Here is a 56,073-nt window from a genome sequence, read left to right on the forward strand (position 1 = left end):
TCTACTGCATTCCGGTGTTCGGTGGCCTGCTCGCCGACCGTTGGCTGGGCATGCGCAAGGCCGTGGTGTTCGGCGGCGTGCTGCTGGTGCTCGGCCATCTCGGCATGGCCTTCGAAGGCCATGCGGCGGTCCGCGTCGATGGCGCGGTGGTGCGCGATGACGCCGCACTGGGCATCACCTACCTGTCGCTGGCGCTGATCATCATGGGCGTGGGCTTCCTCAAGCCCAATATCTCCACCATCGTCGGCAAGCTCTACCCGGAAAACGATCCACGCCGCGATTCGGGCTTCTCGCTGTTCTATGCCGGCATCAACCTGGGCGCGCTGTTCGCGTCGCTGGTCTGCGGTTTCCTCGGCGAAGCCTACGGCTGGAAATACGGCTTCGGCGCGGCCGGCATCGGCATGGTGATCGGGCTCGGCATGTTCCTGTGGGGGCAGAAGTATCTGCAGGGCCATGCCGAACCGTCCGACCTGCCGGCACTGCGCCAGCGCGTGCTCGGCATCCGCCGCGAATGGCTGATCTATGCGGTGGCCGTGCTCGGGGTGGTGCCGGTCGCCGCCCTGATGTGGGCGGCCGCCAACGGCGCGTTCGCGCTTGGCGGGGAAATCAGCCTGGCGCTGATGCTGATGATCGTCGTGCTCGGTGGCGTGCTGGTCTGGTTCGCCTGGTTCACCGGCACCCGCTGCACGCCGGTGCAGCGCCAGCAGATGATCGCCCTGATGGCCCTGATCTTCATGGCGCTGGTGTTCTTCACCCTGTACGAGCAGACCTACGGCTCGTGGGTCACGTTCACCGATCGCCTGCTGACCAAGGACCTGGTGCCCTCGCTGGTGATCCAGGGCGGCACGCCGCTGCCGTGGTCGATCGCCTCGCTGCTGCTGGCACCGCTGGGGTTCGTGGTGGCCGCGCGCCTGTCCGAGCGCAGCCCCGGCTCGTCCGCACCCCGCACGCTGTTCATCGTCATCGTCGCTGCGATGCTGGTGATGCTGATCCGCGACTGCCTGGTGATCCCGCAGACCGCCGGCTCGCTGACCTACCTCGGCGGCCTGTTCCTGGTCGTGCTCGCGCCGCTGTTCGCGATGCTGTGGGCGTGGCTGGACCGTCGTCGGAAGGACCCGTCCAAGCCGGTCAAATCCTCGATCGGCCTGGTCTTCGCCGCGCTGTCGTTCGTGCCCCTGGCGCTGGCCGCCCAGCACGTCGGCGCGACCGGGCAGATGGCCAGCGTGTGGTGGCTGGTGCTGGCCTACCTGATCCTGGAGATCGGCGAAATGTGCCTGTCGCCGGTTGGCCTGTCGGCGGTGACCCAGCTGGCCGCGCCGCGCGTGGTCAGCCTGATGATGGGCACCTGGTTCCTGGCCACCGCGTTCTCGGAAACGCTGGCTGCGCTGTTCGGCAAGCTCGCCGCGATCGAGGTGCCGGAAGGCCAGACCATGGACATCGCCAGCGCCGCCGCCAGCTACGAGCACCTGTTCTGGCTGCTGATGTGGATCGGCCTGGGCTGCGCCGCTGTCGCCCTGATCTGCTCGCCGCTGCTGAAGCGGATGATGCACGGGGTGCGGTAGGTCCGACCCGTGGTCGGATGCACTGCGGTGCGGCGGTGTCCGCGATGGCCTTGCCCGAGCGTGGTCCGGCCTACCGGAAGGTGGGTGGCACGACAACGGCACCTTGCGATGCCGTTCTCGTTTCGCGCCTTGCCTGGCGCCTAGCGCTTGGCCGGCTCGGCCGCTGCAGCAGCAGCGGTGCTGCCGCCCAGGCTGCGCGACAGGAAGGCCAGCAGCCTGGTGTAGTACTCGCGGCGATGCGGGTCGGTGTAGAAGCCATGGCCTTCGGTGGGGTAGTACAGCGTCTCCACCGGCACGCCGGCCTTCTTCAATGCCGCTTCCATCCGCCGGGTGTGCAGGATCGGCGCGCGCTCATCTTCGCCACCGGCGGCCAGGAATACCGGCACTTTGATCCGCTCGGCCAGGTTCACCGGCGATACCGCCGCCAGTGCCGTGCGGTCGCCCACCCATTCCCTGAGATAGGTCTCGCCCGAGCCACGGCGCTGGATGTCGCCGGTGGTGTACATGATCGGCAGGTCATAGACCCCGACATAGCCGGCCGCACACGCGTACAGCGACGGCTCCTTGGCCACGCCCATCAAGGCCGCATAGCCGCCATAGCTCGCACCATACATGCAGATCTTCGCGCCATCGGCGATGCCTTCGGCTACCGCCCAGCGGGTGGCGTCGGTCAGGTCGTCCTGCATGGCGCCGCCCCATTCCCGGCTGCCGGCATTGGCATGGGCCCGGCCGAAGTTGGACGAGCCCCGGAAGTTGACCTGCAGCACCGCATAACCGGCGGCGGCCAGCAGCTGGCTGTCCATGTCATAGGCGCCGTCGTCGTACACGAAGAAGGGCCCCCCATGCGGCATGACGACCATCGGCAGGCGCTTGCCCTCGCTGCCCCTGGGACGGGTAACGAACCCGTGCAGCGGCATCCCGTCGCGGGCCTTCAGCGCGATCGGCTGCACCACGGCCGTGGTGTCCGGATCCACCCACTGGCTGCGGCTCACCACCAGATCGGCCTTCTTGGCCTGCGTATCGAACACGTAGAAGTCGCCGGGATTGCTCCCCGACCAGACCTGCACCATCGCCAGCCTGCCGTCGCGCGAGGACGAGGTAATGAACACCGCTTGGCCGCTGAAGGCCTGCTCCAGGCTGCGCTGCAGGCGGGCATCGGCCGAAGTCTCATCGATGAAGCGGGTGCGCGGCGTGTCGCCCAGGTACAGCGCGCCGATCGGGATCGAGGTCCCGCGCCGGTAGATCACCCTGGCCGGGTCGACCACCGCGTCGCGCAGCAGTTCGCGGCGCTCGTCGGTCGCCGGGTTCCACGACACGATCGTGTCCGGGCCACTGGGCTGCTCGACCAGCAGATAGGCCAGCCTGCCATCCTCGGAGAAGCCCAGCGCCCGCTCGATCCGTTGGCTGACGCCTTGATCGTTGATCATTTTCCAGGCTGCCCCGGCGCCGTCGCGGTAGTACAGCTTGTTGACGTTGTCACTGGCGGCGCCGTCGGCGAAACGCACTTCCCCCTTGCCATCGGCGACGAAATCAGCCCGCTGCACCGGCGCGCGTGCCACCGTCGTGCGCTGGCCGCTGTTGACGTCCAGGCGCTCGGCCGAGGTGAACGGATCGACCGAGAACGGCATCACCTTGACCAGCACGCGGCGGTCCTGGTCGGGCAACGCATCGATCATGAAGGCCGCCACCGCTTCGACCTTCTTCGGCTGGATGCGCGTGCCCGGGCCGCGGCTCTGCACGCGGTAGCCGATCAGCAGCTCGCCCCGCCCGCCGTCGGCATTGATACCGAACAGTTCGCCGGTCGGCTGCGGCTCGTCCAGCGAGCCGAACTTCTCCGCCAACCCGATCAGGACGCGCTGGTCGTTGACCCAATCGAAGTCATTGGCGTGGTTGTTCTTGGGCGGAACGAACGAGCCGATCAGCTTGCCGTCCTCGCGCCGCATGATCGCCAGCCCGGTGCGGTCCTCCATCGGAATGGTGGCCGCATAGAACGCGCCGGTCGGCGAGATCTTGATGTCCGTAAACGTATCCCGGCGCAGATAGTGCTCCAGGTCCACCGCACCGGCCTGGCCCGTCATGGCCAACAGCGCGGTCATTCCCCACACGCATGCACGCTTCATCCTTCCCCCCTGCTCCACTGGACATCGTGTCCGGAAGGGCGATTCTAGGCGCAAGCTCGGCGGGTCAACCAGCGGCGTTTTCCTACCGCCGGGCAGGAAAAAGGAGCCTGTCGCGTCCGCCAAAAAAAATGGCACCGCGAACGGTGCCATCTCCAGGGCCTGCATCGAGGAGAGAGTTCAATGCATGCCGCGGAACGCGAGGCTGAGCGCCAGGATCGACAGGATCACCGCGATGGTGCCGTCGAGGATGCGCCAGGTTTTGGGCTTGGTGAACAACGGGGCCAGCAGGCGTGCGCCCAGGCCCTGGGCGGTGAGCCACAGGCAGCTGGCGGTGAACACGCCGGCGGCGAAGGCCATACGTGCGTTGCCGAAGTTCTCGGCGATGCCACCGATGACCATCATGTCCAGCCAGAAGTGCGGGTTGATCAGCGAGAACCCGACCGCCGATATCAGCACCGCGCGGCGCGAGGTGCTGTCGCCGTCGTCCACGTGCATGCCGCCGCCACCGGCCAGCGCGCGTCGCGCCGACTGCCAGGCATACCAGGCCAGGAAGGCGACACCGCCCCACAGCACCACCGTGGTAAGCCACGGCACCGCCTGGGTCAGCGTGCGCAGGCCGGCCACGCTGGCGAAGATGAAGATGCCATCGATGGCGGCACACGTGGCCACCACCGGAATGATGTGCTTGCGCAGGATGCCCTGGCGCAGGATGAACGCACTCTGCGCGCCGACCACCGCGAACAGGCCGATGCCGGTTGCGGCACCACTGAGCCACGCGCTCAGACCGGCGCCGCCGGAAAGGATCGAAAACATGGGATACCACCTGTGTCTTGCTGGGGGGCGGTGCCTCGCCAAGGCGTACAGCACCGGATGGCGCATATTGTCGCGCCGCAACATTAAAAAGTAGAGCTAAACTTACTTAACCATCTTTAGCAGAACTTAAGATCATGCGCATCGACCATGCCCAGCTCCGTGCCCTGGCCGCCGTGATCCGCGAAGGCAGCTTCGAGCGTGCCGCGCAGTCGCTCAATGTCACCGCCTCGGCGGTCTCCCAGCGGGTCAAGGCGCTGGAGGACCGGGTCGGCCGCCTGCTGGTCAAGCGCTCGTCCCCGGCGGTGGCCACCACCGAGGGCCAGGTGCTGGTCCAGCTGGCCGAGCAGACCGCCCTGCTCGAGCACGATGCCCTGCACCGGATGGGCATCGCCGATGAGGACCTGCCCCACGCCAGCATCCCGGTGGCGGTGAACCATGACAGCCTGGAAACCTGGTTCCCCGAGGCCGCCCTGCAGTTCGCACGGCAGACCGGCACCACGCTGGACCTGCGCTCGGAAGACCAGGACCACACCGTGGCCCTGCTCCGCCAGGGCGCCGTGCTGGGCGCGGTGACCACGCTGGACGAGCCGGTGCAGGGCTGCCAGATCCACGCATTGGGCAGCATCCGCTATGCGGCCACCTGCACCCCGGCCTTCCATGAGCAGTACTTCGCCAAGGGCGTCAACGCGCAGTCGCTGGCCCAGGCGCCGGTGCTGGTGTTCAACCGCAAGGACGACATGCAGGCCCGGTTCGCCCGCCGCCTGGCCGGCAACGACCTGCCGCTGACCGCGCCGACCTGGTGGATTCCCTCCACCCGCGCGTTCGTCCAGGCCAACCTCGGCGGGCTGGGCTGGACCATGAACCCGCTGCCGCTGGTCAAGCGCCATCTCGATGCCGGCCGGCTGGTGCACATGAAACAGCGCGCCTGGGAAGACGTGCCGCTGTACTGGCAGCACTGGAAGGGCGACGTGCAGACGATGGCGCTGCTGACCCGCGCGGTACTGGCGGCCTCGGCGACACTGGTGCGGCGGAAGCGGTAAAGCGGCGGCCCAGCCCGGCTCTACACAGGCCAGCGACCCCGCCCGGTGCAGGATCGGCCCATCCAGCCGTGGGGGTCTCGATGGACAGCGATCCGGTCTACCTGCACATCCGGGTGGTGCTCAGCATCATCCTCGGCCTGAGCATCACCACCCTGCTGCGTGGCCTGGCGGGCATCATCGAGCACCCGAAACGCCGCGGCTGGTCGTGGATCCACCTGTGCTGGGTGGTCTGGGCGCTGATCTCGGTGGTGACCTTCTGGTGGTGGGAGTTCCGCCTGGGGCAGGTGCGGCAGTGGACCTTCGAGCTGTATCTGTTCGTGATCGCCTACTGCGCCGCCTGGTACATGCTCTGCGTCCTGCTGTTTCCCGACGACGTGCGCGAGTTCGGCAGCTATGAGAATTACCTGCTGCAACGGCGCGGCGGCTTCTTCGGGATGCTGGCGCTGGTCACCCTGCTCGATCTGATCGATACCGCCATCAAGGGCCACAGCCGCTGGCAGATGCTCGGCGACGCCTACTGGGTCCACACGGTGGTGATGCTGGCGATCGCCGGGCTAGGCATCGTCCTGCGCCAGCGCCGCGCCCACCTGGCACTGGCCCTGATAGCGCTGATCTATCAAGCCAGCTATTTCCTTCTTGAATACTTCACCTTGGCCAGCGACTGACCCGGCGCGGCACACCCACCGGATGCTGCGTTGCACCAAATCCGTACCGGAAAGGGCTAAAATCGCCTCCAAGGTACCGCTGTGACGCCCGTCTTCACGGGCGTTCCCGGCAGCGGCGGCATCCTTCCCATGTCTCCCTACCTGAGATCCCCATGAAAAAACTAGCGAAGGTCGTCCTCGGCCTGCTCGTGGTGTTGCTGTTGGCAGCGGCACTGTTCCTGTACTGGCCGCTGCATCAGCGTTCGGTCCCGGCTGCCGGCAACGACAAGCCGGTCGACGTCGTCCTGGTCGGCGGCGGCATCATGAGCATCACGCTCGCCACCTTCCTGCAGGAGCTGCAACCGGACTGGAACATCCAGGTCTATGAGCGCCTGGACGGGGTCGCACTGGAAAGTTCGGACGGCTGGAACAACGCCGGTACCGGCCATTCCGCGTTCGCCGAGCTGAACTACACCCCGGAACTGCCCGATGGCAGCATCGAGACCAAACGTGCGGTCGGCATCGCCGAGCAGTTCGAGATCTCGCGCCAGTTCTGGTCGCACCAGGTCCGCGAAGGCCGCCTGAGCCAGCCCAGCGACTTCATCAATCCGACCCCGCACATGAGCTTCGTCTGGGGCGATGAGAACATCGCCTACCTGCACAAGCGCCAGCAGGCGCTGGTCAAGAACCCGCCGTTCTACGGCATGCAGTACTCCGAGGACGCCGCGCAGATCAAGCAGTGGGCACCGCTGCTGATGGAAGGCCGCGACCCGAAGCAGAAGGTCGCCGCGACCTGGATGCCGCTGGGCACCGACGTGAACTTCGGGGTGATCACCCGCCAGCTCACCGCCGGCCTGCAACGCAGCCCGAACTTCACGCTGCACCTCAACCATGAAGTGCGCGCCCTGCGCCAGAACGACGACAAGAGCTGGAACGTCACGGTCAAGGACCTGGCCTCGGACACCGAATCCACCCTCAAGTCGCGCTTCGTCTTCATCGGTGCCGGTGGCGCCGCGCTCAAGCTGCTGCAGCTGTCGGGCATTCCGGAATCGAAGAACTACGCCGGTTTCCCGGTGGGGGGCCAGTTCCTGGCCTTCCAGTCGCCGGCGATCGCCGGGCGTCATTCGGTGAAGGCCTATGGCATGGCCGAAACCGGCTCGCCGCCGATGTCGGTGCCGCACCTGGATGCGCGCAAGCTGGATGGCAAGCCGGTGGTGCTGTTCGGGCCGTTCGCGCTGTACAGCACCAAATTCCTCAAGCATGGCTCGTGGTTCGACCTGTATTCCTCGGTCAACCACAACAACGTGGCCGGCATGATGGACGTGGGCCTGGATAACCTGGACCTGGTGAAGTACCTGATGGGCCAGGCGCGCCTGAACGATGACGACCGCCAGGCCGAGCTGGTCAAGTACTACCCGAACGCCAAGCGTGAGGACTGGAAACTGGTCACCGCCGGCCAGCGCGTGCAGATCATCAAGAATGACCCGGAAAAGGGCCCGATCCTGCAGTTCGGTACCGAGATCGTGACCGATCAGGACCACACCCTGGCCGCCCTGCTCGGCGCCTCGCCGGGCGCCTCGACCTCGCCGCCGATCATGCTCGACCTGCTCAAGAAGGCCTTCCCCGAGCAGATGGCCGCGGGCTGGGAAGCACGCCTGAAGGAAATCGTGCCTTCGTATGGCCGCAAGCTCAACGACAGTCCCACGCTGACCAACGAGATCCGCCGCCTGACCAGCGAGACGCTGAAGCTGCCCTACCTGGACGTGCCGCGGGAAGGCGCGACCAGCCCGGCGGTGATGCTGACCCCGCCGCCGGCCGCCAAGCCGGCCGAGGCCAAGCGCAACGCCAACGAAGAACTGCAGGCACTGTAAGCCTGCACCGGCGGGGCCTGCGGGTCCTCGCCACGGTTTCCCTCCGGCCACCCTCGCGGTGGCCGGTTGCGTTTTGGGGGTCTCCCGCGCCCGGTCGCCTCCTACGCCGGCGCGCCGTTTTGTTCAAGAATTGTAAAGCGACTGAGAACGATTTACATTTACGCACCGCAGGCTGCCCCACACCCTGCCCTTTCCCAGGATGGATCTGCCCCGTGCCTGGCGCCTGTGCGCCGGTGTTGCCTGCCTGTTGCCCTCATTCCTTACTGCCCGTCCAGAGACCCCCATGTCCCTCCGCGCCCACCCGCTCCGTTCCCGCCGTGCCCCGCTGGCCCTGGCCCTGCTTTCCGCCCTGTCGCTGACCGCTCCGCAGGCCTTCGCCGACGCGCTGGCCGACGCCAGCGGCAGTGCCGATGCCAAGACCCTGGACAAAGTCAGCGTGGTCGGTGCACGCGCGATGCCCTCGAGCACCACGCGTCTGCCGATCAGCCTGCAGGAAACCCCGCAGTCGGCGACCTCGATCGGCCTGCAGCGGCTGCAGGACGAATCGTTGTTCAGCATCAACGACGTGATGCGCAACGTCACCGGCGTCAGCGTCTCCTTCTATGACACCCAGCGCCCGCTGTACTACGCGCGCGGCTTTGCCATCACCGATTTCCAGGTGGACGGCATCCCCACCTACAGCGGCTCGACCAACCAGGAATACGACACCGCCTTCTACGATCGCGTTGAAGTGATCCGCGGCGCCAACGGCCTGCTGAGCGGGGCCGGCGTGCCGTCGGCCACGGTCAACCTGCTGCGCAAGCGACCGGGCAAGGAATTCGATGCCTCCTTCGCAGTGAGCGCCGGCAGCTGGGACTACCAGCGCATGGAAGCCGATGTCACCGCGCCGCTGACTGCCGATGGCCGGTTCCGCAGCCGCGTGGTCGCCGCCTACACCGACCGTGATCTGTACTACGACCGTTACCACGAGAACAAGATGGCCGGCATGGCCGTGCTGGAAGGCGACCTGACCGACAGCACCACGCTGACCGTGGGTTACCAGACCCAGGACAACAATCCGGTCGGTTCGACCTGGGGCACCGTGCCCTTCTTCGACAGCCAGGGCAACTTCGCGCACCTGCCGCGCTCGACCAACGTCGCTCCGAAGTGGAGCTACTGGCAGCGCGAGACCAGCACCGCGTTCGCGAACCTGGAACAGCGCTTCGGCGAGAACTGGCTGCTGAAGATCAACACCGCCTACACCCAGGGCAACGTGCAGAACGTGCGCGTGTACGGCAGCGGCTACCCCGATCCTGCCACCGGCGCGGGCATTTTCCTGCGCACCGCCGCCGGCGATTCGGAAGACACCCGTCGCAACGTCGATGCCTATCTGAGTGGCACCTTCACCCTGTTCGGCCGCGAACACGACCTGACCGTGGGCGGCCAGTGGGCGGATATCGAGGGCACCACGAACACCATCGCGCTGCGCTACCCCACCGACTGGGCACGGTGCGGAACCGAGCGCTGCTACTACATCCCGGACATCCGCGCGTGGGATGGCGACATCTCCGAGGTGACCTACTCGCGTACCGGCGCACGCCGCGTCGCCAAGACCACGCAGAGCGGCGTCTACGTGGCCACCCGCCTGCGCCTCGCCGATCCGCTGGCCTTGATTGCCGGCGCGCGCCTGAGCCGCTGGGAAACGTTGACCCGTGCCTACAACGCGGCCGGTGCATACACCGGCACCAGCGGCGCCTACAAAGTGACCGATGAAGTCACGCCCTATGTGGGCCTGGTGTACGACATCACCCCGCAGGTAGCCGCCTATGCCAGCTACACCGAAATCTTCAACCCGCAGAACTACAAGGACCGCAACGAAAACCTGCTGGCGCCGGTGGAAGGTTCCAATCTGGAAGCAGGCATCAAGTCGCAGTGGTTCGACGGTCGCCTGACCGCCAACGCGGCGGTGTTCGAGGCCAAGCAGGACAACTACGCGGTACTCGATACGAGCGTGCCGGAGCGCTCGCTCAGCGATGGCAGCTCGGCCTACATCGGCATCAACGGCACCAAGGCACGCGGCTGGGAAGTGGACGTCAACGGCGAGATCCTGCCGGGCTGGACGGTGAATGCCGGCTTCACCCACGTCAAGGTGACCCGCGCGGCCACCGATCTGCTGTACGCCAACCCGGCCGAAGATCTGCTGCAGCTCAACACCCAGGTGCGGCTGCGCGGCGCGCTGGAGCGCCTGAGCGTGGGCGCGGGCGTGCAGTGGCAGAGCAAGGTGCAGGGCTACAACATCCCCTATCCGCTCGGCGGCACGGTGACGGTGAACCAGCCGGCCTACGCGCTGGTGCAGTTCAATGCCAACTACCGCATCAGCGACAGCTGGACGGCCACCCTCAGCGTGCGCAACGCGCTGGACAAGACCTACTGGGCCAACCTGGATTACAACAACTACGGCGAACCGCGCTTCGTCGCGTTGAGCCTGCGCTGGAAGTACTGAGGCCTGACGACATCGCGGTGTTGAACGAACGGGTCGCCTTCGGGCGGCCCGTTCTTTTTCCCGCCCACCGCACACAGGTAGTGCCGGCCGCTGGCCGGCTCCTCGAGGATTCCGACATCGCGCAGAGCCGGCCAGCGGCCGGCACTACCTTCTCAACACGCTGCGTGGCGCCGGCCAGCGGCCGGCACTACCGGGGCCGCGTCTCGCGCAGCGTCCACATCACCGGCAGCACCAGCACCGCGACCACCGCGATCATCGCGCCGGGCGCGGACGACCAGCCGGTATGCCGCACCAGCAGCTCGGCCAGCAACGGCGTTGCTCCACCGAAGAACGCGGTCGCCATGGTGACGCCCAGCGCCAGGCCACTGAGCCGCCCTTCGCCCGGGAACTGCTCGGCCGTGGCGGGGGCCGCCACCGCGCTCACGCCACCCGCGAGGCAGGCCAGCACCACCGCCGCCAGGCCGATCGCCACGGTACTGCCGCCGGCCATCACCGAGAACATCGTCAGCGGCAGCAGGGCCGACAGCAAAGCCAATGCGATCAACACCGGACGGCGCCCGACCCGGTCCGACAACGCACCGGCCAGCGGGGTCACGACGATCACCGCCACCGCCGCGACGGTGGACAGCCACAGCGCTTCCGATTCACCGACCTGGCCGGCCGAGCCCAGGAACGCGGGCACATAGGTGATGCCGACGTAATAGGTGATCGAGCCCAACGCGGAGATCGCGAACGTGCGTGCAATGGCGGGCTTGTGGTGGCGCCAGGTATCGCGGATCGGCGACGCCGGCACGGTGCCTTCGGCCTGCTGCCGCTCGAACTCGGGCGACTCGTGCATGGTCGAGCGTGCCAGCAGGATCGCACCGGCCAGTGCCGCCCCGACGAAGAACGGAATGCGCCAGCCCCAGCCATCCAGCTGCGCCGTACTGAGCAGCGCGACCGTCAGCGCCGACAGCGCGACCGCGAGCAATGCCCCTACTTCGCTCGCGGCCGAGGCCAGCGAGGTCACCAGCCCGCGACGGCGCACCGGCGCGGTTTCCAGCAGATACGCGACCACGCCCGTGTACTCGCCGCCCACCGAGAACGCCATCAGGCAGCGCAGCAGCAGCAACAGCACACCGGCAGCGGCACCGATGCTCTCGAAGGTGGGCAGCAGGGCGGTGGCGAGCATCGCCACGGTCATCAGCAGCATCGAGGCCAGCAGCATGTAGCGTCGACCGAAGCGGTCGCCGAGATGGCCGAACACCAGGGCCCCCAACGGACGCATCAGGTACGAGACCGCGAACCCAGCGAGCGTGGCCAGCAGTGCATTCTCGCCACCGCCGAAAAACACGCGGGACAGTACCGTGGCCAGGTACAGGTAGAGCGTGAAGTCGTACCACTCCACCACCGTCGACAGGCCGGCGATGATCATCGAGCGCGTACGTGGGCGCGTCCCGGACGCGGTGGGCGCCGGGCTCAAGCGAGCTTCCTGTGGACGCGCAGGCCGTCGCGGAGCGACAGCGGAAGAAATCGCATCGGGCTACTCCCGGCCGCCTCGGCCGCATCTGGACGGCGACAGCCTACGACAGCCGATCTGCACGCCGCGTCACGGGAGCGCGGCGTTGTCGCAACGCGCCCTGCCCGCGCTCAGGCCACAGCCACCGGTCGGACCGCACCCCGCCGATAGCTCAGCAACCGGCCATTGCCCGGCGCATTGCCCTCATCCTCGAACAGCCCCAGTTCTTCGGTCACGTCAAAGCCCTGCAGGGCCATGCCGCGCGAGAACGACCCGACGTTGCCGCGGCCGGGGTCGGTGATCAGCAGCTCGGCATCAGGCTTGGCATGCCGCAGCATCATTGCCGCGACCTGATGGGCATGCCCCCGCTCGTAGAGGATGTCACTGCCGATGATCAGGTCGAAGCGGCCGAGTGAGCCATCGGGGACTTCCCAGGGAAGGTCGCGATAGCTGACGGCGGGAAGGTTGTTGAGCCCCGCGTTGTAGGCCAGGAACGATTCGGCCAGGGGATGGTGATCGGTCGCAACAACGTCCGCCCCGCGATGCGCGAGCACCAGGCTGGACAGGCCCAGCCCGCAGCCCAGCTCGAGGATGCGTTTACCGGCCACGTCGAAGTGGCTCATGGTGTCGGCCAATGCGCGGCCGGCCGGCCAGATCTGGCCGAACAGGCTCCACAGCGAAGAATGGATGCCGGCGCGCTCGGCACGCCCGGTGGGATCGGAGAACTGCTGCAGGTCGCTGAGCGCGCGGATGCGGAAGTCGTGGCCGCCGACCGGGATGGTGAGGATGCGGGTGGTATAGCCCGGCATGTGCGCTCCGTGGGACACGGGAGCCTTCATTCCGGGATCGGCATGAAGGGCTCGGAGAAAGGAGCGGGGGCGATCAGGTGTCGATCGCGCAGGACGTGCGCAAGCACGTGTGACCCCATCCTACGCCATGCGTACAGACCTGGCTGAACGCCTCGGCGCCGCCTTGCGTGGCGTCGAAGTGGCCTTGCGCACGGCGGGCACGGCGCCGTAGCGCACCTGGCAGACCGGGCAGAAGAACGTCCGCCGCCGGGTCGTGCCCGGGTAGGTCTTGCTGAGCGGGCCACCGCAGTGGGGACAGCTGCGTTTGGTGTGGACCAGCCAGTGCTGGCGCAGCACGAACTGCCGTTTCCACTCCAGGAAGTCGAAACTGTACTGCCGCGCCTGTTTGATGACCTCGCCGAGCTTGCGCGGTGGCAGCGCGCCCACCGTGGATTCGGGATGCACACGCGTGCGGAACAGCACCTCGTTCTTGATGATGTTGCCCACGCCGGCAAAGATGTCCTGGTCCAGCAGCGCGTCGCAGATCAACGTCTCCGGCTGCTGCTTGAGTTTACGTCGCGCCAGTGTCGGATCCCACGCCGGATCCATTACATCGCCGCGCCAATCGTAGGTGTCCGCCAGCGCACCTTCGATGTACTTCGCCGACGAGGCATAGATGTTGAGCTCGCCGTTGTCGAACTGCAGCGACACCCGCGGTGGCGACGGCTTGCGCTCATCGATGCGGTAGCTGCCGAACATCAGCATGTGCACGCGCAGGCTGAAGCCGCGGAACTCGATCAGGAAGTGCTTGCCCCAGCTGCGCAGCGCGACCACGCGGCGGCCTTCCATGCGGGTGAGGTCGAGCGAGCTGTTGCCGGTGGCCAGCCGCACGGTCTTGCCGCGGAACTTGGCGGCCGCTTCGCGCAGGATGACGATGGAAGGACCTTCAGGCATGCGTGGTTATCTCCTTCAGGCGCAGGGCATTGGCGATCGCAAAGCCGTGGGCGGTGTTGTCGAAGATCACCCACGGTGCCTGCGCCTGCCCGGGCTGCTGCACGACCTCTGCCGCCAGAGAGGCCAATGCGGCATCGGGGTAGTCGCTGTAGTACATGCGCGGCGAACCGTGCCAGCGCCAGTAGTGCCCGCCCTGCGCGCCGCCCGGCAGCGCGGCGGCGGCAACGCGCGCCGGATCCACCGCGGCCCGGGAAATCGCGTGGCGCTGCAGCAGCGCATCGGCCTGCGTGCTGAACCAACTGGCATGGCGGGGCTCGCAGACCACAGGCACCGGGGTGCGTCGACGCAGCGCGCGGAAAAAGCTTCCGGCGCGGCGCATGTCCAGTGCCAGCGATGGCGGCAACTGCAGCAGCAGGGCGCCCAACGTACGCCCCAGTCCACCCACCTCGTCCAGGAAGCGGTCCAACAGTGGACCCACGCCGACCAGTCCGGAATCGTGCGAGATGGTCCGCGGCAGCTTTACCGAGAAGCGAAAGTTGGCCGGTACGGTGGCCGCCCAGCGCGCGTAGGTCGCGCGTTGGTGCGGCCGGTAGAACGAGGAGTTGATCTCCACCACGTCAAAGCGCGTGGCATAGCGCGCCAACAGGCTGTCGCCGGGCCCGAAGTGCGTGGCGTAGCGGCTGGGGATGGACCAGCCGGCACACCCGATCTTCGGTATACGCGACGCGGCCATGCGTGCCTCCTTCAGCGCAGGATTTCGCCCTGGTCTTCCCCATCCCAGTAATGGATGCGCGCCGCAGCCACCTGGATCAGAACCAGCCCAGGGCTATCCACCCCCTGCGCGAACCAGCGCTCCAGATCTTTCACCCAATGCTGCTGCATCACCGCCTTGTCGCGGATCAGGGTCGCCCTGCCCTGCACCGCCACGAACAGCGGCGGCTTGCCCAGCAGCGACTTGCTGCCGGTGAAGCTCAGCGCGACCTTCGGGTCGTGCGTGATCTCGCGGACCATGTCGGTGTCTTCGGTGGTGAAGAACCAGCTGTCGCCGTCGTAGTCCACATCACCGTTGTTGCTCATCGGCCGCGCCGCGATCTCGCCGCTGTCGGCATGGGTCTGCAGCATGGTGAAGTCGATGTTGGCCATCTTCTTGGCCAGTTCGGGCAGTGTCAGCGTGGTCATGGCGGATCCGGGTTGGGGTCAGGCTGCCAGCGTCGGCCGATGGCAGTGACCGTGCCGTGGAGGGTCGCTGTCCTGGCCTTCACGCCGTGCCGGGGCGTCGTCCCGACCGCGCAGGCGCTTGACAGGCGCCCGCCAACGGAACACCATCAGTTAACGAATTAGTTAATTACCACCCATGGACCGCATCTTCGAAGCCCTCGCCTCCACCGCACGCCGGCAGATCCTGGCCTACCTCAATGGCGGCGAGTTGAGCGCGGGCGAGCTGGGCGAGCGCTTCGATTTCAGCAAGCCGGCGCTGTCCAGCCACCTGCGCATCCTGGAAGACGCCGGGCTCATCGAGCGCGAGAAGCGCGGCCAGTTCGTGTACTTCCGGCAGGTGCCCGACACGCTGGCCAATACCCTGTTCGCGTGGGCCGCCGAGGTCTGTCCGGTGGGCGGCCCGCTGCAGCGTGAAAGCCGTGCCCGTGCCCGCCGCAAACCCACCGCGTGAGCTGAGCGACCCAACGACAAGGAGATCGGCATGCAGGACATCGCGCACGTGAGTCGTTCGTTTCCCAGCATCAGCCTGCCCTCCTGCGGCGATGGCAGCCCGGTCGAGGTGGCGTTGATCGCCCAGCTCGGGATCGGTGCCGGCGATGCGCTGCTGCGCGACGCGGGCCTGCGCCAGGCGCAGCATCCGTGCTTCGTTGATGCACTGGACGAACCCTCCGCGCGGCTGGGGGGCATGCACTTGGCGCACGGCGACGCGTCGTCGCTGTATTCGTTCTCGGTAGGCCGCACCGGGCATCCGTTCCATCGCCATGCCGGCCCGCGCATGTTCACCGCCATTGCCGGCAGCGGCGGCGCACAGCTGCGTTTTTCCACCGTGTCCGACGCACAACTGCAGCAGGACCCGGCCGCCTTCGTGCGCGCCCTGCGCTGCATCGACGTGCCGCCGGACTGCCTGTTCACTGTGCGCTTCGGCAGCGGTACCTGGCACCAGTTCGTGTCGCGTCATCCCCGGCACGCGGCGCTGTTCGCGCTGTCCTGCCATGCCGATGAGCGCAGTGGCGCATTGAGCGATGCGCAACGTGCACGCATCGATGCAGGCGCCGCCGACATCCCCTCATTGACCGAGACCCTGCCGCCGGCGTTGCAGCACCTGCTTGACCAGAGCGACCTGGACCAGCTTCCGCGGGTGACGCTGTCGCTGCGCGCGCCAGCCGCTTCGGTACTGGCTCGCTGGTGCGCCGGCAGCCGCAACCTGGTCGGCCGGGTGCGCAGCGGCCTGGCGCGGTTGCGCCCTACCCATGGCTACATCGGGCAGTGCGCGCCATGCGGCACGCTGGGCACGCAACCCGCAGCGCCGGCCGATTCACTGCTGCAGCAGGCGTTGCCGCAGGGCTTCGACCACCAGGATTACACCTATGTCACCCTGCCCGCCCACAGCATCGGCGGGCACTCGGCGCGTGCGCTGCTGGAAGCGGTGCTGGAGGGATTCGTCCGCAACCCACCGCCGGGCGTGGGCCGGCTGATGGCCCTGCGCAACGTACTGGTGACCCCCTTGCGGCTGCGCACCTCGTCGCTGGGCTGCCCGGTGTCCTCGCTGCTGTCCGACGGGCCCGGCGAGCGTTTCGCCGGTCGCTTCCCGGTGCATGCCCAGGCCACCGACGCCGCCGACCGCAGCGCCGAAGTCCTGCTCGGCGCCGACGACCGCCACCTGCAGTTCCGCTCGTGCGTACGCGTGCAGGTGCTGAACGATGGCGCAGTGGTGATCGCGCTGGGCACCCGGGTGCGCACGCTCAACGCGTTCGGCCGCCTCTACATGGCGGCGATCAACCGGGTGCACCGCCGCCACGTCAGCCCAGCGATGCTGCGCATGGCCGTGGCACACGCGCTGGCACCGGAACTGGCCAACGCGATATCGCTGCAGGAAACGGTGCGCACGGTCCGCATGCTCAGCCCCCGTTGTACGGTCCGGTGCCCGGGTAAACCTGCAGCAGCGCGCGGGTGAGCGTGCTGGGGTACACGGTGAGGTGGTCTTCGCCCGGCACCACGCGATTGTCTACCTGCAGCCCCTGGTAGCCGCGCTGGCGCAGGCGATCGGCGAATGCCTGCGTATCGCGCACCATGTCGTTGCGCGGGCCGTCTACGGCATCGGGCGTGGGCGTCTCTTCACTGCCGATCGCCAGCAGTACCCGTGCCGGCAGTGCGCGGTGCTGCTCCGCGTAGTCCTGTTCAAGGCGGTCGATATAGTGCCCGTCGAACCACAGCGAAGGGCTGGACAGGATGTAGGTCTGGAACATCTGCGGGCGCGTGAGCAGCACATAGGTGCCGAACAGCCCCCCGTAGGAATGCCCGGCGAAACTGCGCCGCGCCGGATCGGTACGGGAGCGCGCGTCCACCGCGGGCAACACGTGCGTGGCCAGGAAATCGCGGTAGTGCGCGGCACCACCGTAGACCACGTCGTCGCTGTAGTCATCGTCGGCACTGCGTTGCGGCTGGGTGGGCGTGTAGTCGCGCGAGCGGCTCTGCTTGGAGGTCAGCCCCTGCTGCGGCGGCAGCCCGACCAGGATGAAATCTTCCAGGTTGGCACCGCCCTGCCCCACCAGGTTGCGCACGCTGCGCACCAGCGGAAAACTGTACAGCGCGTCGGTGACGAACAGCACCGGGTAGCGCCGCTCCGGGTGCTGCGCGTAGCTGGCCGGCAGCGCCACCCAGATCGGATAGTCGCGCCCGGCCGGATCATGCACGCTCCAGCTCTCGGTATCGGGCAGGACCACGCCTGCCGCCGGCACTGCCGTCGCGGGTGTACTGCGCAGCGCATCGCCGTGCAGCGCACAGCCACCGGTGGTGGCCAGCACCATCATCGTTCCCAGCACGTTGCGCATTGCTTTCATCCGCGTTCTTCCGCCCTATCAGCGCGCAAGCGTCGCAATTCCCTGCGGGCTTGCCAAGCCGGGGCGTTCAGTTGCGGTGCGGCTGGCCGTGCCCTGGCGCAGCTTAATCAGCGTGATCTCCGACGGCACGCCGATACGTGCCGCGAAGCCCGGCCACAGTCCGGCACCGTTGCTGACATACAACGTCATGCCATCCACCTCGTAGCGGCCGGACACATAGCCGCCGTTGGCGCGCTTGACCAGCTGGTCCATGCCGACGATGTGGCCGCCATGGGTGTGGCCGGAGAGCTGCAGCGCCACGCCCTTCGCGGCATTGGCGCGCGCCTCCACCGGGCGATGGTCGAGCAGGATCACCGGCGCCTGCGGGTCTGCCCCGGCGAGCGCGGTGGCGAGGTCCGGCATGGGCAGGCCGTAACGCGCGGCCACCGGATCGGTGACGCCGGCGATGGTCAGCGTGGCGCCCTGGCGCTGGACCCGGGTGTGGCTGTTTTCCAGCACCTGCATGCCCTGCCCCCGGAACGCCTGCATCCACTCGGCGTACTGCGCGTAGTACTCGTGGTTGCCGGTGATCGCGATGACGCCATCGGGTGCCTGCAGTCTGGCCAAGGGCGCGAAGTCGTTGGCGCGGGCGCTGACAGTGCCATCGATCAGATCACCGGTGATCACCACCAGGTCCGGATGCAGGGCGTTGCTCTCGGCCACCACCTTCTCGACCCACGCACCGGTGAGCAGGCGGCTGGCGTGGATGTCGGTGAGCTGGAGCACGCGATAGCCATCGAACGCGGCCGGTAGTCCGTCGATGGCCACCTCGATCTGGCGCGGCTTGGGGACCGCCATGCCCTGCCAGATACCGTAGGGCGATAGCAGCAACGCCAGTGTTCCCGCCGCAGGGCGCAGCCACGGCGCACGCAGCATCGGCAACACGCGCCGCGCCCGCACCAGTCGCGCGATCAGCAGCAGCGCATCCAGCACAAGCACGAACACCGCACTGATCAGCAGCGTGGTGAACCCGGTCGCAAGCACCGCGATCACCGCTTTGGGAATCTCGGGCGAGGCCATGGTCCCGGCGAACTGCGCCACGATCCGGTGGTGCAGCGCCAGCGCCACCACCAGCAGGCCCAGTGCGAGCCGGACCGGACGCGGCAACCGCAACGGCCAGATCAGCCGCCATACCAGATACAACGCAAGCAAACAGCCGATCACACTCAGCACAGGCACATCCTGGAAACGTTGGGGGGGAATGGGCCGGCCGCATCGCTGCCGCCTCGCCCAGCCCTTCATCGTTGCCGAATCGCGCGGCGTGTTCCAGTGCAGGAGGTCGTGATGATTCAGGCAGAGCGCGGGCTCGCCTTCGCACGCGCTGCAGCGGCGGGGGGCTTCGCTGCCCGGTTGCGCGCGACCGCGGCGTGGATCAGTGCCTTGAATGCGGTCGCGTTGATCGTTTCGCCCTCGTGCAGATCGATGGCGCGGCGGGTGTTGCCCTCCAGGCTCGCATTGAACAGCCCCTTCGGATCGGGCAACGCCGCGCCCTTGGCGAAGGTCAGCTTCACGGCCGCTTTGTAAGTCTCGCCGGTGCACAGGATGCCGTCGTGCTCCCACACGGGCACGCCTCGCCACTTCCAGGTTTCCACCACGGCCGGATCGACCTCGTGGATCAGGCTGCGGATGCGCGCCAGGGTCTCGCCCCGCCAATCATCCAGCGACTGGATGCGCGCATCGATCTGCTGTGAGGCGGACGGCTCGCTGGCTGCGGCAGCGCGCGGGGTCGTACGGGCTTTGGGCTGGGTCATGAGGTCACCACCGATCGCCATGGGCGGCCCGGTCGGCGGCGCCCTTCGTGCGCCTTATAGACCCGATCGAAGGGCCCATCAAGCATGCGGCGCCTGCCGGAGATCAAAGGGAAGCGAACATTAATGCAATGTTATATTATTGCTTTTGTTGTCGCCCGCTCAGCGAGTGACTCCGTCCGCTCGCCCTACCCCTGTCCTCACGGCTACTGAAAGGCACAACTAGATGAGAACCAAGGCAATGGTGTCCGCCGTGCTGGCGACCCCGTGCGTCGGCGAAGCGCGCGCGCAGTCCAGCGATGCGGCAATCACCCTGGGCAGCGTGCACGTGCGGGAAGGCTCCCGTCGTCCCCTCGCCGCGAACCGCGTGCTGACCTCGGTGGATGTGATGGGCGGCGACCAGGTGCATGAGAAGAACGTCTCCAACAGCTGGGAACTGCTCGGCCAGATGCCGGGCATGCAGCTGACCGAAACCCGCCAGGGCGCGGAGTCCGGCAAGGCCACCTTCCGCGCGTTCAATGGCGAGGGCTACCTCAACGGCATCAAGATCCTGATCGACGGCATTCCCAGCAACGTCAACAGCGGCAACCAGCGCTTCATCGACATGGTGTTTCCGCTGGACATCGACTACATCGAGGTCGTGCGCGGCACCAACGACCCGCGCTACGGCCTGCACAACATCGGCGGCAACATCAACCTCGGCACCCGCCAGGGTGGCAACTACACCGATGCGCGACTCACCTACGGCAGCTACAACACCCGCGAAGCGCAGGTCGCGATCGGTCGCGAAGCGAACGGTGTCGCCCAGAACTACTTCCTGGCGTCACAGGCCTCCGATGGCTACCGCGATCATGACCGTTCGAAAAAGTACTCGCTGGGCGGCAAGTGGTTCTACAGCGGCGACGGTGACCTGTTCAACCTCGGCCTGATCGCGCGCGTGTACCACCACGAGGCCGACGAGCCCGGCTTCATGACGGCTGAAGAGTTGGCCACCGACCGCCGCGGATCGGCGCTCAAGAATGCCAACGACGCCGACGACCGCGACATGCGCCACCTCAGCACCCATCTGGATCTGCAGCTCAGCGATACGGTGCACGTCAGCAACAAGCTGTACTACAACCGTTACGAGGACGACCGGCAGGTGACGTTCACCAGTTACGTGCCCGGCAACGCGCCGCGCCAGCGCCGCCAGTGGGATGAAAAACAGACCGGCCTGCTCAGCACGCTGACCTGGGCGGCCACGCCTTCGCTGACGGTCGAAGGCGGGCTGAACGCCGAGCATCAGGACAACACCTACCGTCGCCTGCGCTACGCCCATTCCGTTCCCACCGATTTCTCGACCCCGGCGCGGATCCAGAACGATGATCGCTACACCCTGGACAACGTCGGTGCGTACGTGCAGGCCGTGTACCAGCCCACGCCTGCGTTGAAGATCGTGCCGGCCTACCGCGTCGACCGCTTCTCCGGCAGCACCCGCCTGCCCGGTGGCATCACCGCCCCGCTGCAGCGCTACGGCACCATCGAACAACCCAAGCTGAGCGTGGTCTATGCGATCACCCCCGCGCTCAACGTCTATGCCAACTGGGGCAGGACGTTCCAGGTGCTGACCGGTTCCACCGCACCGGCGTACCTCACCACCGGCCAGGACACGTTCCGGCCCTCGATCAATACCGGCAAGGAAGTGGGCATCAAGTTCACCCCGGCCGTCGGCACCGACGCGCGCCTCGCGGTGTGGCGCCAGGATGCCACCGACGAAGTCGCCAACATGCCGGCCACCGGTACCTCGGTCGGCCTGGGCCAGACCCGTCGCGAAGGCGTCGATCTGCAGTTCAGCTCGCGTCTGGGCGAGCACTGGACGCTGTGGGCCTCGCACGCGATCCAGCAGGCCAAGGTGGTCCGCGCGTTCACCACCGACGGCACCGCCCTCGCCGGCAACGAGGTCATCGCCACGCCGCGCTACATCAGCAACCTCGGGCTCGACTACCGCACCGACGAACGCTGGAGCTTCGGGCTGCAGGGCCGGATGCAGGGCGATTACTACATTGAAGAGCGCAACACGCAGGGAAAATTCGGCGCCTTCGCGGTGCTCGATGCCAGCGCGTCGTACCAGCTGTCCGAGCGGCTGAGTGTCGATGTGCAGGTCAAGAACCTGACCGGCCGCGACTACGCCTATGCGTGGTACGACACCTTCTTCTGGGGCGGCGATGACCAGCCGATGTTCTCGCCGGCACCGGGGCGCTCGGCCTACGTGTCATTGAACCTGAAGCTCTAGGGCAGCCCTGCCCTCACATCCGTTCGCCGGGCAGCCGGCTGGCTCAGATCCAGCGCTGGTCCAGCAGTTCGCGCTTGATGTAGGCGTAGAACACCGGCGCCGCGACCAGGCCCGGCAGACCGAAGGCGGCTTCCATCACCAGCATCGCCAGCAGCAGCTCCCACGCCCGCGCCTGGATTTCGCCACCGACGATGCGCGCGTTGAGGAAATACTCCAGCTTGTGGATGACCACCAGATACAGCAGTGCGACCACGGCGACGTAGAAGGACACCGACAGCGCCACGATGGTGATGACGGTGTTGGAGATGATATTGCCCACCACCGGCAGCAGGCCGGCCAGGAAGGTGATCAGCACCAGTGTCTTGGACAGCGGCAGGTGGACGCCGAACAGCGGCAGCACCCCGAGCAGGAAGATGGCGGTGAACAGCGTATTGAGCAGGGAGATCTTCACCTGCGCGAACACCACCTGGCGGAAGGCCGTGGCCAGGCGGCTGGTGCGGCCGATCAGCTCGCGCGCCAGCGGCCCCATTTTCGGCAGGGGCAGCTCGTCGTAGAGCGCGATCATCGCGCCCAGCACCATGCCGATCAGGATCCGCACGCTGATCTGCACGGCCGAGGTGCCGGCGATGCCCAGCTGCTGGCGGTGGGTGGCGGCCCAGTCGTTCATCGCCGTGCGCAGCGCCTGCAGGTCTTCAGGGAGGTACGGCTGCAGCAGGTCCGGCACCTGGTGGCGCGAGGTATTGAGGATGTCCATCAGCCGCATCAGCAGCGCATCCGGCCCACCGGTTTCAGTGCGGAAAAACGAGGCGATGCCGATTGCCGCGAGGGTCAGCACGCCGATGATCAGCGCCGACAGCACGATCACCGAATAGGCGCGTGCGCGCCCGGGCGGCAGCTTTCCCTCCACGGTGGAGGCCAGCAGATGGGTCAGGTGAAACACCAGCAGGCCCGACAGCAAGGTCACCACCAGGCCCAGCTTCAGGGTCAGCCACATCCCCAGCAGAATCAGTACCCAGGCCGCGATGCGGGCGGTGGGCGGCTTGGGCAACGCGGGGATCACTAGGGACATGCGGGCGCATCCTGACGGGTGGCCCATGGTAGTGGATGTGGTGCGGGCGCAGCCGTCGAGCCGCGCAGCATCAAGCTGAAATCCAGCGTCTGCTGAAGCGGCACGTCGACACGTTCGATGATGGCGAGCAGCAGGTTGACCGCGCGGGCACCGATCTCCCGCATCGGTTGCCGGATGGTCGTCAACGGCGGCGTGAGATACCGCGACGATGCCAGGTCGTCGAAGCCGACGACGGACAGATCACCCGGCACCCGGATGCCCAGATCCCGGCAGGCCGCCAGGACGCCCAGCGCCATCTGGTCGCTGAAGCAGAACACCGCGGTCGGCATCGGCGCGCGGGCCAGCAGCGCCATGCCCGCCGCATGGCCGGATTCCACGGAAAAGTCGCCCGGCACCACGCTCAGGTGGCGCAGGCGGCCGCGCGCCCTGCCGGCGGCCCGGACCCCTTCGAGCCGTTGCTGGTGGAGGGGATTGTCGGGCGGCCCGCCCACCACGGCGATGCGCTCGTGCCCCAGTCCATACAGGTGGTCCATCACGGCGCGCGCGGCAGCCGCGTTGTCGATGTGGACACTGGGAATGCCGAGCGCAGGATCGAACTCGCATCCATTGACCACCGGCGCAGCGGCGCCCAGCTGCTGGACGATCGCGCGCGCCGTCGGCGGAAGGCGATGCCCCAGCACGATCAGACCGTCGGCCTCGTTGCGCCGGAGCATCTGCGCGTAGCGCTCCTCGCGGTCGGGTTGATGCTGGGTATCCCCCAGCAGGACGGCGTAGCCAACGGCCTGCGCGGCGTCCTCCGCACCCTGCAGGATCTGGGCGAAGAACGGATTGGCGATGTCCGGGACGGTGACCAGGATCTTGCCGCTGCGCTGGGTCTTGAGCGTGCGGGCAACCGTGTTGGGCACATAGCCGAGTGCGGCGGCCGCCTGCTCGATGCGGGTACGCGTGGCCGGCAGGACTTTTTCCGGCCGGGACAGCGCCCGCGACACCGTGCCGGCGGAGACGCCGACGTGTTTTGCGATGTCGTAGATGGTTGCCATGGCGTTAGTGTTTATGTCCGCTGTGCACTGCACAACGCGTCCTGCGAAAGCCCCTGCTAGGATAATGCAATCGATTGCATCGAGAGTGAATCACGTTGAAGACGCTCAAGGGTCCAGCGCTGTTCCTGGCGCAGTTCATCGGCGACACACCTCCATTTGATCGGTTGGACACGCTGGCCAAGTGGGCCGCAGGCCTGGGCTATTCTGGCGTACAAGTCCCCACCAGCGCGCCCCACCTGTTCGATCTGGCCGAGGCGGCCCGCAGCCAGGCCTACTGCGACGACGTCGCCGGCATGCTGGCCGAACATGGTGTGCAGATCACCGAGCTGTCCACCCACCTGCAAGGGCAGCTGGTCGCCGTCCATCCCGCCTACGACAGCCTGTTCGACGGATTCGCGCCGCCCGACAAACGCGGCGATCCGGCCGCCCGCCAGGTTTGGGCGGTGGAGCAGTTGCTGCTGGCCGCCAAGGCCAGCCAGCGCCTGGGACTGACAGCGCATGCCACGTTCTCCGGGGCGCTGGCCTGGCCCTATTTCTATCCGTGGCCGCAACGCCCGCCCGGGCTGGTGGAAGAAGCCTTCGCCGAACTCGGCCGTCGCTGGCGCCCCATCCTGGATGCCTTCGACGCCTGCGACGTGGACCTGTGCTTCGAGATCCACCCGGGCGAGGACCTGCATGACGGCGCGACCTTCGAGCGCTTCCTCGACGTGGTGGACCACCACCCCCGCGCCAAGATCCTGTACGACCCCAGCCACCTGCTGCTGCAGCAGATGGACTACCTGGGCTTCATCGACCGCTATCACGACCGTATCGGCATCTTCCACGTCAAGGACGCGGAGTACCGCACCAGTGCGCGCAGTGGCGTCTATGGCGGCTACCAGGACTGGATTGATCGTCCGGGGCGGTTCCGCTCGCTCGGTGATGGGCAGATCGACTTCAAGGCGATCTTCTCGAAGTTCGCGCAGTACGACTTCCCCGGCTGGGCGGTGCTGGAGTGGGAGTGCTGCCTGAAGCACCCGGAAGACGGCGCACGGGAGGGCGCCGCCTTCATCCGCGACCACATCATCCACGTGACCGAGCGCGCCTTCGACGACTTTGCCGACAGCGGCACCGATCCTGGATCCCTGCGACGCATGCTGGGGATCTGAGCCATCACTGCCTGGGAGGGCAAGCCATGACGCACACCATGTCGCGCTTGGGCGCGATGATGTTTCTGCAGTTCTTCATCTGGGGGGCATGGTTCGTCACCCTGGGGACGTACCTGGTGCAGGGGCCGTTGCAGGCCAGCGCGAGCCAGGTGGCGACGGCGTTCCTCAGCCAATCGATCGGTGCCATCGTCGCGCCCTTCCTGGTCGGCCTGATCGCGGATCGCTACTTCGCGGCGCAGCGCATCCTCGCGGTGCTGCACCTCGCCGGTGCCGCGCTGATGTGGCTGGCGTCCACGGCGACGGACTTCAGCACCTTCTCCGCCTATGTCATGGGGTACATGCTGCTGTTCATGCCGACGCTGGCGCTGGCCAACAGCGTGGCGATGCGGCACATGCAATCGCCTGAGAAACACTTCCCGCTGGTGCGGGTAGCCGGCAGCGTCGGCTGGATCGTGGCGGGCGTGCTGATCGGCTGGCTGGGCTGGGAACAGGCGCATCGGCTCGAGCTGACGTTCCAGATGGCGGCGATGGCATCGCTGGCGCTGGGCCTGTATGCGTTCACGCTGCCGCACACGCCGCCGCTGGCGCAACAGCGCGACGCCGGGCTGGGGCAGATCCTGGGCCTGGATTCGCTGCGGCTGCTGAAGTCGCGCGCGTATCTGGTGTTCTTCCTGGCATCCATCGCCATCTGCATCCCGCTGTCGTTCTACTACAACTTCACCAACCCGTACCTCAACGACCTGGGCGTGCGCGGCGCGGCCGGCCTGCAATCGCTTGGACAGGTCTCCGAAGTCCTGCTGATGCTGGCGATGCCGTTCCTGTTCGTGCGGCTGGGGGTCAAGACGATGCTGGCGGTCGGCATGGCCGCATGGGTGGTGCGCTACGCCATGTTCGCCTTTGGCGATGCGGGCGGCGGCTTCTCCCTGCTGGTGATCGGCATCGTGCTGCACGGCATCTGCTACGACTTCTTCTTCGTCACCGGCCAGATCTACACCGATGCGCATGCCGGCCCCGCCGCGCGCAGCAGCGCGCAGGGCTTCATCACCCTGGCCACGTACGGCGTGGGCATGTTGATCGGTACGTTCCTGTCCGGCGCGGTGGTCGAGCACTACACCACTGCCGCAGGCCCGGACTGGCAACGGATCTGGCTGTTCCCGGCCGGCGTCGCGCTGGTCGTGCTGATCGCCTTCCTGCTGCTGTTCCGCGACCGGCCGGTGCTTGCCGCCGCGCCCACCACGCACTGAGGAACCCACCCGATGCGCAAGCTTGGAATCGCCCTTGTGGGCACGGGCATGATCGGCGCCGTACATCGCCGCGCGGCGCTGCTGGCCGGCGCGGATGTCCGCGGCGTGGTCGCCTCTTCGCCGCAACGCGCAGAAGAGGTGGCGCGGTCATGGAATGTTCCGCGCGGCTATCGTGACATCGAAGAGGTGGTCACCGATCCGCAGGTACAGGTCGTGCACATCTGTACGCCCAATCACCTGCACCGCCCGATGGCGCAGGCCGCACTCGAGGCCGGCAAACACGTGATCTGCGAGAAGCCGCTGGCGACGACGCTGGAAGACGCCGAGGCCCTGGCGGCATTGGCCGCTTCGACCGGGCTGGTCGCCACGGTCCCCTTCGTCTACCGCTACCACCCGGTGGTCCGCGAGGCACGCGCACGCATCGCGCAGGGCGAGCTGGGGCCGCTGCACCTGATCCACGGCAGTTACCTGCAGGACTGGCTTCTGGACCCCGCCAGCAACAACTGGCGCGTGGACCCGGCGCTGGGCGGCGCGTCGCGCGTGTTCGCCGACATCGGCTCGCATTGGTGCGACCTGGTGGAATGGGTCAGCCGCGAGCGTTTCGTCGACGTCAGCGCGGCGTTCGCCACGGTGATCGCCGAGCGCAGCACCGACACTGGGCAGAGCTTCACCACAGCGGTGGGCGGTGGCGCGACGCAGGCGGTCGCAAGCGAGGACGTAGCAGCAGCGATGTTCAGGACCGGTGCGGGTACGCTGGCGTCATTGACGGTCAGCCAGGTCTCGGCCGGACGCCACAATCGCCTCTGGTTCGAGATCGATGGCGCCAGGTCCAGCGTGGCATTCAACCAGGAGGACGCCGAGCGGCTGTGGATCGGCCTGCCCGACCAGCGCGAGGAGACCTTCGTGCGTGGGCCGGGGGCCGGTAGTGCCGAACAGCGCCGGCTGTCCGTATTGCCGGCCGGGCACGCGCAGGGCTACGGCCATTGCTTCGAGGCGTTCGTCGCCGACACCTATCGCGCCATCGAAGGCGAGCGGCCGCAGGGCCTGCCCACCTTCGAAGACGGACTGCGCTCGGCGCGGATCGTAGACCGCGTCATCGCATCGGCCAGGACACGTGCCTGGACCACCATCGGCTGACTCCCGGGAGACTCTCTTGATGAACACCTCTGTTCGCGGAACTGCAATCCTCGCTCTGCTGCTCGCTGCCCTGCCCGCCTTCGCGCACGACATCGTCACCCCGCAGAAGCCCATCGCCGTGCAGATGTACACACTGCGCAACGCCGGCTCGCTCGACCAGCAGTTGAAGATCGTCCATGAGGCGGGCGTGGGTGCGGTGGAAACGGTGGGCACGCAGGGCGTCAGCGCCGCCGAACTCAAGCAGCTGCTGGACAGGTATTCGATCAAGGCGATCTCGTCCCACGTGCAACTGGCCGAGCTGCGCAGGGACCTGGACGGCGTGGTGGCCTTCAACCGGTCGATCGGCAACACGACGCTGGTGGTGCCCTACCTGGACGAAAAGGATCGACCCACCGATGCCGCAGGCTGGACCGCACTGGGCCGGGAACTCGGCGGAATCGCGACGCAGGCACGGGCCAAGGGCATGCAGCTGGCCTACCACAACCATGACTTCGAGCTCGTAGACTTCGACGGCAAAACCGGCCTGGAACTGCTGTTCGCCGCTGCCGGCCCCGACCTGCAGACCGAGCTGGACCTGGCCTGGGTGGCGCGTGCGGGTCATGACCCGGTGGTGATGCTGGGCAAGTTCCGCGGCCACGTGTTCGCGGTGCACGCCAAGGACAATGCACCCAAGGGCCAGGCCGAAGACGAGGGCGGTTTCGCTGCCGTCGGCCAGGGCGTGCTGGACTGGAACGCGATCCTGCCTGCTGCGGCCGCTGCCGGGGTGCAGTGGTACATCGTCGAGCACGACCAGCCGCGTGATCCGGCCAAGGCCATCAAGACCGGCGCGGACTACCTGCGCGGACACCTGCCCGCCAGCGCGCCGCGCGAGCCAGCGAAGGAGTAATGCTTGAATACGCGTTTCAGACTGATCCCGATCCTCGCCGTACTGGCATCGAGTGCGCTGCTTGCCCCTGAGGCGTGGTCCAAGGACGACCCCGCGGCCGGCGCGACCCTCTACGCAACCCACTGCACGGCCTGCCACGGCGCCGAGCGCGCCGGTGTACCGCCGACGTTCCCCGCGCTCACCGACGTCGCCAAGCGGCTGCAGCCGGCGCAGATCAAGGAGAAGATCAGCAAGGGCGGCGGGTTGATGCCGCCGTTTCCACAGCTGTCGCCCCAGGAGATCGACGATATCGCCAGCTACCTGGCGAACTAGGCTGCCCGCGCCGGCGCCGGCAGCCGTTTCGTGTCGGCGCTACAGCTCGCGCACCCAGATGTTGCGGTAGCTGACCCTGGAATCGTGCTCCTGCAGGTAGATCGGCGCACACGCATGCGGCGCGTACGATGGCGCACCGATGTATTCGGTCTTGCCTGCCAGCACGGTGTCGTCCTGCACCAGCACGCCGTTGTGCAGCACGGTGATGCGGGCGGGCGAGGTGAGCCCGCCGCCCGGCGAGAAGCGCGGTGCCTTCCAGATGATGTCGTAGGCCTGCCACTCACCCGGCGCACGCGAGGCGTTCACCAGCGGCATGGCCTGTTTGTAGAGCGAGGCGGCCTGGCCATTGGCATAGGTCGGATTGTTGTAACTGTCGAGCACCTGCAGCTCATACAGTTCCTGCAGGAAGATGCCGCTGTTCCCCCGATCCTGGCCGTCGAAGCCCTTGGTCGCGATGGGCGAGCGCCATTCAACGTGCAACTGGATGTCGCAAAAGCGCTGCCGGGTGCGGATGCCCTTGCTGCCGGGAACCACAGTCAACGCACCGTCGGCGATGCTCCAAGGCACGCGCCCCCCCTGCTCCGACTCCCAGGCGGAGACATCCCTGCCATCGAACAGCACGACCGCGTCGGAGGGCGCGCCGCCCGGCGGCGTGGCCACGCGCGCGGGCACGGGCGTCCACACCTCGGTCTTCGTTGGATCGCGCGCGGGATCGGCACCGGCCTGCGCGAATGCCGGTGCAGCGGCCAGCACGCCGGCGGCGATCAATAGAGGCGTGATCTTCATCGCGTGATCCATCAGCTGGTCCCCCAGGCGGGCGTACCGGGAACATAGGCGAGGTCGCCGTCATAGCGGCCCGGCACGGCGACATACTTCAGCACCTCGGTCGCGCCGACCTTGGAGGTGAAGAAACCGAAGATGGTCAGCTGCTTGAACATCGTGAAGTAGTGCGGCATCGGCTCGCCTGCTTCGGCGGTGCCGGTCTCGGTGACCTCGACTGCGTGCTTCCTGGCCTCAGCATCCAGCGCGCGCAGCAGCTCGGTGCGGGCCTGCGGCGCAAGTGAAGCGAAGCGACCGCCCGCGCGTTTGTCGATATCGGCCAGGCCGGCGCGGAACGACGCCTGCTGCCGAGCGGTGTAGCAGTCGCTGACGAACGTCGCCATGAACGCACCGGCGCCTGCGTCTTTCGCCCCCGGCGTTTTCGTACGCGGCAGGATGGTCTCGGCGATCTCGTCCAGCGTGCCGACATCCGCGTCGGAGAAGGGCGTCTTCGGCCCTGCGGCAGGAGCCTGTGCCTGACCGAGCGCGGGCAGGCCGATCATGGCCGCACCGGTGGCGGCGACGATCATCTTCAGCAGTTCGCGGCGGTCCATCAGAGATTCCCCGCTTTCAGTTCGCGCACAGCGTGGTCGGCGGCCCGCGCGGTCAGCGCCATATAGGTCAGCGACGGATTCACGCACGCGCTGGAGGTCATGCAGGCGCCGTCGGTGACATAGACGTTGGGCGCATCCCAGACCTGGTTGTGCTGGTTCAGCACGGAGTTCCTGCGGTCACGCCCCATGCGCGCGGTGCCCATTTCATGGATGCCCTTGCCCGGGGCATAGTCGTTGTCGTGCATCTCCACGTCCTTGACGCCGGCGGCCTCCAGCATCTCGGCAGCATCGGCGGCCATGTCCTTGCGCATGGCCAGCTCGTTGGCGCGCATGGCTACATCCATCGCCAGCACCGGCAGTCCCCATTTGTCCTCGCGGTCCCGGTCGAGGCGGATCGTGTTGTCGTGGTGCGGCAGCATCTCGCCGAACCCGGTCATGCCGATGCGCCAGTCGCCGGGTACGGTCAGCGCCTCCTTCAGGTCGGCACCGATGTTCAGTTCGGCGATTTCGCGCGACCACCCCGTGCGGCTTGCGCCGCCCTGGTAGCCGAATCCCCGCAGGTAGCCGCGCTTTTCCTCGGCAACGTTGCGGAAACGCGGAATATAGAAGCCGCAGGGACGTCGGCCGAAGTAGTACTTGTCCTCGTAGCCTTCGACCCGGCCGGAGGCGCCCGCACCGAAATGATGGTCCATCACGTTGTGCCCCAGTTCGCCGGACGAAGAGCCCAGCCCGCCCTCCCATACATCGGTGGCCGAGTTCATCAGCAGCCAGGTCGAGTTGAAGGAGGAGGCGTTGAGGAAGATGACCTTGGCCGTGTACTGGTAAGTCTGGCCGGTCTCGGCGTCGATGACTTCCACGCCCCGCGCGCGCTTGCGGTCCTTGTCGTAGAGCACTTCCTTGACGATGGAGAACGGCCGCAAGGTCAGGTTGCCTGTCTTCATCGCCGCCGGCAGCGTCGCTGCCTGGGTGGAGAAATAGGCCCCGAAGGGACAGCCGAGGATGCATTTGTTGCGGTACTGGCAGTTGACTCGGCCCTGCTCGGGCATCGGCTTGGTGATGTTCGCCGTGCGCGAGTGGATCATGTGCCGGGTGCCGCCGAAGGCCTTTTTGATCCGCGCGGCCACGTCCTTCTCGACGACGTTCAACGGGATCGGCGGCAGGAACTCGCCGTCCGGCAGCACGTCCAGCCCTTCGCGTGTGCCGGCGATCCCGGCAAATTTCTCCACGTGGTCATACCACGGCGCGATGTCGGCGTAGCGGATCGGCCAGTCGGTCGCGATGCCCTCCTTGAGATTCGCTTCGAAATCCAGATCGGAGAAGCGATAGCTCTGCCGGCCCCACATCAGCGAGCGCCCCCCGACGTGGTAGCCGCGGAACCAGTCGAATCGTTTGGTCTCGATGTAGGGCGATTCCTGTTCGTCGGCCCACATCCCCTGCAGGTTCTCGGCCAGCGCGTAGTCGCGCATCAGTACCGGGAACGCGGCCTTCATCGCCTGGGTTGGCCGGTTACGATGCGGGAAGTCCCACGGCTCCTTCATCGCGTTGACGTAGTCCTTCACGTGCTCGATGTTGCGGCCCCGTTCCAGCATCAGGACTTTGAGGCCCTTCTCGGTCAGCTCCTTTGCCGCCCAACCGCCACTGATTCCCGAGCCAACGACGATGGCGTCGTAATGATTGTCTGCCATGGGTCTGTTTCACCTAGGTGGATATCGTTTCAGACGTCGCAGAGGCGGATCGCCTCGCGCAGCGAGCCGACGGGATCTGGCGCCGCAGGCATGAATTCCTGCGCCAGATACCCGTCGAAACCGGTGTCGCGGATCGCGCGACAGATGGCGGGATAGTGGAGTTCCTGCTGGTCTCCGATCTCGTGCCGGCCAGGCACGCCCGCGGTGTGGTAATGCTTGAAGCAGGCGTGATGCCTGCCGATGGTGGCGATGATGTCGCCCTCCATGATCTGCATGTGGTAGATGTCGTAGAGCAGGCCGAAATGATCCGAGCCGATCCGTTGGCACAGCTCGACGCCCCAGGCGGAGGTGTCGCAGAGGTAGTCGGGATGATCGACCCTGGAGTTCAGCAGCTCCATCACCAGCACGACGTTGCGTTTCTCGGCATGCCGGAGGATGCGTTTGAGCCCCGCCTCGGCATGGGCCATGCCTTCCTCGGGGTCCATGCCGTTGCGATTGCCGGAGAAGCAGATGAGGTTGCGGTAGCCGGCATCGGCCACCAGATCAATGTGCCGCGTGTAGCGCTCCACCAGTTGATCGTGGAACTCGCGGCCGGCAAAGCCCTTGGTCAGGCCCAGCTCCGCGCCGTTGCACATCGAACTGTCCACCCCATGGGCCTTCAGCGTGGGCCAGTCCTCCGGGCCGACCAGATCAATGGCGGCGAACCCGATGTCCTGCACCGTCCTGCACAGCTGGGCGACCGACTGCTGCGGAAAGGTCCAGCGGGCGACGGCGTGCTTCAGGTTGCCCTTGAGCGGCGCGGCGGCGGCAAACGCCGGCAGCACGCCCGCAGCACCCAGCCCAAGGCTCGCGGCGGCCGCCAGGCGCAGTGCATCACGCCGCGTGAGCCCCGGCCCCGATGCCGGCGCCGGTCTGATCGAATGGATGGACATCCGTCTTCCGGCCTCCCAACCGGTATCAAACGCTGACGATCCGCTGCAATGCAATCGATTGCACCATAGAGGAGGAGATCGTTTTTTTGCAAGACGCGGTGCACGAAAACGCATGTTGCGGGGCACAACGCGCGTACTGCCTGTCGCCGCGTGCGTGCGATGGGAGGGCGGCCTGCCACGCAATCGCGTTCACCGGGCTGCGGGAAGTCAGCGCCGCCGCGCGGCAGGCATCCGCTCATCGCCGGCGGTGCATCGCCTGGCGCAGCTGCTCCCGCGCCTCCGGGTCAGCCTCGATCATGCGCCGCAGCGACCGATAGACATACGCGCGGCAGAGCCCCGGCCAGGCGACCAGCAGATAGACCGCGCCGGCGATCAGCCACGCATTCGGTGCCTGCTTCATCAGGCCGGTATGACCACCGGTCGCGGCTACTGCCAGGATGACCAGCAGCACCCAACGGAACCAGCGCCAGAACCGCATTCCCCAGTCGACATTGAGAACGTGCTTGAGTTCCTGGTCGGTCAGTCGCATGCCGTCACTCCCTTTAATAGTGGCCAATCGTGCCACGACGCATGGCAACGCGTCGCATCCGTGAAAAGAACAGCAGTCCCGCACCAAAATAGCCGCACGATGCCAGCGATGCCAATGCGAAAGCCGACCAGCTCCAGCCGGCCGGATCTAGGATCGCCCCCTTGGCCAGCCCCATCGACCCGACGAAAGGCAGAAGCAACGCTGCGGGCAGCCGGTCGATCCATTGTGCGGCACTGTCGGCCATCATCACCGGCATGAGACCGAAGGTAAGCAGCAACGCGATGGATCGGGTCTTCTTGAATACCAGCGCACAACCCGCCATCGCGAAGCCGCCCCCAGCCGCCGTGATCACCGCAAGGCCCAGCGAAGCGAAGGCGGCCGGCGCAAGCGTGAGGTGTGCCACCCTGCCCGCCACCAGCGCAATTACCGCGACGATCGCGCCGGTCACCATCACGCTTGCCAGCATGCGTACCATTAGGATACGGGTCAGTGCATGGCCACCGGTGAACAGCTGCTCCACCGTACCACTCTGGGCTTCCGCCTCCAGTTCGGACGCTGGCCCGGACAACAATCCCATGCACAACATCCAGCCGATGAAGGACAGCATGGTGATCCCGGCCGCGTAGGTGGCAGGTACAGTACTGCCGAACGCGGCTGTGGAACCATACGCGATGCCAAAAAACATGCCGGTAAGGATCAGGAAGGAGAGAACCGTCTCCAGCGGGTAGCGACGCATCTGCAGCAATGAGCGACCTAGTTCCATCTGCAGCAGGTAGATCATGCCACTCTCCTCGAGCTCAGGCTTTCCATCACTTCACGCAGACTTGCGTGACCGAAGTTGCAGGACACGATCGGTGCTGGCTGCAGCGTTTCCAGGACGCTGTAAAGCGATGTCACCGTGGCATCGGCTCGTACGCTGAATGCGTGCACCGACGCCCCCAGCGCGTGAAGCCGCTCGACTACCGAGTCTGCCGGTACTTCCTCCAACACCACCTCTAGGATCTTACGTCCTAGCTCGGCCCGTATGGAATCGATGCTTTGCGGTGAACCTGGCCTGCCGTTGTCGATCAGAAGTGCCCGACTGGCTAGGCGCTGCACGAATTCCAGCTGGTGGGATGTCAGCACGATGGCGCAGCCACGGTCACGCAGCATTTCGATACTCTGCAGGATTACCTTTTCGTGTACCAGATCCACACCAAGGGTAGGTTCGTCCAGCAGCAGTACCCTCGGATCGCACATTACCGCGATCGCAAGTACCAACCGTTGCTGCATGCCGCGTGACAACGTGCCAACCAGACTGTCGCCCTTTTCCGTCAGCCCTGCCCGCTCAAGCACCTCGTCGCGGCGTGCGCGCCGCGATCTCCGAAGCGCGCCTTTGAGTGCACCGAAGTAGTCGATGTTCTCGCGAACTGACATCTTCCAGTAGAGGCTGCGCCCGCCATCGAGCACCACACTCAACGACGGATCCGGAACGCCGGGGCGCCGCTGCGTACCATTGACGCGGATATGACCACCATCGGGCAGCACCGTACCGGCGATGGTGCGCAGCAGCGTTGACTTGCCTGCGCCGTTGAGCCCCAGCACCGCGAAAACCTCACCGGGGTCGACCTTGAACGATGTCGGCTGCAATGCGAAGCCCGCATAGCGCTTGTGGACCGCCTCGACCTCAAGCGCGGGCATGTTCCGTCTCCGCTCGTGGCGCCATCACCTTGCGGATCTCAGCCTTAGCCGATTCACGCACTAGGAGCGACGCATCATCCAGGCCATGGCTAAGCAGCTCGATGCGCTGGTCTGGGTTGTGCACGCGCGAACCCATGCTCTTCAGCGCAGCAAAACGGATCCGCGGATTCACGTGTCTGCGGGAGATATGGTCGACGATCTCCACGGTGTTCTCGTCGCCGATGGCAGCGGCCACCGACAACACGCATACCATGTTGTTTCGGTTGACCATCTTCTTGATCACTCCGCTGACCGTATCGGCAGCGTACTGGTCTGTCACCACTGGACGCAGCGTGTTCTCCATGATGTTCAGGGAAATCGAAAGCTCCTCGGCCGGTAACTGATCGTGCACATCCACGAAGGCGCGGTAGAGCATCGTCTTTCCCGCACTCAGTGCCGAGCGTTCGATGAAGCGCAGCCCCATGTCCTCGCCTGGATAGCCGGCCACCTGGTCGTAATCGTACTCGTAGTAATCGCTCCAGTAGCCCGGGCCGTGATAGCCCACCGTGAGAAAGTTGAAATTGTGGTCATGCGGCTTGTGATAGAAGAACGGATCCGGCCCGCTGGCCTGCATGACAGCGTCCTCCGCGCTTGGCCAGATATTGGCGCGCAGGAAGTAATTCTTGCGGGGATCAAGGTGCAGCATCACCACCTGCGGCGTGTAGGTGTTGCCACGCTGCATGGTCGCCAGGTCCTTGAGTTCAGCCGCCACCCGGTCCGCTAGGAAGGTCCGGTTATTGGCCAACCCCTGCAGGCCGGCCGCCGCGGCGGATATGCTGTCGTGGCAACGCGTGTCCAGGTCGACGTCGAGGCGTTCGATCAGCTCTTCAAGCTGAAGGCTGATGTTTTGTCGGGAATCGATCACGATAGGCATGACAATACTCCTGATCAGGCAGCGATGGCGGAATGGAAGAGATCAAGGGTGCGCCTGGCAGTGGAACGAACGTCCGGATGGGAATCGTCCACAGCCATTCTTTCCACCAGCGGCCACGCGCGCTCGGCGTCGATCGCTAGCAGTTCACGCATTACATACCAGCGGACGAAGTAATCGTCGTGCCGAAGGAACGGCAGGCAGGATTCGAAGGCTTCGGCATGGCCAAAAAGCCGCAGGATTGTCGCCATCATCTGGATCCGCGAGGACTTGTCATTGGTTGCCGACAGGCCGATCAATCCCAGCGTTTTCGAATCGAACTCCGGCATCACCGACGCAGGTGAATGCTTGGCATAGGCCTGGGCAAAGCAGACCACCGAATCGGAGCTTTCGAACGTGAACGAATCGCGGCCGGCGCGCAGGATCAGTTCGTCACCGTCCTGCACGTGGAACGTACGCGAGTTGTTACAATGCATGGAAGCAGTGGCTGGCGCCTCGTCGGTGATGGCATCGCACGAAAAAACCGTCACCACTGCACCGCCAGCCCGGATGAACCGCACCAGGAGGTCCTTCGGCGTCATCATGATCGAGCTGGGTTTGAGGCGGTTATTGAACTTCTTGAACGCCACAGAAGTGGGGTCGGCGACCACCGTGGCAACGGCGAAGCTGTCGGTGTCGATGAACTGCAGACCGGTCATGGCCTCGTTATCGATGCTCTGCCCTTGCGCCTGGTGGATGTCACTCTCCAGCGAGCTCTGCACTTCGTTTCGGAAGAAGCCGGCGATGGCATCGGAAGCAAGAAATCGCTGGAAGTGAGGCAGCATCTGCTCAAAAGTCGGCTGCTCAAGTGCGGCAATGGAGGACTTCAGTAGCGCAATTTCGCCGAGCTCACGATGACGATCGTTGGCGCTTCGGGCCGAGCCAAAGAAACGCGCCTGCTCGGTGGGGTTGTCGGCATATTCCGACAGGAAGAATTTGCTGTTTTCCACTCGATCATCCTTTTCAGCGTAGTCCTGGGTCTGACCGTAGGCCAGACAGGGTGGCGAGGCAGCCCGTGCTGCCCCGCCCGAACGTCACTCGATGCTTGCTGCGACCTCGGTATTGGTGTTTATGAAGACGCCCGCGATGATCCCTACTGCCACGCAGACGCCACCGGCGGTCGAGTCTTGGACCTCGGTGCCGACGATGCCGACATCCATGCTCAAGCGGGGTACTGCGGAGAAAGAAGGCATGTCCATTTGTCGCTCCTTGAGATCAGCCGGGCCACGATGGCCCGGCCGTGAGGGGTCAGGCGAGTACTTCGTGGGACTGCTGGTTGATCATCACGCCGGCCACCACGCCGACGATCACACACACGCCGCCAACGGTGGAATCCTGGGTTTCCGAACCCACGATTGCGACGTCCATTTCCAGGCTCGGAATCTTGTTGATATGCATGTGATGGGCCTCAGATGGCAGTGGCGGTATCGAGCACAGCGATTGCAATTAGGATCGCCAGCGTTACTGGCTCCAACAGGCTGTTCTGCGTGCGCGAGCTGGGCATACCCACGTCCATGTCGAGCGAAGGAATCTGACGGATGTTCATAGTATTGCTCCTTGGGTTGATGGTAGTGGCCGCATCCCTGCGTCTGCTGCTCCTGACGGCATATCCATGCCGTTTCCTGCCGAATCGCCGGGCACCTTCTGCGCGTGCCGGGTCACTCGTATCTCAATGCCGTAATGGGATCTAGCCGTGCAGCCTTCGCCGCTGGTAACAGCCCAAACAAGAGTCCTACGGCGGTGGAGAACGTCACGCTGAGCGCCACCGCCCACCACGGCACCACTGCCGATCCAACTCCGGGCAGCAACGTACTCACCAGCAAGCCGATCGCGTATCCCAGCGCGACACCAAGCACTCCGCCCCCCAAAGCCAGCAAGGTCGCCTCAATGAGAAACTGCTGCAGGATCCGCCGAGAGGGAGCACCCAGTGCCTTTGCCACACCGATCTCACGGGTACGCTCGGTTACCGAAACCAGCATGATGTTCATGATCCCGATGCCTCCCACCAGCAGCGACACACTCACCATCGCCGCCAGTACCACGCCGGTCATGCGTACAATCTCCGCGAAGGACGCGTTAAGTTCAGCGGCTGTCTGCACCTTGAAATCATTCGGCTGGCCCGGCTTAAGCCGGTGCAACTGGCGGAGCAAACCGGTGATTCGCTGTGCCGCCTGATCCACTGCGTCCAGCGATGCCACCTTCAGGGTGATGCTGACATCCGGTTGGCTGCCGTCACTGACAGCCAGTCCGGTGTTGAAAGGAATCACGACATAGTCGTCCTGGCTGAAACCGAATATCTCGCCCCTCGGCTCCATCACGCCGATGATCAGGAAGGGCTCGCCCGCAATGGAAAGGAACTGACCTACCGGGTTTCCTTGGATATCCAGCGACTGGCGCACTTTTTCACCGATCACGCAGACCCGGCGGCGCGATCGGTCGTCATGGCTGCTGATGAAACGTCCCAAACGTGGAAATACCTGTCGCGAATCCTGATAGCCCTCGGTCGTGGCAAGCACACGCGTGAAGCCGGTCTTGCCACGGATGGCGACTTCACTTCCGAAGTCGCCGAAGGCCATGAACAGAGGTGAGACCTCCTGAATCTCTTCGATATGCTCGACGATGAACTCGTAATCCCTCAGCGTCAGTCGGTTGCGGCGGCCCTGCATGGACAGTGACAGTGGTGTATGCGACTGCACGGTGAGGCTGTCGCCGCCCAGTCCGGAAAAGCGCTGGGTGATGGACTGCGAAAGCCCGGACATCACCGCTACCACGGCGATCACAGCAGCGACGCCGATGACGATGCCCAAGATGGTCAACAGGCTGCGGAAACCGTGCGCCCGGATACTGCCCAGAGCAGTGCCACAGACATCAAGCAGCATGCGCATGCGCGGGCCTCTGTGCGGGCGGTTGCTGTGCCAAGCGCCCGTCGGCAACGCTCAAGACGCGTCCGCAGCGTTCGGCGACGGCAGACTCATGAGTCACCACCAGCAGCGTGTGTCCGTCCAGCAGCAGCTCGTGGAACAGTGCCAAAATGGCTTCTCCGGTGCGCGAATCAAGGTTTCCGGTCGGCTCGTCGGCCAGCAAGATCGAGGGCTCTCCACAAAGCGCGCGCGCAATTGCCACACGCTGGCGCTGGCCACCGGACAATTGGCTGGGTAGATGCGAAGCGCGATCAGCGAGCCCTACCCGCTGCAGAGCGTGGCGGGCCCGTTCGCGGCGCTGGGCCGGCTTCATCGCTCGGTACAGCAGCGGGTGTGCGACGTTGTCTAGTGCGCTGGCACGCGGCAGCAGCTGAAAATTCTGGAAGATGAAACCGATCTCGCGGTTGCGCAAGCGTGCCAATCCGTTCTCGTCCAGGCTTGCCACGTCCTGGCCGTTCAGGTGGTAGGTTCCCGCCGTGGGCCGGTCCAAGCACCCTAGTATGTTCAGCAGCGTCGACTTGCCGGCACCGGAGGCACCAATGAACGCCACAGATTCGCCACGCGCCACCTGCAGGTGAACTTCGTCCAACGCGACGATGGTTTCTCCGCCCATCTGGTACTCCTTACGGATGCCGTTCAGTTCCAGCAGCGGTGCGGAAGAATGGGTCATTGCCGAGGTTCCTCGGGCACGCGCAGCGGATCCCCGTTGCGCAGATGGCGGAGTTCACGGTAAGGCCCCACAATTACACGGTCACCAACGGCAAGCCCGCTCCGGATCTGCTGGTAACGATCATCGGATAGTCCGGTGGTCACCACCCGGCGCAGCGCTAGGTTGCCTTCCGAAACGTAGACATAGGACTGTCCCGCTTCGCGCGATCCTGGATCAGCCGTCTCCGAGTTGCTGCTCAGCACCGCCTGCAGCGGTACGGCCAAGGCATCGGCAGCGGTCACCGTATATATCTCGGCACGACAGGACATACCCGGACGCAGCGTCAGTCTTGAGTCCGCCTCAAAACGCAGGCGCACCGTGTAGTTGCGTCCGGTGACGGGTACCCCGGGCGTGGGGACCCGGGGGGTCAGCGCGATGTGGACGACCTCGGCGCGCACTGCGGCGTCCGGATCGCCGGCGGCGAACACCGCAGCCTGCTGACCAACTTGCACACGCGGAATGTCTGCTTCATCTACGTTGACCTCGGTGATCAGCGTGGCCGGGTCGGCAATCGTCAGCAGGCTCGAACCTGCGATGCCCGAGGCACTCGGCACGGCGGTTTCACCTTCCTTGATTGCCAGCGCGACGACCACGCCGGACATGGGCGCACGTACCGTGGCCTTTGCCTGCCGCTGCTGCACCTGCTCCAGCTGGGCCATTGACTGCCGCAGTTGTTCCCGTGCCGACTGCAACGTGATGCCCGCGACCTGGGCCGCTTGGTTTTCCTGTTCGTGCATCCGGGCATCGATCAACCGAGCGTCGAACAGTTGGTCCATGCGTCGGGCCTGGCGCCGCGCGGCCGCCAGTTCCACCTGCTGGCGCTCCACTGCGGTGCGCTGCTGGGCAACCACCGCCTGCTGCTGCTGGACCTCCGCACGCAGAGTCTCATCGTCGAGCTGCAGCAGTATCTGGCCTTTTTCAACCCGGTCGCCTTCGCGCACTAGTACACGCTGCACACGACCGATGATTTCCGGCGACAGCAGGGCCTGGTGTTCGTAGACCATCGTACCCGACGTCAGGATGGACGCCTGGATCTCGCGCGTCTGGGCCTGCTCGGTAAACACCGGCTTACCCTGCACGCCGCCTCGCCAATGCGCCAGTACGGGAACCGATACCACCGCAGCCACCGCCAGCGCGCCCCAAGCACGAATCTTCATGTCAAGCCCCCACCGCCGCGATCTTTACCGCCCAGCACGCGTAGGTCGCCGCGAAGGGCAGCAATGCTGCTGCGACGGCGGTTGGCCAAGAGCGACCGGTCCAGTGGCGCAGTCCGATCGCCAGCAGGCCAACGCTCCACACTGTGGTCAGATTCAGACTGTTCAGCAGGCCGTGCCAGGGTGACGTTTCAGTGGCGTGCACGAGCAATTGATTCAGCGAAAGTGGATTCAGCGCCTCTGGTGCCAGTTGGTTGCTGCGCGCAAGTGCGATCTGCAAGGCCATCACGGGGATCAGCAGCAGCGTCGGCGCGGTACCCCATGCAACGAACCCGAACCACTGACGGTAGCTGCGCCCCTGACCCAGCACCTTGCCCGCAATCAGGAAGTAAGCCGCCATGGCGGCCAGTAGCGCAGGAACGGCGACCAACGCGCCAGCCACCGAGAGCGCAAGCAGGCTGCTTCTGCTCAGTACGGACTGCGCCGCCTGCCGCGAGGCATCATCCACGAGCGCCACGTTCTGGGCGATTAGACGCTCCTGCAGCCAGGCGAAGTCGACCATCTGGTAGTACCAGACCCAGAGCGCGACGTTCCCCAGCACGGCAAGCCCCACGGGCAGCAACGCCATGTTGCGCTGAGGTATCGCGTCGAACACACGGCGTGGCTCGGTGAAGATCGAGAGCAGGGCCTGCGAGGCCGGAAGGGAGGTATCCATGTGCGTTCTTCCTGTGGGCTGGCGACGCCAACACTACCTACGAGGCGTGCTGGCGGGCACGCACCCTTGCTCGACTGGTGAAAAAACAGGATGAGCGGTCTGAACACGACATGAAGAGTGGCCAGAAATCGGCTCCGGGTGCACAATCCACCTACAAAAAGGAGATTCTCGACATGGATGAGCTTTCGATCGGGGTCCAGAGACAGGAGCGCCTTTCCAGTGGGAGACTGACCGCTGGCGGGCAGTCCCCCACGCTTCGAGCCGGCACCTTCCTGGGCCGTTGGTGGCATTCGATCCGACACGCCTCCCAGCCGTACTGGGTGCTGCAGACCATCAACTCGGTGGGTTCGGTGTTTATCACCGTGCAGGTGCTGCAGTCGGCGGCACAGTTCGGCGGAGCCCAGCGCAGCTTCGCGCTGCTGGGCGCCGCCAGCGATGCCGTCGTGCTGCTGCTGCTAACCCACGTGCTGGTCCGCCCGCTGCTGCAGGTCGGGTTCGTGCGCAATCGAGCGACCTTGCTGACTTGGGTCGGACTGATGGTGGCCCTGATGGCATGCGCGGCGCTGTCGGTATGTTTCACCGATCTTGTCACCATGCTCTCTGGCGCGCGCGGGCCTATCCAGGAAATCCGTTTCCATACCGGCACTTCGGAGTTCGGCATCACCTTGTCCGGCTGGCAGCTGTTCGCCATGCAGGTGATCAACGCGCTGATGGCCTACGTGCTATGGGCGGCCGTCTACTTGGGCTGGAAAGCGATCGCCGCGCGCCGCGAGCTGCAGCGCAAAGTGAACCACGCCCGCCTTTGGCAGCTTACCCGCCAGATGGGTCCACATTTCCTGTTCAACGCGTTCAACTCCATCCGGGGCCTGATGTACGAAGACATCGACCGTGCGTCACAATTGATCACGCGCCTGTCCGACCTGCTGCGGGTGCAGCTTGGAATGCACGAAGACACCCACCAGTCGCTCCGTGATGAGTGCCGAATGGCACGCGACTACCTGGAAATCGAACTGGTCCGCCTGGAACCGAGGCTGTCCTACAGCTTTCACATCGCGGCAGACTGCGAAGCTTTCCTGCTGCCCACACTCACGGTGCTTACAGCGGTGGAGAATGCAGTCAAACATGGCATCGCTCCGAATGCAGCGCCCGGGTGGGTACGTGTGGAAGCGAGGCGTTCCGGCCGCCACTGGCTGCTTGAGATCACCAACAGCTACGACCAACCCAGCAGCGTACAGAGCACAGGCATCGGCCTGAAAAATCTACGAGAGCGGCTTTTGCTGAGCAGCAATGGGCTGGCTCGATTGGCGCACCAGAGGGAATCGGATCTATTCCGCCTACGCATGGAGCTGCCAGCATGATCAAGGCCCTCGTGGTGGATGACGAGCGCATCGCGCGTGCCGAACTGCGTCGCCTGCTCCAGGCACATCCCACGGTGGAGATCGTCGGTGAAGCCAAGGACGCGGCAGAAGCCAATACGCTGCTCGCCAGCCTGCGTACCGACGTGGTGTTCCTTGATATGGACATGCCTGGCGAATCCGGCATGGGTCTGGCGCGGCGCCTGCCCGATCAGCTCCGCGTAGTCTTCTGCACCGCGCACAGCGCTTTTGCCACCGAAGCCTTCGAGATCAACGCGGTCGACTACCTCCTCAAGCCGATATCGCCCGAAGGCTTGGCGCGCGCCGTCACCCGGCTCGGCGGCAGCAAAGTTCATCAACGCACCGATTGCCTGCCGCTTGATTTCGCCATCATCCTCAAGTTCAACGACGTAGGCAGAGTCGTGCGGCTGCGCGAGATCGAGCGCTTCGAAAGCGTGGGGAATTACGTCGGCGTGCATTGCCGGCATGGCGCGGCTCTCATTGTGGGCACCATCGCGCGGCTGGAGCAGCGGCTGGATCCTGGCCACTTCCTGCGGGTGAACCGCGCTGAGATCGTGCGCCTCGACGCCATCGTCAACATCGGCAACGGTGCCAATGGCGGCTTGGACGCGACGCTTGAATCGGGAAAGACCATCGAGATTTCCCGCAGGCAGGCGCAACTGATGCGTACGCGCATGGCCATGCTATAAGCCGGATGGGTGTGTATCCCAGGCAAAGGCACTCCGCCTCGCATGCACCTGCCAGCTAGCTGGCAGGGGTAAACCCAACGATCACCTTGGTCGTCTCGAAGGACTCCAAGCCCCAGCTGCGTTGGATACCCAACGAAAAGAGAAACCGGGGCAAGTCCGCGGGCGTCGATGCGCCCGTGATGTGCCGCGCGTTCTTCGAACTGCTCCCCCGCGATCAGTGCTGCGCCGATGACCATGCCGTCCGCCGCCACCGCAATGGTATCCAGATAGCGTCCGACGCCTTAGCAGGACGCAAAAATCCCGCGCAAACAAAAAAACCCCAGCAAGCACAGGGGCTTACCGGGGTTTCATCTGCATCCGTAAAAATCAGGAATCAGAACGGAATGTCGTCATCAGCGAAGTCGTCCATCGGCGGCGCCGACTGCTGCGGTGCCTGCTGCTGCGGGCGCTGCTGGCCGTAGCCACCACCACCGCCGCCGCGCTGACCACCGCCACCACCACCACCACCGTACTCCTGGCGCGGGGCCTGCGCGCGCTGCGGACGTTCGCCGCCAGCACCGCCAGCACCGCCACCGCCACCTTCACGGCCGCCGAGCATCTGCATCTCATCGGCGATGATGTCGGTGGAGTACTTCTCCACGCCGTCCTGGCCGGTGTATTTGTCGTAACGCAGGCTGCCTTCGACGTAGACCGAGCTGCCCTTGCGCAGGTATTCGCCGGCGATTTCGCCGAGCTTGCCGAAGAACACCACGCGGTGCCATTCGGTGCGCTCCTGCTGGTTGCCATCCTTGTCCTTGCGGACGCTGGTGGTGGCCAGGCTGATGCGGGTGATCGCCATACCGCCCTGGGTGTACTTCACGTCCGGGTCGTTGCCGAGGTTGCCGACCAGGATGACTTTATTGATGCCGCGCGCCATAGGGTTGCTCTTCCGTTGTCCGAGGGCAGGCCGCAGTCATATCACAGCCCCGGACAGGCTGCAGAGACGCGGGGCCGCCCCAGGTGAAATTGGGGGAATCCAGAACGGCCCATCTTATCATTGCCATCGTCCCCGGCCCTGTCGGAATTCCGGCCGGAAGCGACCGGAAACCTGCTCGAGCCATATGCCGCAAGGGTGACGGCGGTTGGGCCCGCAGCCCACCGCCCGCTGGCGCGGGGGCCCTCCCTCCGCCCGGCCCGCCCCTGGCGGCGCATGGCATGATGTCCCTTCACTGTTCCCACGCCTGCAGCAATGACCATCCGCGGTAAAGCCACCTCCCTCGATATCGCCCACCTGGCCGGCGTCTCCCAGCCGACGGTGTCGCGGGCGCTGCGCGGCAGCCCGATGGTCAATGCCGAGACCCGGCAGCGGATCCTGGCCATCGCCCGGGAGCTGAACTACAAGGTCGACAAGAACGCCTCCAGCCTGCGCCTGCGCAATGCCGGCACGCTGGCCCTGCTGTTCTTCGAGGACCCGACCAACGACGACTCGCTGATCAACCCGTTCTTCCACGCCATGCTGGGCTCGATCACGCGCGCCTGCGCGCTGCGCGGCTACGACCTGCTGGTCTCCTTCCAGCAGCTGTCCACCGACTGGCAGGCCGATTACGAGGACAGCAACAAGGCCGACGGCATCATCCTGCTCGGCTACGGCGACTACCACGAGTCGCGCGAGCGCCTGCAGCGGCTGGTCGAGCAAGGCACCCATTTCGTGCGCTGGGGGGCGTCCCTGCCCGACCAGCCGGGTGTCTCGATCGGCAGCGACAATTTCCAGGGCGGGTTCGACATCACCGCCCACCTGCTCGACCAGGGCTGCCGCCGGATCGCCTTCGTCGGCCATGCCTCCAGCCACTATCCCGAATTCGAGCAGCGCTACCGCGGCCACGTCGAGGCGATGCGGGTGCGCGGCCTGACCGCCGAGCCTTCATTGCAGCACGATGCGATCACCACCGAGCAGTCCGGCTTCGATGCCTGCCAGGCGCTGTTGGCAGGCGGCGAGCGTATCGATGGGCTGTGCGCGGCCAGCGACCTGATCGCGATCGGCGCGATGCGTGCCCTGCGCGAACATGGGCTGCGCGTCCCGGAGGACGTGGCCGTCACCGGTTTCGATGACATCCCGCTGGCCGCCTCGGTGTCCCCGCCGCTGTCCACCGTGCAGCAGGACACCAAGCAGGCCGGGCACCTGCTGGTGGAAAAGCTGCTGGCACTGATCGAAGGCCAGCCGGTGGAAGGCCAGAGCATCGCGGTGAAGCAGGTGCTGCGGGAATCCTCGCTGCGCGGCTGAGCATCCACCGCTGTCGGCTTATTTCAAGCGACGATCCAGCACGAAGTACACGACATTGCCCAGCCCGGTCGCACCGAGCAGCAGCGCGATCGCCCCGGGCGTGACCCGGTCGATGCCGAGGACATCCACCAGCCCGAAACCGAGCGCCAGGGCCAGCATCACGCAGCCCCAGTGCAGCGCGGCCAGCCGCCGCTTGGTGGTGTCGCCGGCCAGCAGCGAGCGCACCAGCTCTTCCGAGCCGCGGGCTTCGACGATCCGCCGCCGGGTGTGGCCGTCGACCACGCTCTTGATGGCATACACGATGCCGAGGATCAGGACGACGGGCAGAATCAGGTTGTAATCCATGGTGCGTACGTTCCGTTGAGGAGGGGCTTGTCCACTGAGATACGGCCGGGACGGGATCGGTTGCACGGCCCCCGGTTGCAACCGATGGCGCACTCGACGTATCCCTATGGGACATGCGCGCGCCGCCCACCCCTGCCGACTGCCTCGACGCCGACCGTGCCCTGGTCGCCGCCATTCTGTCGCGACAGCCCGGAGCCTTCGAGCAGCTGGTGCGCGAGTACCAAGGACTGTGCTGGCGCGTGGTCGACCGCATGGTCCGCCATCCGGACGACACCCGTGAGCTGTGCCAGGAAGCGTTCCTTCGCATCCATCAGACGCTGCATCAGTACCGCGGCGAGAGCGCACTGAAATCCTGGGTGGCGCAGGTCGCCTATTCGATCGCCAGGCGCCACCTGGAGCGGCGCCGCATTCCGCTGGTGGACAACAGCGTGACCGAAGACGGTGCCGCGTTGATCGACCAGATCGGCGACGGCCACGATCTGGAGGCGCACACCAGCGAGCAGGACATCAACGCCCATCTGCACGCCGCGATCGACGCGTTGCCGCCGCTGCAGCGCACCCTGCTCACGCTCTATCATCTGGAAGAGATCTCCATCGCTGAGATCGCCACCCTGACCGACCTGGCCGAAGGCACCATCAAGAGCCACCTGTTCCGCAGCCGCAAGCGACTACGCGAGCTGCTGGAATCCCGTATTGGAGTGCCCGCATGAGCACCGCAGACGAGCCCCGGATCGACCCCGAGGAATGGCAGGCCCAGGAACGTGGCCTGCGCGCCGCCCTAAGCGGCCAGCGCGCCGGCCCGGACGACGTCGACTACCTGCGCATCGCCGAGGCGATCGCCTCCGCACCACAGCGCGGGCCGCCGATGCGCTTCGCCCGCGAGGTCGCCCTGCGCATCGCCTGCCATGACGCCGGCATCGAGCGCTGGGTGTCGCGGGTGCTGCTGGCCGTGCTGGCCATCGCCGTTCTGGCAGTGGGCACCCTGTTCGGGCCGGAATGGGGGCGTGCGATCGAGCAGGCGGCGGGGACCGCAGCCGTCGGCTGGATGATGGCGGGTGTTGGCTGCGTGAGCCTGTCATGGATCGCCGGATATTGGCGCCGGAAACAACGCTAGGCCTGCTGCCAAAGGCAGCCCCGTCAGCGCGGGCCGTCGGCGAAGTCCTTGAGGATTTCGCCGACGCCCGACGGCGAGATCTCAAAGCCCAGCGAGGTACCCGGATTGATCACCACGCCGTAGCCGCCGGGCACGCGCTTGAGCACTTCCAGCATCAGCATGCGGATCGTGTGCGGGGCCTGCTGGCTGTGGAAGCCGACGCGGCACATATCGGTGAACACCGCCACGTGCAGCACGCCCTGCTTGTCGAACAGCAGCGGATCGAAACCGCTGCCGTCCGGGGTCACCAGGCTGCCGGTGAGCAGCACCACCTCGGAGGCGACGAAGGCCTTCATGAACAGGCCGATCGGCAACTGACCGTCCATCGCGGTCTTGAGCAGCGTTTCGATCGGGGTCTGGGGGGCGGCGTCGTTCATGGAATGCAGGGATACGGGGGATCCCTCATTGTACCCGCGGGGTGACCGGGAGCCGGCCAGCCGCCGGCACTACCCGCGCGCGGGGGCGCCGATCAGGAACAGGTGGAAGGTCGCGTCCTCCTCGGCCAGCGCGACATGCGGCAGGCCGAGACGTGGCAGCGTCCGCAGCCAGTAGGCATGCGCGGTCACGTCGCCGCGGAACACCGCGAGCAGCCATTGCCCGTCGCCGGGGCGGACCAGTTCCTTGACCACATGCGCGGCCAGGCCTTGCCGCCGGTACGTGGGCAGCACGAAGAGGTCGGCCAGCTCGGGATAGTGGCGCCCTTCCCGCTCCACCTGGTCCACCAGCACGAACCCGGCGAGCGCGTCGTCGACGAACAGCAACCGTGCCCACTGCGGGTCATCGCGCAGGGACGACTCGACATCGCTGCGGTCACAATCGAAGAGGCCGTCCGGACGCACCGCTTCTCCACTCCAGGCCGAGGCCTCGAAGTAGTAGAACTGCATCAGGTGGAACAGGCGCTCGGCATCATCGGGCGTTGCGTGGTGCAGGGACAGGCGTGACATGGACAGCGGACCCGGAAGGACCGCACTGCGCGGTCGCGGACCCGATTGTAGTGCCCGGGCCACCGCAGTGCGGCGGGCCGAGCACGCTCCGGCTACTTCGCCAGGCGCCTGGTGCGTGCACGCTGATCGTCGACCGCCGCCTTCAACTGCTGCTGCAGCGCCGTCTGCTCGACCTGCGCATCCAGCACGAACACGCGCACGCCGTGTGCGGGCACCTCGGCGGTCAGCGATCCCGTCACCGTCTGGCTGGCACCGCCCAGCGCGTCGCGCCAGGTACCGGCCTGCAGGTAGCGGCGGACCTCGATGGAGCGCGCCGTATCACCCTTGTTGAGCAGCACCAGTGCGGTCTGCGCGGTATCGCCCTGCTGCAGCACGCGGAAGAACACCGCTTCATCGCCCTGCAGGCGCTCGTTGACCTGCAGGCCGCGCTGCAGGGCCGGCGTGGCCTCACGCAGTCTGGCGATGCGCTGCAGCGGCGCGAAGATCGGGCTCTTCGGCGCGTCGTTGACGCGCTCCTGCCCGAAGTAGGCGCGGTTGCCGGCGTGCTCGGCGCGGCTGCGCATGAAGCCGGTTTCCGAGCCGTAGTAGAGCACCGGGATGCCGCGCGCGGTGAACAGCCAGTTGTGGGCATCGATGAACCCGGCATCGTTGGCATCCAGCCGCGCCATGTCGTGGTTGTCGTAGAAACTCATCAGCTCGTACGGATTGGCATACGGCCCGTCGAGCAGGTGCAGCGGCTCGGCCAGGGTCTCGAAGCCCTTCTGCTCTTTTCCGAACACCGACGACAATGCGCCGCGCAGCGGGAAATCCAGCACGCTGACGTTCGCGTTGGCCGGCCAGGTGTGCTCGGCGATCTTGCCCGCGTCGTAGTCGAATGCCTCGCCGAACATGAACATGCCGGGGTGCTCGGCGCGGATGCGATTGACGAACGCATGCCACCACGGGTGCGGCAGCCAGCCAATGGTGTCGATGCGCAACGCATCCACGCCCTGCGCGGTCCACTGCAGGTACGCGCCGACCAGGTAGTCCATCACCGCCGGGTTGTGCTCGTTGAAGTCGGACAGCTCGGCGAGGTTGCCGTCGAAGATCGAGCCGTTCTTGCCGTCGACCGGGCCAATGCTGTTGTAGAAGGCATGCAGCGGGTTATGCGCCGGGTCCAGCTGCTGCGGCGGCAGGTTCTGGTGATCGGCGATCAACCGGCCGCCCTTGTCGAAGATCTGGCCGAACTGTGGCTGCGCCACCGGCATCGTCCACGCGGGCGAACCATGGTTGCCGACGATATCCAGCACCACCTTCAGGTCGGCGGCGTGCAGGCCACGGGTGAAGGCGGCGAAGTCCAGGCCCTTGCTCGGCAGATGCTCGTCGAGCGTGTAGAAGTTGACGCCCCAGTAGCCGTGGTAGCCGGTCTTGCCGCGGTCGGTCAGCGTGCTGGTGCAGCTGATCGGTTTGCTGCCGGTGAAGGCCTGGTCCGGGTTGTCGATGATCGGGGTGATCCACACCGCACCGAAGCCGAGGTTGCGGATGTACGCGGCGTTGTCGAGCACGCCCTTGAAGTCACCGCCGAGGTAGCCGATGTTGCCGTCCACCTTGTCCGGGCACGGCACCGGGATATTGAACGTGGGATGCGCGCCGCCCTGGTCACGGTGGTCGTTGGACGGATCGCCGTTGACGAAGCGGTCGGTCACCACGAAGTAGACCGCCTGGCTGGCGAAGGGCTCGCGCGTGCCGACATAGTCCGGGCGCTCGACGGCCAGGACGGGGCTGGCCGACAGCGCGAACGACAGGGCCAGCGGCAACGACGAATACCGGGACATCAGACACTCTCCTGTTGGGATGGCACGAGCAGCACGCACAGGCCGGCCAGCAGCAGGCTGCCGCCCCCGAGTGCGAGCACGTGCATCGGATCGCCACCGAGCCACGCGCGCAGCAGGAAGCCGAGCGCACTGGCCGCGACCAGCTGCGGAATCACGATGAAGAAATTGAACAGGCCCATGTAGATGCCCATCTTCGCCGCCGGCACGCTGTCGGACAGCAGCGCATACGGCAGCGACAGGATGGAGGCCCAGGCGAAGCCGACGCCGACCATCGACAGCAGCAGCCAATGCGGGTCGCGGATGAACAGCATCGAGATCAGGCCCAGTCCACCCAGCCACAGGTTGACCAGGTGGCTCCAGCGCAGGCCCAGTGCGCGCACCATGAGCGGGATCAGCAACGCCGCCAGCGCAGCGAACCCGTTGTAGGCACCGAACAGCACGCCAACCCAGTTGGCGCCTTCGTTGTACGCGGCCGAGGCGGTATCGGTCGAGCCGAAGTGGGTGCCGGCGACGGCGGCCGTGGTGTAGATCCACATTGCGAACAGCGCGAACCAGGAGAAGAACTGCACCCAGGCCAGGCGGCGCATGGTGCGCGGCATCGCACGCAGGTCGTCGACGATGGTCGCCAGCATGTGCGGCCCCGGCACGCAGCGCGCGATGCCCAGCAGCACGCCATAGGCGATGCACAGGCCGGCCAGCACGTACAGCATGCGGTCGCCCTGCCGCGCCGCGATGGCTGCGGCCAGCACGATACCCACCGCCACCCAGCCGCCGATCTGCGCCCACGGGGGCGGTCCGGCCACGCGCGCACTCTGGTGCACGGCGGCCGGCTCGGCGTCATCGAAGCGGACCAGCTCGTCCGGCGAGTATTCCCGGGTGCTGACCACGGTCCAGGTGATCGCCGCGAGCAGCACCGCCGCGCCGAAGTAGAACGCGTAGCGCACGGTATCGGGCACCTGCCCCGCGGCCGCCGTGTTGGCGACGCCGAAGTGGGCCAGGATGAACGGCAGGAAGCTGGCGACGATCGCACCGATGCCGATGAAGAAGCTCTGCATGGCGAAGCCGGTCGGCCGCTGGCGCGGAGCGAGTTGATCGCCGACAAACGCGCGGAACGGTTCCATCGATACATTGATCGAGGCATCCAGCACCCACAGCGTGCCAGCGGCGATCCACAGCGTGGGCGAATTCGGCATCACCAGCAGGGCGAGCGTGGTCAGCACCGCACCGATCATGAAGAACGGACGGCGGCGGCCCCAGCGCGTCCAGGTGCGGTCGGACAGGTAGCCGATCACCGGCTGCACCAGCAGCCCGGTCAGTGGTGCGGCGATCCACAGCCCGGGCACGGCATCCATCGGTGCGCCCAGCGTCTCGAAGATGCGGCTGGCATTGGCGTTCTGCAGCGCGAAGCCGAACTGGATGCCGAGGAAGCCGAAGCACATGTTCCAGATCTGCCAGAACGACAGGGTCGGTTTGGGCGTACGGCTCATTGGCGCGGCTCCAGCGACACAGCCACCGGCATCAGGGTCAGCGCGGACACGTGCGCCTCGTTGAGCACACCGTCCCTGCCGCCCTTGCCACCGTTGTACTGCGCGAAGTGGGTCAGCGCGCTCATGTTGAAGCCCTCCTCCAGCGCGATTCGGCAGCTACCCGCCGGTGCCTCGAACTCGACCGCCGTGGAGTCCTGCTCGCCCACGCTGTGCGGCATCACCACCGGACGGCGCTGGTCGGGCTGCCCCTGGCACTGCAGCACCAAGGTCTTTACCGCCGCGGTCACGCCAGTGTTGATCGGGCCGTTCGGATTGTCATAGCGCAGGCGCGCACGCCAGCGGCCGGCGCTCGGTGCGGTCCACTGCCAGTGCGTGGCACCGGCCAGCACCTGCTGCGGACCGACGCAGGTCATTGGGCTGTGCAGCGATTCCAGCGCGCCCTCTCGGCGGGTCAGGCTCAGGCAATGGCTGGCGCCGTCCCGGGCAATCGTGGCGATACCCCCTGTGGGCGACAGCGTCTGGCCGTCGCGCCACAGCACATGATCGGCGGGCACCGGGATCTGCCAGCCTGCCGTGGTCTCGCGAGGCACAGGTGCGGCGGGGGTGGCCGGGGCGAAGACGGCTGCCGGGCGGACAATCGCCGGCGACGGCATCGCCGCACGACCCGCCAACGGGACCAGCTGCACCGTGGTGGTAGTGCCGTCGCGCTGGATGGCGCCCGCCACCAGCAGTTCGCCGGCGACCTGCTTCGGCCGCACCAGCACGTAACGCTGCTTGCCATCGTCCAGGCGGATGCGGTCGCGCTCGCCGAACAACGTCGGCACCAGTGACACCGGCAGCTTCGGCGCGATGCGGCCATCGTCTTCCACGCCGAACACACCTTCCAGCACCATCGAGAGATAACCGGCCACCGACCACAGCTGGCGCGGCGAATTGACCACCGGACCGCTGAGCACGCCTTCATCGACATGCACGGCCAGCGTGCGCATCTCATAGTTCTCCATGTTCGAGCCGGCCAGCGCGGTGCCGCGCATCAGCGACTCGATCTCCATGGCGATGCGCGGGGCATCGTCCAGCCGCCGCGCCGCACGCAGCGAGTACGCGCTGACAAAGGGCCAGATGCCGCGGTTGTGGTAAATCGGCTGCTGCGCTTCCTGCGGCCAGACGACCGGGCTGCCACCGGCCACGGCTGGGTAGTTCGCCAGCGCGCGCCGTGCGCGATCGGCCGGGAGCACATCGGCCAGCACCCCCAGCGACAACGCGAGCAGGTCGTACTTGGCGTACGGCACCGGGTGCGCCGCCTCGCCGATGTAGCTCATGTACTGTCCGGCATCCTCGCGCCAGAAACGCGCGTCGATCTGGCGGGCCAGCGCATCCGCCCATTGGCCGTACGTGGCAGCGCGTGCATCGCCGTGCTGGCGGGCCAACTGTTCGGCCAGGCGCAGCGCTTCGTAGTGCAGCACATTGGTGGACAGCGCGAAGGATTCGCCGATGAAGCGCACGTCCTCGCGGGTCCAGTCCGGATAGGTCTGCTCGCGCCAATCCAGGAACGAAGTCTCGCCGCGATACAGGCCGATCCGTGCATCGAACACCGCCTCGCGATCCTGCGCCAGGGTGGCCTGCAGCGCCTGCCAGACCTGGTCGGCGAATGCCGCGTCATCCAGCAGCCCGCGTGCGGCCAGGAACCAGACCACGCGGTCGCTGCTGATCGGCCAGCTGCCACCGGAGCCGGTGTCCTGCGCCACGAACAGACCCGGCGTGTGCCCATCGCGCGCCGTGGACAGCTTGAACTGCAGCGACTGCCGCGTACGCACGGGATCCAGACGCGACAACGCCAGATCGGCGGCGAAGCTGACATCGCGCGTCCACACATAGGGCCAGCGCTCGCCGGTCTGGAAACACGCGCAGGGAACCGGCTTGCCGTGATTGAAGGCCGGGTCGCGGATCGCATCCACGCGGTCGTCGGCCATCTCCTGCTGGGCCAGCCCGAACAGCGCATCGAACAGCACGCTCGCGGTCTCGCTGCGCATCGGCTGCGCACTGACGCGCACCTCGCCCTGCGGCGCATGCAGACGATAGCCACCCGCAGCGGCGGTTTCGGCGCGCGCATGGCGACCATCGAAATCCAGGTCCGCCGCGCCCGCGGTGGACCCCATCGCTGCCCCGAGGGCGGCGGTCAGGCAGATCATCTTCAGCATCGAAGTGGCGAACCGGCTCGCGCCCGTTGCCTCCCTCCCCTTTGCTCGCGTTGTAGGTCCGCACCGCCTCGCGGCGATGCGCTCGCGGCCCCCTCCCAGGGTGCCTTGGCCCCATGGTAGACGGCGCACCGCAGCCTGCATCGATCTGCATACGTATTCATCGGCACGGCGGCCGGCAGGCGTGAGGGCGTCGCTATAGTCCCGGTGTGTTTTCGGCCACCTTGGGAGGGGAAATGCCGTCACTGTCGTATCCAACGGACGGACGTTGCGCACGTCGTCGCCTGTCCCTGCTGGGCTGGATCCTCTGCGCGTTCAGCGCCACCGCGGTTGCCGGGCCGGTCACCGTGGCCAGCGTCGCGTCACCCGGCAAGGTGCTGCGCGTATCACTGCAACTGGACGGCGGCACCCCCAGCTACCGGGTCGAACGCTTCGGCGAGGCCGTGGTGGACAGCTCCAGGCTCGGCTTCCAGCTCCGCGACGGCCGGCTGGACCGTGATCTCGCCGTGCTCGGCCAGCAGTCGCGCAGCGTCGATGAGACCTGGGAGCAGCCGTGGGGCGAGCGCCGGCTGACCCGCAATCATTTCAACGAAGTGGTGGTGCAGCTGGCCGAGCGCAGCGGCGCCAAGCGTCGCATCGATGTGGTGTTCCGGGTCTATGACGACGGCCTGGGCTTCCGCTACCACTTCCCGCAGCAGCCGGGCATGCGCGAGGCGATCATCGACGATGAGCTGACCGAGTTCGCGATCGCCCCGGCCTCCACCGCCTGGTGGATTCCGGCCGGTGAGCCGATTCACTACGAATCTCTACCAGCGCACCCCGCTGGACCAGGTGCCGCTCGCCCACACGCCGATGACGCTGCGCAGCCGCGATGGCCTGCATGTTTCCATCCACGAAGCCGCGCTGGTGGACTACGCCGGCATGTGGCTGCGCCGCACCGAGGGCCAGCGCCTGCGCGCGCAGCTGTCGCCCTCGGCCGAGGGCTGGAAGGTGCGACGGAGCCTGCCGTTCGATACCCCGTGGCGCACGCTGCAGATCAGCGACACCGCCGGCGGACTGGTCGAGTCCAGCCTGATCCTCAACCTCAACGAGCCCAACGTGCTCGGGGACGTCAGCTGGGTGAAGCCCTCCAAGTACCTGGGCGTGTGGTGGTCGATGCACCTGGACAAGGAAAGCTGGGCGACCGGCCCGCGACATGCCGCGACCACGGCGAAAACCAGGCGCGTGATCGATTATGCCGCCAGGCATGGCTTCCGCGGCGTGCTGGTGGAAGGCTGGAATCCGGGCTGGGATGGCGACTGGGTTGGCAATGGCTATGCGTTCGACTTCACCCGGCCCACGCCCGATTTCGACATCGAAGCGCTGTCCGCCTACGGCGCGAAGAAGGGCGTGCACCTGATCGGCCACCACGAAACGGGGTGTGTGATCGAGCACTACGAAGATCAACTTGGCGCGGCGCTGGACCTGTATGCGCGGCTGGGCGTGGACTCGTTCAAGAGCGGCTACGTCTGCGATGACGGCCAGGTTGACCGCCGCAATCCCGCCGGTGGGCCGTTGTGGCGAGAGTGGCATGACGGCCAGTTCATGGCCCGCCACCATCTCAAAGTCGTGCAGGAGGCGGCCAGACGGCACATCGCGGTGAACCCGCACGAGCCGATCAAGGACACCGGCCTGCGCCGCACCTACCCGAACTGGATCAGCCGCGAAGGCGCGCGTGGCATGGAGTACAACGCCTGGGGCCAGCCACCGAATCCGCCCGAGCACGAGGTCAATCTCGTCTTCACCCGGATGCTGTCCGGGCCGATGGACTACACCCCCGGCATCCTGAGCCTGAAGGGCCGTGGCGGCCAGGCGATTCCCAGCACGCTGGCCCGCCAGCTCGCCCTGTACGTGACGATCTACAGCCCGATCCAGATGGCGGCCGACCTGCCCGAGCATTACGAACAACACCGTGAGGCGTTCCGCTTCATCGAGGACGTGGCAGTGGACTGGGACGATACCCGCGTGCTCAACGGCGAGGTAGGCGACTACGTGACCATCGTGCGCAGGGACCGCCACAGCCGCGACTGGTTCCTGGGCAGCATCACCGACGAACACGGCCGTGTGTTGCCGGTGTCACTGGGCTTCCTTGAACCGGGCGTGCGTTACCGCGCGGAGATCTACCGCGATGGAGACGGCGCCGACTTCCGCAGCAACCCGTTCGCCTTCGTGCGCGAGACGCGCGAGGTCACCAGCGCCGACGCGCTGGTGCTCACCCTGGCACCGGGCGGCGGCCAGGCGATCCGCTTCACCCCGTTGTAAGTCGCTCAGCCAGCGCCGGGTAGCGCCCGACCGTTGGTCGGGCGACGCACGCGGCGCCGGCGCATCCGTGCGTGGATGCGGCATGCCGACCAACGGTCGGCACCTACCGGGCGCGCGTGCGTCGGTGCGGCTGCTAT

Annotated in this window: 53 protein-coding genes and 1 pseudogene (1 of these 54 cut by a window edge); 19 read left to right on the top strand and 35 right to left on the bottom strand. The window is 66.3% G+C overall.

Annotated elements, in window-relative coordinates:
- Positions 1-1,562, top strand: the 3' portion of a protein-coding gene (locus HDC96_RS08440; protein ID WP_179459513.1) for an oligopeptide:H+ symporter. 214 nt of this gene lie to the left of the window's left edge; the window shows 1,562 of its 1,776 coding nt (coding positions 215-1,776); its start codon lies beyond the left edge, outside the window; its stop codon occupies positions 1,560-1,562.
- Between the two features lie 140 nt (positions 1,563-1,702).
- Here the strand turns inward: HDC96_RS08440 and HDC96_RS08445 are convergent, their stop codons facing one another.
- Complete coding sequence (locus tag HDC96_RS08445; protein ID WP_257018616.1) at positions 1,703-3,682, bottom strand: S9 family peptidase; 1,980 nt, start codon at positions 3,680-3,682, stop codon at positions 1,703-1,705.
- Between the two features lie 177 nt (positions 3,683-3,859).
- Positions 3,860-4,495 carry a LysE family transporter gene (locus HDC96_RS08450; protein WP_179459514.1) on the bottom strand — a complete coding sequence of 212 codons (636 nt, stop codon included), beginning with the start codon at positions 4,493-4,495 and terminating at the stop codon, positions 3,860-3,862.
- A gap of 134 nt (positions 4,496-4,629) precedes the next feature.
- Here HDC96_RS08450 and HDC96_RS08455 point away from each other — a divergent pair, with 134 nt between their 5' ends.
- From HDC96_RS08455 to HDC96_RS08470, 4 genes are all read left to right on the top strand, one after another.
- Positions 4,630-5,535 carry a LysR family transcriptional regulator ArgP gene (locus HDC96_RS08455; RefSeq protein ID WP_176990085.1) on the top strand — a complete coding sequence of 302 codons (906 nt, stop codon included), beginning with the start codon at positions 4,630-4,632 and terminating at the stop codon, positions 5,533-5,535.
- Between the two features lie 80 nt (positions 5,536-5,615).
- Positions 5,616-6,200, top strand: coding sequence for a hypothetical protein (locus HDC96_RS08460; RefSeq protein ID WP_179459515.1), 585 nt, complete (start codon positions 5,616-5,618; stop codon positions 6,198-6,200).
- A gap of 152 nt (positions 6,201-6,352) precedes the next feature.
- Positions 6,353-8,050 carry a malate dehydrogenase (quinone) gene (mqo, locus tag HDC96_RS08465; RefSeq protein WP_179459516.1) on the top strand — a complete coding sequence of 566 codons (1,698 nt, stop codon included), beginning with the start codon at positions 6,353-6,355 and terminating at the stop codon, positions 8,048-8,050.
- Between the two features lie 283 nt (positions 8,051-8,333).
- Positions 8,334-10,532 carry a TonB-dependent siderophore receptor gene (locus HDC96_RS08470; RefSeq protein WP_179459517.1) on the top strand — a complete coding sequence of 733 codons (2,199 nt, stop codon included), beginning with the start codon at positions 8,334-8,336 and terminating at the stop codon, positions 10,530-10,532.
- Positions 10,533-10,719: 187 nt separating this feature from the next.
- Here HDC96_RS08470 and HDC96_RS08475 read toward each other — a convergent pair whose 3' ends face one another.
- The 5 genes from HDC96_RS08475 to HDC96_RS08495 form a co-directional block, all read right to left on the bottom strand.
- Positions 10,720-11,946 carry an MFS transporter gene (locus HDC96_RS08475; protein WP_179459660.1) on the bottom strand — a complete coding sequence of 409 codons (1,227 nt, stop codon included), beginning with the start codon at positions 11,944-11,946 and terminating at the stop codon, positions 10,720-10,722.
- 215 nt (positions 11,947-12,161) lie between these two features.
- Positions 12,162-12,839: a methyltransferase domain-containing protein gene (locus tag HDC96_RS08480; RefSeq protein WP_179459518.1), complete on the bottom strand. Its 678-nt coding sequence runs from the start codon at positions 12,837-12,839 to the stop codon at positions 12,162-12,164.
- Positions 12,840-12,959: 120 nt separating this feature from the next.
- Positions 12,960-13,772, bottom strand: a complete 813-nt coding sequence (locus HDC96_RS08485; RefSeq protein WP_179459519.1) for a DNA-formamidopyrimidine glycosylase family protein — start codon at positions 13,770-13,772, stop codon at positions 12,960-12,962.
- The gene (locus HDC96_RS08490; protein ID WP_179459520.1) at positions 13,765-14,505 is read right to left on the bottom strand and encodes a DUF72 domain-containing protein; all 741 of its coding nucleotides are present in this window, start codon (positions 14,503-14,505) and stop codon (positions 13,765-13,767) included. Before HDC96_RS08490 ends, HDC96_RS08485 begins: the two co-directional genes overlap by 8 nt.
- 11 nt (positions 14,506-14,516) lie before the next feature.
- Entirely contained in the window at positions 14,517-14,951 is a 435-nt protein-coding gene (locus tag HDC96_RS08495) for a pyridoxamine 5'-phosphate oxidase family protein (RefSeq protein ID WP_176990092.1), read from the bottom strand.
- A gap of 175 nt (positions 14,952-15,126) precedes the next feature.
- Here HDC96_RS08495 and HDC96_RS08500 point away from each other — a divergent pair, with 175 nt between their 5' ends.
- Positions 15,127-15,441 carry a metalloregulator ArsR/SmtB family transcription factor gene (locus tag HDC96_RS08500; protein WP_016922200.1) on the top strand — a complete coding sequence of 105 codons (315 nt, stop codon included), beginning with the start codon at positions 15,127-15,129 and terminating at the stop codon, positions 15,439-15,441.
- A 48-nt stretch (positions 15,442-15,489) separates the two neighbouring features.
- Positions 15,490-16,944 (top strand): DUF2867 domain-containing protein, encoded by a 1,455-nt coding sequence (locus HDC96_RS08505; RefSeq protein ID WP_343203002.1) that lies wholly within the window; start codon positions 15,490-15,492, stop codon positions 16,942-16,944.
- On the opposite strand, the gene HDC96_RS08510 is transcribed toward HDC96_RS08505, so the two are convergent.
- The 3 genes from HDC96_RS08510 to HDC96_RS08520 form a co-directional block, all read right to left on the bottom strand.
- The gene (locus HDC96_RS08510; RefSeq protein ID WP_179459522.1) at positions 16,889-17,830 is read right to left on the bottom strand and encodes an alpha/beta hydrolase-fold protein; all 942 of its coding nucleotides are present in this window, start codon (positions 17,828-17,830) and stop codon (positions 16,889-16,891) included. The two genes, HDC96_RS08505 and HDC96_RS08510, sit on opposite strands and share 56 nt — an antisense overlap.
- A gap of 18 nt (positions 17,831-17,848) precedes the next feature.
- The gene (locus tag HDC96_RS08515; RefSeq protein WP_343203003.1) at positions 17,849-19,042 is read right to left on the bottom strand and encodes a metallophosphoesterase; all 1,194 of its coding nucleotides are present in this window, start codon (positions 19,040-19,042) and stop codon (positions 17,849-17,851) included.
- 116 nt (positions 19,043-19,158) lie between these two features.
- Entirely contained in the window at positions 19,159-19,620 is a 462-nt protein-coding gene (locus HDC96_RS08520) for a DUF1801 domain-containing protein (protein ID WP_179459523.1), read from the bottom strand.
- Between the two features lie 223 nt (positions 19,621-19,843).
- Here HDC96_RS08520 and HDC96_RS08525 point away from each other — a divergent pair, with 223 nt between their 5' ends.
- Complete coding sequence (locus tag HDC96_RS08525) at positions 19,844-21,889, top strand: TonB-dependent receptor (RefSeq protein ID WP_179459524.1); 2,046 nt, start codon at positions 19,844-19,846, stop codon at positions 21,887-21,889.
- A 43-nt stretch (positions 21,890-21,932) separates the two neighbouring features.
- Here the strand turns inward: HDC96_RS08525 and HDC96_RS08530 are convergent, their stop codons facing one another.
- Complete coding sequence (locus HDC96_RS08530; protein WP_179459525.1) at positions 21,933-22,958, bottom strand: AI-2E family transporter; 1,026 nt, start codon at positions 22,956-22,958, stop codon at positions 21,933-21,935.
- Positions 22,949-23,998: a LacI family DNA-binding transcriptional regulator gene (locus HDC96_RS08535; RefSeq protein WP_179459526.1), complete on the bottom strand. Its 1,050-nt coding sequence runs from the start codon at positions 23,996-23,998 to the stop codon at positions 22,949-22,951. Before HDC96_RS08535 ends, HDC96_RS08530 begins: the two co-directional genes overlap by 10 nt.
- A 95-nt stretch (positions 23,999-24,093) precedes the next feature.
- On the opposite strand from HDC96_RS08535, the gene HDC96_RS08540 reads away from it, so the two are divergent.
- The 5 genes from HDC96_RS08540 to HDC96_RS08560 are packed head-to-tail and all read left to right on the top strand — an operon-like array spanning position 24,094 to position 28,725.
- A complete protein-coding gene (locus tag HDC96_RS08540; protein ID WP_179459527.1) occupies positions 24,094-25,146 on the top strand; it encodes a sugar phosphate isomerase/epimerase family protein in 1,053 nt (350 codons plus the stop codon).
- A 26-nt stretch (positions 25,147-25,172) separates the two neighbouring features.
- Complete coding sequence (locus HDC96_RS08545) at positions 25,173-26,390, top strand: nucleoside permease (protein ID WP_179459528.1); 1,218 nt, start codon at positions 25,173-25,175, stop codon at positions 26,388-26,390.
- Positions 26,391-26,402: 12 nt separating this feature from the next.
- A complete protein-coding gene (locus HDC96_RS08550; RefSeq protein WP_179459529.1) occupies positions 26,403-27,527 on the top strand; it encodes a Gfo/Idh/MocA family oxidoreductase in 1,125 nt (374 codons plus the stop codon).
- 19 nt (positions 27,528-27,546) lie between these two features.
- Positions 27,547-28,413 (top strand): sugar phosphate isomerase/epimerase, encoded by an 867-nt coding sequence (locus HDC96_RS08555; RefSeq protein ID WP_179459530.1) that lies wholly within the window; start codon positions 27,547-27,549, stop codon positions 28,411-28,413.
- A gap of 21 nt (positions 28,414-28,434) precedes the next feature.
- Positions 28,435-28,725 (top strand): cytochrome c, encoded by a 291-nt coding sequence (locus HDC96_RS08560; protein WP_179459661.1) that lies wholly within the window; start codon positions 28,435-28,437, stop codon positions 28,723-28,725.
- A gap of 39 nt (positions 28,726-28,764) precedes the next feature.
- Here the strand turns inward: HDC96_RS08560 and HDC96_RS08565 are convergent, their stop codons facing one another.
- From HDC96_RS08565 to HDC96_RS08640, 16 genes are all read right to left on the bottom strand, one after another.
- Positions 28,765-29,523: a DUF1080 domain-containing protein gene (locus HDC96_RS08565; RefSeq protein ID WP_179459531.1), complete on the bottom strand. Its 759-nt coding sequence runs from the start codon at positions 29,521-29,523 to the stop codon at positions 28,765-28,767.
- Positions 29,523-30,098 carry a gluconate 2-dehydrogenase subunit 3 family protein gene (locus tag HDC96_RS08570; RefSeq protein ID WP_179459532.1) on the bottom strand — a complete coding sequence of 192 codons (576 nt, stop codon included), beginning with the start codon at positions 30,096-30,098 and terminating at the stop codon, positions 29,523-29,525. The genes HDC96_RS08565 and HDC96_RS08570 overlap by 1 nt, the downstream gene beginning before the upstream one ends.
- Positions 30,098-31,783 (bottom strand): GMC family oxidoreductase, encoded by a 1,686-nt coding sequence (locus tag HDC96_RS08575; RefSeq protein WP_179459533.1) that lies wholly within the window; start codon positions 31,781-31,783, stop codon positions 30,098-30,100. Before HDC96_RS08575 ends, HDC96_RS08570 begins: the two co-directional genes overlap by 1 nt.
- Positions 31,784-31,812: 29 nt before the next feature.
- Positions 31,813-32,715: a TIM barrel protein gene (locus HDC96_RS08580; RefSeq protein ID WP_179459534.1), complete on the bottom strand. Its 903-nt coding sequence runs from the start codon at positions 32,713-32,715 to the stop codon at positions 31,813-31,815.
- A 235-nt stretch (positions 32,716-32,950) separates the two neighbouring features.
- A complete protein-coding gene (locus HDC96_RS08585) occupies positions 32,951-33,244 on the bottom strand; it encodes a hypothetical protein (RefSeq protein WP_179459535.1) in 294 nt (97 codons plus the stop codon).
- A gap of 13 nt (positions 33,245-33,257) precedes the next feature.
- The gene (locus HDC96_RS08590) at positions 33,258-34,025 is read right to left on the bottom strand and encodes a hypothetical protein (protein WP_179459536.1); all 768 of its coding nucleotides are present in this window, start codon (positions 34,023-34,025) and stop codon (positions 33,258-33,260) included.
- Positions 34,022-34,924, bottom strand: a complete 903-nt coding sequence (locus tag HDC96_RS08595; protein WP_179459537.1) for an ABC transporter ATP-binding protein — start codon at positions 34,922-34,924, stop codon at positions 34,022-34,024. The genes HDC96_RS08590 and HDC96_RS08595 overlap by 4 nt, the downstream gene beginning before the upstream one ends.
- Entirely contained in the window at positions 34,911-35,837 is a 927-nt protein-coding gene (locus tag HDC96_RS08600) for a transposase (protein WP_179459538.1), read from the bottom strand. Before HDC96_RS08600 ends, HDC96_RS08595 begins: the two co-directional genes overlap by 14 nt.
- Positions 35,838-35,851: 14 nt before the next feature.
- Complete coding sequence (locus tag HDC96_RS18440) at positions 35,852-36,823, bottom strand: HEAT repeat domain-containing protein (RefSeq protein WP_179459539.1); 972 nt, start codon at positions 36,821-36,823, stop codon at positions 35,852-35,854.
- An 84-nt stretch (positions 36,824-36,907) separates the two neighbouring features.
- Complete coding sequence (locus tag HDC96_RS08610) at positions 36,908-37,072, bottom strand: hypothetical protein (RefSeq protein WP_179459540.1); 165 nt, start codon at positions 37,070-37,072, stop codon at positions 36,908-36,910.
- Between the two features lie 49 nt (positions 37,073-37,121).
- The gene (locus tag HDC96_RS08615) at positions 37,122-37,271 is read right to left on the bottom strand and encodes a hypothetical protein (protein WP_179459541.1); all 150 of its coding nucleotides are present in this window, start codon (positions 37,269-37,271) and stop codon (positions 37,122-37,124) included.
- 10 nt (positions 37,272-37,281) lie between these two features.
- The gene (locus tag HDC96_RS08620; protein ID WP_179459542.1) at positions 37,282-37,419 is read right to left on the bottom strand and encodes a hypothetical protein; all 138 of its coding nucleotides are present in this window, start codon (positions 37,417-37,419) and stop codon (positions 37,282-37,284) included.
- A 112-nt stretch (positions 37,420-37,531) separates the two neighbouring features.
- The gene (locus HDC96_RS08625) at positions 37,532-38,758 is read right to left on the bottom strand and encodes an ABC transporter permease (RefSeq protein WP_179459543.1); all 1,227 of its coding nucleotides are present in this window, start codon (positions 38,756-38,758) and stop codon (positions 37,532-37,534) included.
- Positions 38,742-39,464 (bottom strand): ABC transporter ATP-binding protein, encoded by a 723-nt coding sequence (locus tag HDC96_RS08630; RefSeq protein ID WP_257018617.1) that lies wholly within the window; start codon positions 39,462-39,464, stop codon positions 38,742-38,744. Before HDC96_RS08630 ends, HDC96_RS08625 begins: the two co-directional genes overlap by 17 nt.
- Positions 39,461-40,660 carry an efflux RND transporter periplasmic adaptor subunit gene (locus HDC96_RS08635; protein ID WP_179459544.1) on the bottom strand — a complete coding sequence of 400 codons (1,200 nt, stop codon included), beginning with the start codon at positions 40,658-40,660 and terminating at the stop codon, positions 39,461-39,463. The genes HDC96_RS08630 and HDC96_RS08635 overlap by 4 nt, the downstream gene beginning before the upstream one ends.
- A gap of 1 nt (position 40,661) precedes the next feature.
- Positions 40,662-41,372, bottom strand: a complete 711-nt coding sequence (locus tag HDC96_RS08640) for a YIP1 family protein (protein WP_179459545.1) — start codon at positions 41,370-41,372, stop codon at positions 40,662-40,664.
- A gap of 77 nt (positions 41,373-41,449) precedes the next feature.
- Between HDC96_RS08640 and HDC96_RS18475 the strand changes: the two genes are divergently transcribed.
- Positions 41,450-42,730 (top strand): histidine kinase, encoded by a 1,281-nt coding sequence (locus HDC96_RS18475; RefSeq protein WP_179459546.1) that lies wholly within the window; start codon positions 41,450-41,452, stop codon positions 42,728-42,730.
- Positions 42,727-43,437 (top strand): LytTR family DNA-binding domain-containing protein, encoded by a 711-nt coding sequence (locus HDC96_RS08650; RefSeq protein ID WP_179459547.1) that lies wholly within the window; start codon positions 42,727-42,729, stop codon positions 43,435-43,437. The genes HDC96_RS18475 and HDC96_RS08650 overlap by 4 nt, the downstream gene beginning before the upstream one ends.
- Positions 43,438-43,810: 373 nt before the next feature.
- Here HDC96_RS08650 and HDC96_RS08655 read toward each other — a convergent pair whose 3' ends face one another.
- Complete coding sequence (locus HDC96_RS08655) at positions 43,811-44,353, bottom strand: single-stranded DNA-binding protein (protein ID WP_179459548.1); 543 nt, start codon at positions 44,351-44,353, stop codon at positions 43,811-43,813.
- A gap of 312 nt (positions 44,354-44,665) precedes the next feature.
- On the opposite strand from HDC96_RS08655, the gene HDC96_RS08660 reads away from it, so the two are divergent.
- Positions 44,666-45,697 carry a LacI family DNA-binding transcriptional regulator gene (locus tag HDC96_RS08660; protein ID WP_179459549.1) on the top strand — a complete coding sequence of 344 codons (1,032 nt, stop codon included), beginning with the start codon at positions 44,666-44,668 and terminating at the stop codon, positions 45,695-45,697.
- Positions 45,698-45,715: 18 nt separating this feature from the next.
- On the opposite strand, the gene HDC96_RS08665 is transcribed toward HDC96_RS08660, so the two are convergent.
- On the bottom strand, positions 45,716-46,042 hold the full coding sequence (locus HDC96_RS08665) for a hypothetical protein (protein WP_176990115.1): 327 nt from the start codon (positions 46,040-46,042) through the stop codon (positions 45,716-45,718).
- 113 nt (positions 46,043-46,155) lie between these two features.
- On the opposite strand from HDC96_RS08665, the gene HDC96_RS08670 reads away from it, so the two are divergent.
- Both HDC96_RS08670 and HDC96_RS08675 read left to right on the top strand, forming a co-directional pair.
- Entirely contained in the window at positions 46,156-46,752 is a 597-nt protein-coding gene (locus HDC96_RS08670) for a sigma-70 family RNA polymerase sigma factor (protein WP_179459550.1), read from the top strand.
- A complete protein-coding gene (locus tag HDC96_RS08675) occupies positions 46,749-47,156 on the top strand; it encodes a hypothetical protein (RefSeq protein ID WP_179459551.1) in 408 nt (135 codons plus the stop codon). Before HDC96_RS08670 ends, HDC96_RS08675 begins: the two co-directional genes overlap by 4 nt.
- Before the next feature lie 23 nt (positions 47,157-47,179).
- Here the strand turns inward: HDC96_RS08675 and HDC96_RS08680 are convergent, their stop codons facing one another.
- From HDC96_RS08680 to HDC96_RS08700, 5 genes are all read right to left on the bottom strand, one after another.
- Positions 47,180-47,572, bottom strand: coding sequence for an SseB family protein (locus HDC96_RS08680; protein WP_179459552.1), 393 nt, complete (start codon positions 47,570-47,572; stop codon positions 47,180-47,182).
- A gap of 69 nt (positions 47,573-47,641) precedes the next feature.
- Complete coding sequence (locus HDC96_RS08685; RefSeq protein WP_179459553.1) at positions 47,642-48,139, bottom strand: GNAT family N-acetyltransferase; 498 nt, start codon at positions 48,137-48,139, stop codon at positions 47,642-47,644.
- 92 nt (positions 48,140-48,231) lie between these two features.
- Entirely contained in the window at positions 48,232-49,953 is a 1,722-nt protein-coding gene (locus tag HDC96_RS08690) for an alpha-amylase family glycosyl hydrolase (RefSeq protein WP_179459554.1), read from the bottom strand.
- Positions 49,953-51,440, bottom strand: coding sequence for an MFS transporter (locus tag HDC96_RS08695; protein WP_179459555.1), 1,488 nt, complete (start codon positions 51,438-51,440; stop codon positions 49,953-49,955). Before HDC96_RS08695 ends, HDC96_RS08690 begins: the two co-directional genes overlap by 1 nt.
- A complete protein-coding gene (locus HDC96_RS08700) occupies positions 51,437-53,638 on the bottom strand; it encodes a Six-hairpin glycosidase-like protein (RefSeq protein ID WP_179459556.1) in 2,202 nt (733 codons plus the stop codon). Before HDC96_RS08700 ends, HDC96_RS08695 begins: the two co-directional genes overlap by 4 nt.
- Positions 53,639-53,871: 233 nt before the next feature.
- On the opposite strand from HDC96_RS08700, the pseudogene HDC96_RS08705 reads away from it, so the two are divergent.
- Positions 53,872-55,936 (top strand): annotated as a pseudogene (locus tag HDC96_RS08705) (glycoside hydrolase family 97 protein).
- Positions 55,937-56,073: the final 137 nt, after the last annotated feature.

The sequence above is a fragment of the Stenotrophomonas sp. JAI102 genome (genome assembly GCF_013409105.1).
Taxonomy (GTDB): domain Bacteria; phylum Pseudomonadota; class Gammaproteobacteria; order Xanthomonadales; family Xanthomonadaceae; genus Stenotrophomonas; species Stenotrophomonas maltophilia_AA.

Excerpts from the sequence above, each read along its gene's own strand:
- HDC96_RS08570 (WP_179459532.1), bottom strand. The coding sequence starts at position 30,098 with ATGGACCGCCGCGAACTGCTGAAGATGATCGTCGCCGCCACCGGTGCG.
- HDC96_RS08545 (WP_179459528.1), top strand. The coding sequence starts at position 25,173 with ATGACGCACACCATGTCGCGCTTGGGCGCGATGATGTTTCTGCAGTTC.
- HDC96_RS08455 (WP_176990085.1), top strand. The coding sequence starts at position 4,630 with ATGCGCATCGACCATGCCCAGCTCCGTGCCCTGGCCGCCGTGATCCGC.
- HDC96_RS08635 (WP_179459544.1), bottom strand. The coding sequence starts at position 40,660 with ATGAAGATTCGTGCTTGGGGCGCGCTGGCGGTGGCTGCGGTGGTATCG.
- HDC96_RS08585 (WP_179459535.1), bottom strand. The coding sequence starts at position 33,244 with ATGCGACTGACCGACCAGGAACTCAAGCACGTTCTCAATGTCGACTGG.
- HDC96_RS08650 (WP_179459547.1), top strand. The coding sequence starts at position 42,727 with ATGATCAAGGCCCTCGTGGTGGATGACGAGCGCATCGCGCGTGCCGAA.
- HDC96_RS08680 (WP_179459552.1), bottom strand. The coding sequence starts at position 47,572 with ATGAACGACGCCGCCCCCCAGACCCCGATCGAAACGCTGCTCAAGACC.
- HDC96_RS08655 (WP_179459548.1), bottom strand. The coding sequence starts at position 44,353 with ATGGCGCGCGGCATCAATAAAGTCATCCTGGTCGGCAACCTCGGCAAC.
- HDC96_RS08500 (WP_016922200.1), top strand. The coding sequence starts at position 15,127 with ATGGACCGCATCTTCGAAGCCCTCGCCTCCACCGCACGCCGGCAGATC.
- HDC96_RS08695 (WP_179459555.1), bottom strand. The coding sequence starts at position 51,440 with ATGAGCCGTACGCCCAAACCGACCCTGTCGTTCTGGCAGATCTGGAAC.
- HDC96_RS08460 (WP_179459515.1), top strand. The coding sequence starts at position 5,616 with ATGGACAGCGATCCGGTCTACCTGCACATCCGGGTGGTGCTCAGCATC.
- HDC96_RS08445 (WP_257018616.1), bottom strand. The coding sequence starts at position 3,682 with ATGAAGCGTGCATGCGTGTGGGGAATGACCGCGCTGTTGGCCATGACG.
- HDC96_RS08610 (WP_179459540.1), bottom strand. The coding sequence starts at position 37,072 with ATGGACATGCCTTCTTTCTCCGCAGTACCCCGCTTGAGCATGGATGTC.
- HDC96_RS08555 (WP_179459530.1), top strand. The coding sequence starts at position 27,547 with ATGAACACCTCTGTTCGCGGAACTGCAATCCTCGCTCTGCTGCTCGCT.
- HDC96_RS08675 (WP_179459551.1), top strand. The coding sequence starts at position 46,749 with ATGAGCACCGCAGACGAGCCCCGGATCGACCCCGAGGAATGGCAGGCC.
- HDC96_RS08565 (WP_179459531.1), bottom strand. The coding sequence starts at position 29,523 with ATGGATCACGCGATGAAGATCACGCCTCTATTGATCGCCGCCGGCGTG.
- HDC96_RS08630 (WP_257018617.1), bottom strand. The coding sequence starts at position 39,464 with ATGACCCATTCTTCCGCACCGCTGCTGGAACTGAACGGCATCCGTAAG.
- HDC96_RS08550 (WP_179459529.1), top strand. The coding sequence starts at position 26,403 with ATGCGCAAGCTTGGAATCGCCCTTGTGGGCACGGGCATGATCGGCGCC.
- HDC96_RS08685 (WP_179459553.1), bottom strand. The coding sequence starts at position 48,139 with ATGTCACGCCTGTCCCTGCACCACGCAACGCCCGATGATGCCGAGCGC.
- HDC96_RS08665 (WP_176990115.1), bottom strand. The coding sequence starts at position 46,042 with ATGGATTACAACCTGATTCTGCCCGTCGTCCTGATCCTCGGCATCGTG.
- HDC96_RS08600 (WP_179459538.1), bottom strand. The coding sequence starts at position 35,837 with ATGCCTATCGTGATCGATTCCCGACAAAACATCAGCCTTCAGCTTGAA.
- HDC96_RS08620 (WP_179459542.1), bottom strand. The coding sequence starts at position 37,419 with ATGAACATCCGTCAGATTCCTTCGCTCGACATGGACGTGGGTATGCCC.
- HDC96_RS08625 (WP_179459543.1), bottom strand. The coding sequence starts at position 38,758 with ATGCGCATGCTGCTTGATGTCTGTGGCACTGCTCTGGGCAGTATCCGG.
- mqo (WP_179459516.1), top strand. The coding sequence starts at position 6,353 with ATGAAAAAACTAGCGAAGGTCGTCCTCGGCCTGCTCGTGGTGTTGCTG.
- HDC96_RS08535 (WP_179459526.1), bottom strand. The coding sequence starts at position 23,998 with ATGGCAACCATCTACGACATCGCAAAACACGTCGGCGTCTCCGCCGGC.
- HDC96_RS08490 (WP_179459520.1), bottom strand. The coding sequence starts at position 14,505 with ATGGCCGCGTCGCGTATACCGAAGATCGGGTGTGCCGGCTGGTCCATC.
- HDC96_RS08485 (WP_179459519.1), bottom strand. The coding sequence starts at position 13,772 with ATGCCTGAAGGTCCTTCCATCGTCATCCTGCGCGAAGCGGCCGCCAAG.
- HDC96_RS08660 (WP_179459549.1), top strand. The coding sequence starts at position 44,666 with ATGACCATCCGCGGTAAAGCCACCTCCCTCGATATCGCCCACCTGGCC.
- HDC96_RS08575 (WP_179459533.1), bottom strand. The coding sequence starts at position 31,783 with ATGGCAGACAATCATTACGACGCCATCGTCGTTGGCTCGGGAATCAGT.
- HDC96_RS08640 (WP_179459545.1), bottom strand. The coding sequence starts at position 41,372 with ATGGATACCTCCCTTCCGGCCTCGCAGGCCCTGCTCTCGATCTTCACC.
- HDC96_RS08595 (WP_179459537.1), bottom strand. The coding sequence starts at position 34,924 with ATGCCCGCGCTTGAGGTCGAGGCGGTCCACAAGCGCTATGCGGGCTTC.
- HDC96_RS08450 (WP_179459514.1), bottom strand. The coding sequence starts at position 4,495 with ATGTTTTCGATCCTTTCCGGCGGCGCCGGTCTGAGCGCGTGGCTCAGT.
- HDC96_RS08495 (WP_176990092.1), bottom strand. The coding sequence starts at position 14,951 with ATGACCACGCTGACACTGCCCGAACTGGCCAAGAAGATGGCCAACATC.
- HDC96_RS08530 (WP_179459525.1), bottom strand. The coding sequence starts at position 22,958 with ATGTCCCTAGTGATCCCCGCGTTGCCCAAGCCGCCCACCGCCCGCATC.
- HDC96_RS08480 (WP_179459518.1), bottom strand. The coding sequence starts at position 12,839 with ATGCCGGGCTATACCACCCGCATCCTCACCATCCCGGTCGGCGGCCAC.
- HDC96_RS08690 (WP_179459554.1), bottom strand. The coding sequence starts at position 49,953 with ATGTCCCGGTATTCGTCGTTGCCGCTGGCCCTGTCGTTCGCGCTGTCG.
- HDC96_RS08525 (WP_179459524.1), top strand. The coding sequence starts at position 19,844 with ATGAGAACCAAGGCAATGGTGTCCGCCGTGCTGGCGACCCCGTGCGTC.
- HDC96_RS08700 (WP_179459556.1), bottom strand. The coding sequence starts at position 53,638 with ATGCTGAAGATGATCTGCCTGACCGCCGCCCTCGGGGCAGCGATGGGG.
- HDC96_RS08520 (WP_179459523.1), bottom strand. The coding sequence starts at position 19,620 with ATGACCCAGCCCAAAGCCCGTACGACCCCGCGCGCTGCCGCAGCCAGC.
- HDC96_RS08615 (WP_179459541.1), bottom strand. The coding sequence starts at position 37,271 with ATGCATATCAACAAGATTCCGAGCCTGGAAATGGACGTCGCAATCGTG.
- HDC96_RS08580 (WP_179459534.1), bottom strand. The coding sequence starts at position 32,715 with ATGTCCATCCATTCGATCAGACCGGCGCCGGCATCGGGGCCGGGGCTC.
- HDC96_RS08590 (WP_179459536.1), bottom strand. The coding sequence starts at position 34,025 with ATGATCTACCTGCTGCAGATGGAACTAGGTCGCTCATTGCTGCAGATG.
- HDC96_RS08475 (WP_179459660.1), bottom strand. The coding sequence starts at position 11,946 with ATGATCATCGCCGGCCTGTCGACGGTGGTGGAGTGGTACGACTTCACG.
- HDC96_RS08510 (WP_179459522.1), bottom strand. The coding sequence starts at position 17,830 with ATGAAAGCAATGCGCAACGTGCTGGGAACGATGATGGTGCTGGCCACC.
- HDC96_RS08470 (WP_179459517.1), top strand. The coding sequence starts at position 8,334 with ATGTCCCTCCGCGCCCACCCGCTCCGTTCCCGCCGTGCCCCGCTGGCC.
- HDC96_RS08670 (WP_179459550.1), top strand. The coding sequence starts at position 46,156 with ATGCGCGCGCCGCCCACCCCTGCCGACTGCCTCGACGCCGACCGTGCC.